This is a genomic window from Microbacterium sp. NPDC057741 (genome assembly GCF_042798735.1).
Lineage (GTDB): Bacteria > Actinomycetota > Actinomycetes > Actinomycetales > Microbacteriaceae > Microbacterium.
The window spans coordinates 113,370-168,165 of record NZ_JBHVJW010000002.1; the positions used below are offsets into that span (position 1 = coordinate 113,370).

Here is a 54,796-nt window from a genome sequence, read left to right on the forward strand (position 1 = left end):
GGAGATCGACGCGAACCCCACGTCGAGCACGCCGGACCTGGTGGTCACCCGCAGGATGCACACACTGCGCGTGACTCCGCCCGTGGCACGCGAGCTGCTCACCGTGACCACGATCCAGCCCTTCGACGCCTTCCGCCCGGAGCCGTCGGCCATGCGGATGCTGCCGGTGCGCGCCGGACTGGCGATCGACGTCGGCGCGGATGAGCGGGCCTACTTCGCCGATCGCGACGGCGTCATCGACGCCGACGGAGTGCTCGCCCGAGCTCAGGCGGTGCTGATCTCCGGCGCGGGGGCCGAGCGCCGCGTCGCGATCGTCGCCGGACGGCGGCTGGTGCTCGACGGGCGCACGGTGCTCGACGATGCCGACCGGGACTTCACCGGTGTTCTCGGAGGAGACGAATGACCACCTACCGCGGCACGGCCGATCGCTCCCGGAACCGCTCGCGCAGCTGGTCTCGAGCGCTGCTGGGCTGGCTCGAGTGGCTCGCCTACCCGGTGCTCGCCGGAGCCGCATTCGCCATCCTGTGCCTCGGGGTGGTCACCTGGCTCCCTGCGCTCGCCGCGACAGGCCACGCGCTGCGCGCGTGGCGTACCGACGGCGATACCCGATGCTTCACCGGAGTCTTCCGTGCCTTCCCCCGCTACCTGCGGCCGCTGCTGCCGCACGCGTTGATCTCGACCGCGGGTCTCGCGCTCCTGGTCGTCGACGCCGCGTTCCTGGTCGGTCGCACCGGGCCCGTCGCCGTCGTGCTCGTGATGCTGGTGCTCGGACTGCTGGCCGCGGCCGTGCCGTACCACCTCGCGCTCGCGGTCGTCGCGGCGGTGCAGCCGGACGACACGGCACGGCAGTGGGCGCGCTCGGCGCTGTGGTTCGCGTTCGGCTCGGCCCGGCGCGGCACGGCCTTGCTGGGTGCTGCCGTCGCGACGCCGGTGCTGTCGCTCGTCGTGCCGGCCGGTCCGCTGCTGCTGTCGGCGAGCGTGCCCGTGCTCGTGGGTCTGATGCTCGTGGACCAGATGGAGGAAGCATGACCGCATTCGCACCTCTCGCCCGTCGCACCCTGCTGACGGGAGCCCTGGCATCGGCGGGTGCACTGCTCGCCGTCGCGGGATCGGACGTCCGGCCGCTGTCGCGATCGCCTCGCAGCGGGTGGGTGACGTCGTGGGCCTGCGCGCACACTCGCCCGACCGCGAATGACCCGCTCGTCGTGAACGGGATGACAGATCGCACCGTGCGTCACGTGCTGCGCCTCGGCGTCGGAACCGTTCACGGGCGCGGTGAGGGCAGGGGGCGCCTGCGGGTGCGACTCGCCGGGACGTTCTGCAGCGCTCCGGTGCTGGTCGGCGCCGTGACGGTCGCGCTCCGTGCGCCGGGACTCGCCGGCCCGGGGGCCGGCATCGCTCCCGGGCCTCCGAAAGCGGTGACGTTCGGCGGCTCGAGGCGGGGCCTGCTCGCCGCGGGTGCTTCGCTCGTCAGCGACCCGGTCGACATCGCCGTCCCGGACGGCGGCGAGATCGTCGTCAGCATCCACCTGCCGGGGCCCACCGGGCCCCTGAGCTTCCACCGCAACACCCACGCCACCGGATACGTCGGGAACGGCGACCTGACGACGGACTCGGGTGGCGGTTTCGCAGCAGCCTCCGGGGGAGAGATGACCCGGTCTGCCGTGCTACTGAGCGGGATCGACGTCGAGCGCCAGGGTGTCTTCGGCGTCGCCGTGCTCGGCGACTCGATCACCGAAGGGGTCGGCACCCCGGATGACGCGAACGAGCGCCTCACCGACCATCTCGACCGGCACCTCGCCGCGACGGGCGGCGCGGTCGCGGTGGCCAACCTCGGCATCAGCGGCAATCGCATCCTGCTCGACGATGAGCGCTTCGGGCCGAGCGGTCAGGCACGTCTCGACCGGGACGCCCTTGCGCTCCCCGGCACGAACAGCCTGCTCGTGATCCTCGGCATCAACGATCTTCAGCAGCCGCCGAGCCAGACCGATCCCGACGTGATCCTCGCCGGCTACCGGCAGCTCGTGCTGCGTGCGCACGACCAGGGGCTGCGCGTCGTCGGAACGACGATCACGCCGTTCGGCGGATGGACGCGCTGGACGCCCGCCCTCGAAGCGGAGCGACTGCACCTCAACAAGGCGCTCCTGGGCGCGGCCCGAAAGGGTGGCCCGGCCGCATTCGACGAGGTCGTCGATGTCGCCGCCGTGCTCGCGGACCCCGCCGATCGCGCGCGGCTGCGGGCGGACTACGACAGCGGCGACGGCCTGCACCCCAGCGCCGCCGGCGCGAAGGCCATGGCCACCACGATCAGCCGACGCAGCCTTCTCGGCTGACGGCGGACGACACCAGCTCGATGAGGAGAGGGAACACGATGAATGACGACATGACAGCCCGTCCCGCCGGTCCGACCAGGCGCACCGTGCTGCAGGGCATGGCCGCCCTCGCCGGGATCGCCGCACTCGGCCAGTTCGGAACCACGAGAGCATGGGCGGCGCCCGCTTCCACGACGGCCGAGCTCGTCGAGCGCTGGGCCGTCCTGCAGACCGGCGGCGGCTCGCTCGACCTGAGCGACACCCACGTCGCGGCCGCCGTCCGACGGGTCGACCGCACGGCCACGGGCGTGCTGGCCACGCTCGACCGATCCGCGGGGCGCACCGCGCTCTGGCCCGACCTCGCCGACTGGACCAGGTCGAACACCGTCACCACCACGTTCAAGCGACTGCGCTCGATCGCCGTGGCCTGGGCGACCCCCGGCACCTCGGTCGCCGGCGATGCTGCCGTGGGCGACCTCGTGGCCGACGGCATCACCTGGATGCACGATCACTTCTACGGCCCCGGCCTGCCCCGATTCGACAACGACTGGGACTGGGAGATCGGGTCGGCATCGGCGCTGGCCGACACCCTCGTGGTGATGCGGGAGCCCCTCGGCGCCGCACTCGCGCGGTCGACCGCGGCGATCGACTCCTACACTCCGGACCCCAACCTTTGGCGGGCCGATCGGCAGATCGCCACGGGCGCGAACCGGGTCTGGATCGCCACCGTGGTCGCGGTCCGCGCCGCGCTCGACGGCGACGGCGACGCCCTGCTCCGCGTCCGCGACGCTCTGAGCGACGTCGCGGGAGGCGGCGCGAACAGCGTGCTCGCCTTCGCCGGCGACCTGTCGAACGAGGGCACCGGCGAGGGCTTCTTCCCCGACGGCTCGTTCCTCCAGCACTGGAAGCATCCGTACAACGGCGGGTACGGGAAGGAGCTGCTGGGCACACTGTCCTCGCTGCTGCACCTCATCGGCGACTCACCCTGGCAGGTCACCGATCCGAACCTGTCCCACGTCTACTCCTGGGTCGTGGACGCCTTCGACCCGCTCATGGTGCGGGGCGACATGGTCGCCTCGGTCTGCGGGCGCGAGATCGCCCGCCCCAGCAAGCAGGGGCATGCGGCCACCACGACCGTCATCGAGGGCACGCTGCGACTGATCCCGTCGGCACCCGCCGCGGAGGCCGCCACGATGACCGGCCTGGTGGCGCAGTGGATCGCGGAGGACACCTACCGCTCCTTCCTGGCGGCCGCGACGCCGGCGTCGGTCGTCGCCGCGAAGGCGCTCCTCGCGGCCGGTCCCACGGCCCGCGGACCGCTCATCGCGCACCGGCAGTATCCGGCGATGGACAAGGTCGTGCACCACCGTCCCGGCTTCGCGGTCAGCGTGAGCGCCTACTCCAGCCGCATCTACAACTACGAGTCGATCCAGAACGAGAACCTGCACGGCTGGCACCTGTCGGACGGCATGGTGCTGCTCTACACCGACGACCTCGGCCACTACAGCGAGGACTACTGGCCCACAGTGGACCCCTACCGCCTGCCCGGGACGACGGTCGACACCGCCCGCCTCGCCGACGGTGCCGGTCAACGGTCCACGAACGACGCCACCTGGGTAGGCGGTGCCGCACTCCCCGGAACGACCGTCGGAGCATATGGTCAAGACCTGCGTGCGCAGGGGTCCTCCCTGCGCGCGCTGAAGAGCTGGTTCCTGATCGACGACGTGGTCGCCTGCCTGGGGTCGGGCATCACCGCACCGGACGCCGCCGGGGTGGAGACCGTCGTCGAGAACCGCAAGCTCCGAGGGGAGCCGGCATTCGTCGTGGACGGTGCCGCCCAGTCGATCACAGCAGGTTGGAGCAAGACGTTCGAAGCAGCCCGCTGGTGTCACCTGGAGGGCACAGCGGGGTACGTGTTCCCGGACGGTGTACGACTCAACGCCCTGCGCCAGGACCGCACGCACACCTGGCGCGAGATCAACATCAAGTACGGCACCGACACGGCGATCACCCGCCCTTACCTGACCACCTGGATCGAACACGGCGCCGCGCCCGGCGACGGAGGCTACGCCTACGTCATGCTCCCGGCAGCCGATGTCGAGCAGACCCGGCGGTTCGCCGAGTCATGCGGGAGAGGGAAAGGACTGCGGGTGATGGCTCGGAGTCGGACGGTGCACGCCGTCTCCGTCGGACGCACGGCCGCGGCGAACTTCTGGGCGGCTGGACGGGTCGATCTCGGCGGCTCGCCCGCCGACGGCGCCGTCTCGACGGACGGTCCCGCCTCGGTGATCGTGAACGCCGAGCAGGACGGCCGGCTGCGGGTGGCGCTGAGCGATCCGACGCAGACGAGGGAGCAGGTCGTCGTCGACATCGAGATCCCCGGGATGCTGCTCGTCGATGCCGATCCGTCCATCACCGCCACCCGGCGTGGACGAGGCTGGAGGCTCACCCTCCGCGCGGCGGCACTCCGCGGTGGCACCGTGGTCGCCACCTTCTCCAGCAGTTCGAAGCGCTGAACTCGGTCTTCCTGGCCGACGGCTCGACCCCACCATCCACCCCTTCAGAAGGAGAATCCATGGCCCTGTTCGACAAGCCCCTCGACGAACTGCGAGAGTATCGCCCGCAGTCGGAGGAACCGGCGGACTTCGACGAGTTCTGGCGGCAGACGCTCGCGGAGGCTGCGGACTCGGCGAGCGAACCGACCGCAGTGCCTTTCGACGCCGGCCTCGCGACGGTGGAGGTCTTCGACGTGACGTTCTCCGGATGGGGCGGGCAGCCAGTCAAAGCCTGGCTGCTGCTGCCTCGCGATCGCAGCGAGCCTCTGCCCGCCGTCGTGCAGTACATCGGGTACAACGGCGGCCGCGGAGTGCCCTGGGAATGGCTGACCTGGAGCGCCGCCGGATACGCGCACCTGATCATGGACAACCGCGGGCAGGGCGGTGGAGGCAAGACGATCGCCGACACGCCGGATGTTGCGCCGGAGGGGCACGGCTCGTCGTCACCCGGCTTCCTCACGCGAGGCATCGAGGACCCCGCCAAGCACTACTACCGACGGCTGATCACCGATGCTGTCCGGGCCGTGGACGCTGTCAAGGCCCTGCCCGCTGTCGACCCGTCCCGGGTTGCGGTGCTGGGCGGGAGCCAGGGCGGGGGTCTCGCCCTGGCCGTGGCCGGACTGCGCGACGACCTCTCCGGGATGATCGCGGACGTCCCGTTCCTCAGCCACTACCGGCGCGCATCCCAGATCACCGATGCCGGACCGTACTCCGAGATCGCACGGTGGCTGAAGGGCCATCGCTTCGAGGTCGAGTCGGCGATGAGCACGCTCTCCTACTTCGACGCCGTGAACTTCGCCGCCCGGGCGCGCTGCCCTGGATGGTTCTCGGTGGGCCTGATGGACCGGATCTGCCCGCCGTCCACGGTCTTCGCCGCGTTCAACAACTACGGCGGCCAGGCGAACATCGAGGTGTTCCCCTACAACGAGCACGAGGGCGGCGGGGCGTATGACACCCCTCGCAAACTCGCCGCGCTCGCCGGGGCGTTCGATCGCAGCGGCATCCGACAGGAGGTGTGACCGAGCACGAGCACCACGGCGGCGGCCTCTCGGAGATCCCGAAGCGACCCCGAACCGTTCCACCCTCGAAACGCCCGCGCAACAATCTGCGGCTTCACTGGGGCGTGAGGAGGCCGGGATGACGATATGGCAGGTGGCCGAGGAACCGGATCGGGACATCCCCGCCGTGGTCGGGGGCGTCCTCCTCCGCAGCGCCGCAGCGGAGGACTCCCGCGGTCTGGCCCGGGTGCTCGCCGACAGCGATACCACGGGCATGCAGACCGCCCGCCGGGTGCTGCCCGCAGGCGGGGCCGGGCTGTCTCGCTATCTGGTCGGCTGGAAACGCACCGGGGACTACGGCGTCATGGCCGTGGACCCCTCAGGCGCAGTGGCCGGAGCCGCCTGGGCGCGAGTGTTCACGCCCTACGAGCCGGGCGACGCCTTCATCGCGGCCGGGGTGCCCGAGATGAAGCTCGGCACGAGAACGGCGTGGCGGGGCCGGGGAATCGGCCGCGCCCTCACTCGCATGATGGTGGACAGGACTCGGGCGGCCGGACACACGCGGCTCAGTCTCGCCGTGGACAGTCAGAGCACCGCGCACGTCCTGCTGCTGAGCGAGGGATTCCGGGTCGTCAGGGAACAGGAGGGGCGATCCATCCTGCTCCGGGTGATCGAAGCACACGGGAGTGGCGGATGATCGAGCCGCTCGCTGTCGTCGTGATCGTGGGGGCTCTCCTCGTGACCGCGTCCTGGCTGGCGCCGAAGCTGCGGATCCCGCCACCGCTGATGCAGCTCCTGTTCGGTCTGCTCGCAGGCTTCCTCCCGGCGGTGAGAGAGATCCATCTCCCGCCGGAGGTCGTCTTGGTGCTCTTCCTGCCCGCGCTCCTGTTCTGGGAAGCCCTCACGACCTCCCTCCGTGAGGTGCGCCGGGACATGCGGGTGATCCTCCTGCTCAGCATCCCCCTCGTCATCGTCACGGCTGCCGGCGTCGCGGCGACGAGCATGCTGCTCGGCTGGGGAATCCTGGCTGCGGTGATTCTCGGTGCGGCGCTCGCACCGACGGATGCCACCGCTGTCGGTGCCCTCGCGCGTTCTCTTCCGCACCGGAACATGACCGTGCTGCGGGCCGAGAGCCTGGTCAATGACGGAACAGCGCTCGTGCTGTTCAGCCTGGCCACGGCAGTCGCCGTCGAGACCTCCGCCGTCTCCGGGTGGAAGGTCGCGGAGATGTTCGTGGTCGCGTACCTCGGCGGTGTCGCGATCGGACTTGCGTGCGGCTACGTCGCGTCCCGTGCCGTGCGCCACATCCAGGATGCGACCCACCACACCATCGCCCTCTTCCTCGTTCCGTTCATCGCCTTCCTCATCGCCGAGCAGGTGCATTCCTCCGGGGTGATCGCGGTCGTCGTCGCCGGGCTCCTGCTCAGCCGGAGCGGCCCGCGCACCGGCAGCCCGTTGTCGCGCAGACAGCTGCACCTGGTCGGTGCTCTGGTCACGAGCGTGCTGAACGGGGCGCTGTTCGTGCTCATCGGCATCGAGGCGCAATCCGCCATGCGCAGCGTCTCAGCGGACTCGATCCCCGTTCTGCTGCTGCTCTGCGTGCTCGTGTGGCTGGCGATCCTCGCCATCCGGTTCGTCTTCCAGGTGCTGATGGCCTGGTGTCTGCGTCTTCTCGATCGGCGACCGTCGCAGCGTGAGCGACGCATGACTCACCGTGCACGCGCTGTGTCGACGATCGCGGGGTTCCGCGGTGCGGTCTCCCTCGCGGTCGCCCTCGCCGTCCCGGTGGGCGTGGGGCCGCGCGACGAGATCATCTTCGTCGCGACCGGCGTCGTCATCCTCACCCTCGTGGTGCAGGGCGCGCTGCTTCCAGCAGTGATCCGCTGGGCCGGATTCGGGCATGACACGTCCGTGGCCGACGAGATCACCGCAGCACAGCGGGAGACCACCGTCGGCGCGCTGGAGGTCCTGCCCAGGCTCGCCGAGCAGGTCGGAGCACCGGTGAGCGTTCGAGACAGGATCGTGCGGGAGTATCAGGAGCGACTGGCGCGGTTGGGCGCGGCGACCGACCTCGACGGACCGGATCTCTGGGCGGCGGACCAGGACTACGCAACGCTCGAACTGGCGGTGCTGGAGCACAAGCGCGGCATTCTCGTCCGGCTGCGCGACGAGCGCAGGATCAGCGACACCGCGCTGCGGATCGTGCAGGCACGGCTCGATCGGGATGCCCTTCGGCTTGCGCCGCCGCATGTGACCGAGTGAGCGATCCGGGCGGGCGCCCCAGTGCTGGCGGATCGCGTGCCGCTCAGAGCACGATGTCGCCGGCGTCGGTCAGCTCCGGCCATGCTTCGCCGCGCACCGCTCTGCCGCGGAGCACGTCGGCGTCCACGAGCACGCCGAGGTCGAGGCCCGTCATGTCGGCAATGGCCAAGACCGGCACCTGGAAGGTGTGGAACGCGCCGAGCGGCGGCGCGGCGAGCCGGCCGTCCGACACGTCGATGAGAGCGGACTGGTCGAGCACGAACCCGGCGCACGCGAGCCCGGCATCTCCGCCCCAGGCGGCGATCTTCCAGAACCGCAGCGGGATGCGGGTGCCGCGGTACACCGGATCGTCGTCGGAGAGGACGGGCCCGGTGAAGACGGTCAGCCGCTGATCCGTCGACTCGGCATAGGCCAGCACGTGGTCCTCGAGCCCGAGCCAGAGCTCCTTCGACTGGTTGAAGCCCGCGGCCTGCGGCGCCGCGTTCGGATAGACGAAGGTCGCGGCCATGGCCGCTCGCGCGGCATCCGCCTCGCCCCATCCGGGGTCGCGCCGACGCACGAGGTGCCCGCGGTCGAGGTCGTTTCGGGCGTAGACATCAGGGCCGGTCTGCTCGCCCTCGGGAACGCGGGGGTCGAAGTGCCAGTCGCCCGCGCGGGGCAGATCACGCAGTGTCTGCCCGTCGATGTTGACCGCGGTGGCGGCGGCGAGACGCCGCGCGGGGTCGAGCAGCACGGTGAACCGCGGATACGTCAGCGTGCGGACGGTCTGCTGCGGTGCAGGCAGCGGCAGTGTCGTCGTGAGGAATCCCGGGTCGTATCCGTCGGCCATAGCCCCATCGTGCCCCATCCCGCCGACAACCGGGCATGCTCTAGATTCCTGCCATGCGGATCGTCGTCTCAGGAACCCACGCGAGCGGGAAGAGCACATTGATCGAGGCCTTCGCCGCCCGGCATCCGGAGTACCGCGTCCTGCCCGACCCGTTCGAGGAAGTGCTGGACGACGGGTTCGGCGAGCTCGACGCGGGGCTCTTCGAACGGCAGCTCGAGATCGCCGCGCGGCGGCTCATCGCGCTGCCGCCGGACTCGGATGTCATCGCAGAGCGTGGCCCGATCGACTTTCTCGCCTACCTTCTCGCGCTCGATCGCCTCGGACGACCTGGCCGACCGCATGGATCCCTCGACGAGGGGGTGCAGTGGGCGCAGGCCGCCGCCGCGCACATCGATCTCCTGCTCGTACTCCCGATCGACGCGGATGCCGAGATCCGCGTCGCCGACGACGAGGACGCCGCGCTGCGGGACGAGACGGATCAGGTGCTCCTCGAGCTCATCGAGCAACCCGACCTGACCGGCCCTCGCGTCGTCGAGATCGCCGGCTCGCCCGCGACTCGGCTCTCCCTGATGGAACGCGTGATCCTCGACGCACCGACAGGCGACGCGCGCTGAACGACAGACGTCGTCAGCGCGCCGCCGGGTCGAGCGCGTCGGTGATCCGCTTGACGACGATCCAGGCGAACGCGGCCGTCACGATCAGCAGCGCGTCGCCCAGGATCGAGAACGACAGCGCTGCCGAGAAGGACTGCGGCGTCTCGGCCGCCATGAGCTGCCGATTGGCGAACACAGACACCAGGTTCGCGACGAGCCACAGCGTCCACCACCCGCCCAGCACCGCGGGTTTCACGGCTGCGCGCGATCCCCAGACCAGGTCCTTCACGTTCTGGAAAGGCCACCACCAGTTCGCGAAGGGGATGAACCAGTACCCGACATGCGCACCCGGGGTGCGACGGAGGTAGATCGGGTCGACTGCCTTCGCTGCGCGGTACTGCCAGACGAGCCAGCAGACCGCGGCCGCGATGTACACGGCGCTCCAGGCGAGCGCCGCAGGCTGGGATGCCCGATCGTAGGCGTCCAGTGCTTCGACGCCGGCCGTCCCCGCGACGAAGGCGTCGATCGCCGCCAGGCCGGAGGCGTCCACCGCGATCGTCACCACAGACATGAGTGCGGTCGCCGCGACCAGCCAGCGGGTGGCCGCGCCGATGCTGCGCAGCGGACGCAGGATGGCCGCCTCGGGTGTTGCCGGCGGCCCGCCGTATGCCGGAGGGGCGAAGGCCGGCGAGAGGTAGGCAGGACCCGCTGTCGGGGAAGGAGGAACAGGGGCCGGAGCCGGAGCAGGCGGCACCGGGGGCAGCCCGGAGGACGGCTGTCCGGGCGGCGGAGGAGGCGGGGGAACGGCGTCGCTCATGGTGATCCTCTGCGATCGGTCAGGCGAGTGAAGGAACGGAACTGGAGGAACATTAGCAGGCCGGAATCACGCGTCGAGCAGCCCCCTGCGGAACCCCTCCGCCACGGCCGCCGCCCGGTCGCCGACGCCGAGCTTGGCGTAGATGCTCAGCAGGTGCGTCTTCACCGTCGCCTCGCTGAGGTGCAGGCGCTCTCCGGCCGCACGGTTGGTCGCGCCGTCGGCGACGAGCCCGAGGACCTCGAGCTCCCGCGGGGTGAGCAGCGCCGCCTCCGGCGTGCGCACCCGCCCGACCAGCCGCGACGCCACCGCCGAGGCCAGCACGGTCTTCCCCGCGGCCGCGCCGCGGATCGCATCCAGCAGCTCGGCGGGCTGCGCGTCCTTCAGCAGGTACCCGGCGGCGCCGGCGGCGATCGCGGGCAGCACGTCGGCGTCGGCGTCGAAGGTGGTCAGCACGACGACATGGCTGCGGATGCCGAGTCGCGCGAACTCGCGCAGCGCGGCGACGCCGTCCATCCGCGGCATCCGCAGATCCATCAGCACCACGTCAGGGGCGAGCACCTGCGCGAGCGCGACGGCCTCTGCGCCGTCCGATGCCTCACCGACGACCTCGATGTCTTCCGCGGCCGACACCATGCCGACGATCCCGTCACGCACGACGGGGTGGTCGTCGACGACGAGCAGGCTGAGCGCGCTCATGCCGGCACCTCCGCTCGTACGGTCGTGCCGTGCCCGGGTCGCGACTCGACCACCAGGTCGCCGGATGCCGAGACCAGCCGCTCGCGCATGGCGATGAGACCGTAACCGCCGGAGTCGGAGGTCCTGCCGACCCTCTCGGCCGGGTCGAACCCGCGGCCGTCGTCACGCACCTCGAGGCGCACGGCCGCGGCATCCATCCGCAGTTCGATCGCCACCCGCTTCGCGGCGGCGTGCCTTTCGACGTTCGCGAGCGCCTCCTGCGCCGCGCGCAGCAGCGCCACCTCGGTCTCGGTCGGCAGCGGCCTGGCCGTGCCGGTGCATGTCACGGACGCCGGGATGCCGGTGCGCGCCGTCCAGGCATCCGCGACCCCGACCAGAGCATCCGAAAGCGAGGTCTGCTCGAGGGCGGTCGGGCGCAGCGCCTGCACCGAGCGGCGGGCCTCGGCGAGTCCGTCACGGGCCAGCGCGAGCGCGGCATGCGTGTGTCGGCGGCGCACCTCCTCGTCGCCGGCCTGCTCCGCCGCCTGCAGCTGGGTGATGATGCCGGTGAACCCCTGCGCGAGGGTGTCGTGGATCTCGCGGGCCAGGCGGGTGCGCTCGTCCTGCACCGCCGCGTGATGCAGGTTCCGCTCGGCGATGTGCAGTCCGTAAGACACCCCGCACATCACCACGATGTTCAGCAGGATGACGGCGATCGTGCCGACGACGCCGGCCGGGTCACCCCCGAAGCTCGAACTCTGCGCGAGACCCGCCACCACGGCCGTGCCGCCGACAGCGAGCAGTTCCCAGGGCCACTCGGCGATCGAGTAGGCGAACGAGAAGGTCGCGATGGCGAGGAAGCCGAAGGTGCTGTCGCGCAGCACGAGTGCGAGGTTCAGAGCGATCGCCCCGGCCAGGAAGACGGCGATCGCCACCGGCCGGTCGCGCCAGGCGAAGGGCAGCGTGCGCATGATCAGCACCCACAGACCGTACACGCCGCACAGGATCAGCTCGGACACCGACTGCGAGGGATCGTCGCGCTGGGTGAGCAGCACGTAGACGACCAGCATCCCCAGCACGATGTACGGAGCGACCGCGAGCACGGTCCGCCAGCGGGTGTCGATCACGGGCCCGACCCTACGCCCTCGCCGGGTACAGCGCCCGGGTTCGAGGCAGGTTCGCGATGATCGCGACCGGAAGCAGCAGCAGACCGCATGCGGCCTGCTCGAGCCGCACCCAGTCCGGCAGGAAGCCGGGGATCGACACGATCACGATCACCGCGGCGACGATGATCGGGCTGACGATGCGCAGCCGCACCCAGGCGCCGCGCGAACCGCGCGCCGCCGAGACGGCGAACAGGAGCACGACGATCGCGCTGGCCAGCACGAGTGAGCAGCGCACCCAGATGGCCGGTTCGAACCGGATGCCGGTCGCGCTCGCGACCGCGAGGTAGGCGATCATCGCCGCGCTGAGCACGGTGAACGCCGAGGTGAGGATGAGGACGGGGCGGAACGTCGCACGACGCGAGGCCGTGACGCGATCCGCGGTGAGGTCGACTGTGGTTTCCATGTCCTCCAGCGTCGTCACACGCCGGATGCTGCGGATCGACCGATCGGTCACACTCGGTCACCGATCGGTGGAGGGCGGCGGTGAGGCGCAGCCGCCCGAAGCGGATGATGTCGGTGCGCGATCCTGACAGTCCCGTCCGCTGACCGCTAGTGTCGGTCGCAGCGGGCCAGGATCCGCGGACAGTACAACAGAGAGGTTTACGGGCATGGGAGAGGTCATCGGTCAGATCCTGCCGCAGGCGGTGGGAGTCGCGATCAGCCCGATTCCGATCATCGCGGCGATCCTGATGCTGCTCTCGCCGAAAGCCCGGGTCACCAGCGTCGGCTTCCTGCTGGGCTGGGTCCTCGGCATCGTCATCGCGACGACGGTGTTCACTCTCCTGTCCTCGGTGCTCCCTCAGGGTGACGATGGCGGATCCAAGCCGATCCAGGGCATCATCCAGCTCCTCCTCGGCGCCGGACTGCTGCTGCTCGCGATCGGGCAGTGGCGCAAGCGCCCGAAGGACGGCGAAGAGCCGGCGATGCCGAAGTGGATGCAGGCGATCGACAAGATCACCTTCCCCGTGGCGCTCGGGCTGGGTTTCCTGCTCTCCGCGGTCAACCCCAAGAACCTGCTGATGACCGCGGGCGCCGGCGTCACGATCGGATCGGCGTCGCTGAGCGGCGGTGACATCACCCTCGTCATCGCGATCTTCACGATCATCGCCGCCTCGACCGTGCTGATCCCCGTGATCGGCTACCTGTTCGCCGCCGAGAAGCTGCGCGGAACCCTCGACGCGCTGCGTGTCTGGCTGACCAAGGAGAACGCGGTGATCATGGCGGTGCTGCTGCTGGTGATCGGCGTGCAGATGATCGGAAAGGGCATCGGCAGCTTCTGAGGTTCAGGCCTTCGCTGCGGCCGACTCCGGCTGGGCGTGCACGACCAGTTCCGGCGCCTTCGTGACCATCAGCCAGACCGGCAGCACGATGATGCAGAGCATCGGCAGCACCACCGGGTCACCGACCAGCGCGGCCCCGAGGAAGATGGCGATCCAGCCGTCACGGGTGGCGGCGAGCACGATGCCCAGGCAGCCGCACGCGATGGCGAGCGACAGCGGGATGCCGGGGAACAGCACGTGTGCGAGCACGCCGAGCGCCACACCGATGAACACCGCCGGGAAGATCCGGCCGCCGCGGAAGCCCGCGGCCGCCGCAACGAGCAGTGCGAGGACCTTCACCCCGGCGAACAGGGCGAGCTGCCCGGCGCTGTAGTCGCCCGGGTGCCTCAGCAGCTCCGTGGTCTCGTCGAGACCCTTGAACAGCGTCATCGGCCCGCCCCACATGCCGAGCAGACCCAGCACCACACCGCCGGCGAGACTGATCAGCAGCGGGTTGCGCAGCGCGTGGAATCCGCGGTGCACGTACGGCAGAGCCCACGCCAGCAGGATGCCGATCAGCGCGGATGCGGCGGCGACGAGCAGTCCCCACAGCAGCATCCAGCCGTCGGTCTGATCGATCGGCGTCACCTGGAAGGAGAGCGCCTTGCCGCCGAGCAGGTGCATGGTGACGGCGCCCGCGCCGGCGGCGGCGACGGGAAGGAACAGCTTGTCCCAGAGCGCCCCGCCGCCCTTCGCGGCCGCGACGGCGCCGGTGAACAGCAGCGCGGCGGCGATCGGTGTGCCGAACAGTGCGCCGATCGTGGCGGAGGACGCCAGCATCATGGCCAGCGGCAGCGGGATCGCCTTCACGAAGCGGGCGAGCAGCGCCACGGCCAGTGCGGAGTTGACCGCGATGATCGGGTTCTCCGGGCCAAGGCTGACGCCGCCGGCCAGGCCGAGCACCGTAGCCAGGAGCAGGCCGGGCAGCACTCCGGGCCTCAACGGCGCCTCGACCAGTTCGGTGGTCGCCGAGTCGGGGCCGGCATGGCCGGGCACCAACCAGATGACGAGGCCGACCGCGGCACCGGTGGCGGTCAGCACGGTGAAGATCCACCACGGCGTCGCCTCGGTCGCGCCGAAGGACTGCGGCAGGGTCGTCCACAGGATGTGCTGGAGCCCCTCCGACACGAGGTCCAGCAGCCACAGCACGAGCGCCGAACCGACACCGACGAGGATGGCCGGCACTGCCATGATCAGCAGCGATCTCACACTGGGCGAAGGCGCCTCCGCGGCCGCAGCATCCGACATCTCGACTCCCTCCGCCCGACGAGACATCGTCGGCACGCACCCTGCGCGGATGAACCAATAGTGCCCGAGCGGCGCGCCCAGCGACAGCTGCGGCACGGCGCTGGCCGAATGAGGCCCGCGGGGACGCTGCCGACGCGCGGAAATCGCCCGGAACGCGTGACCCCTGCGGCGATAGGGTGAAGCATCCGATCACTGGGAGGTCCCGTGCAACCGCCGCTCGCCGGTCTGACCCGCAAGAACCTCGGTCGCGAACTGCTCGCCGGGGTGACGCTGATCGCCATCGCCATCCCGCTGAACATCGGCTACGCGCAGATCGCGGGTCTGCCGGCCACGGCGGGCCTCTACGCGCTGATCGTGCCGACCCTCATCTGGGCGCTGATGACGTCGTCGCGCCAATTGGTTGCGTCACCGGATGCCGCGGCCGCGGCGCTGGTGGCTTCCTCGCTCGGCGGCCTCGCGACGGCCGGTTCCGCCGGCTACGCGACGATGGCGCTCGCCCAGGCGGTGATCGGCGGTGTGCTGTTCCTCCTGATGGGGGTGTTCAAGCTCGGGTTCCTGGCGAACTTCCTCTCGAAGCCGATCCTCGTCGGCTTCGTCGGCGGTCTTGCGCTCGACATCCTGGTGTCGCAGATCGCGAAGATGCTCGGCGTGCACATCGACTCGGGCGGCGAGTTCGTCGAGAAGCTCACCGGGCTGATCACCGGGCTCGGCACGATCAACCTCTGGTCGGCGATCATCGCCGTCGGCTCGCTCGTCGTGCTGATCTTCGGCCGCAAGCTCGCGCGCGCCGTGCCGTGGGCGCTGATCGTGCTGATCGTCGCGACGGTCATCGTGGTGCTCACGCATGCCGACAAGGTCGGCGTCGACGTGCTCGGCGAGGTCCCGGCCGGCCCGCCCGCGCTGACCTGGCCGATGCTCTCCTGGCAGGAGTGGTTCGCGCTGATCCCGTCGGCGATCGCCCTGACGATGGTCACCACGGCCGAGGGCCTGCTGGTCAGCCGGTCGTACGGCGAGAAGCGGCACTACCCGACCAACGCCAACCGCGACCTGTTCGCCTTCGGATTCGCGAACCTCGCTGCCGGCGCGAGCGGCACCTTCACCGTCGGCTCGTCCACCTCCCGCACGGCGGCGATGGATGCGGCGGGTTCGCGCACGCAGCTGCCGTCGGTCGTGCTGGCGGTCGGCACGTTCCTGCTGCTCATGTTCGGCACCGCGCTGCTGACCGACATCCCCTCGCCCGCGATCGGTGCGATCGTCGCCTTCGCGGTTGTGCCGCTGCTGGGCATCGCCGACTTCCGCAGCATGTGGAAGCTGGACCGGTTCGAATTCGTCATCGGCATCGCGTGCTTCGCGGTGACGCTGTTCGTCGGCGCGATCCCCGGCATTCTGGTGGCGTTCGTGCTCGCGCTGATCAACATGGCCAAGCGCGCCGCTGCGCCGGCGATCGACGTGCTCGTCAGCGAGCCCGAGACCGGCGAGCTGGCCGCGGAGACCGAGCCCGGCGGGGTCACCGCGCCCGGCGTCGTCGTGGTGCGGATGGCTGCACCGCTGTTCTTCGCCAACGGTGAGGTCTTCGCGGGGGCGATCCGGTCGGCGGTGGCCGCGGCGGGCGGATCGGACGCCGTGCACGATGTGGTGATCGACATGGAGGCGGTCACCGACGTGGACGTCACCGGCAGCGAGTCGTTCGAGAGCGTGCGCGAGTGGCTGGAGCAGCAGTCGATCGGATTGTCGTTCAGCCGTGTGCGCAGTGGAGCGAAGGCGCGCCTGGCCAGGTTCGGCGTCGTCGAAGACGGCGACACCGTCTACCGGACGAACCGTGAGGCGGTGACGGCGCTCGCGAAGAGCGAGTGACGCGGACCGCCGGGCTCAGGACTCGGACGGACGCAGCGGCAGCTGCGGCCCGTGGTTCCAGGCCAGGATCGCCGGCTGCTCGCGGTAGAACCCGAGCACCGACACCGAGCCGGCATCCAGCGTGATCCGGGCGCCGAACCGGGGCGCCTCGCGCAGGAACACGGCGGTGAGGATGCGCAGGAAGTGGCCGTGCGCGACGAGGGCGACATCGCCCCGGTCCATTGCCGGCAGCACCCGGGTGAGTACGCGTGAAGCGCGGGCGGCGACCTCTTCGACGGTCTCGCCGGGCGTCTTCCCGCGGATGACTCCGTGCGCGAAGGCGGTCCAGTTGTAGCCGAGCTCGGCGCGGATGTCGGCGCTGGTGCGCCCCTCGTAGCCGCCGTAGTCCCACTCGATCAGCAGCGGATCGACCTGGGCGTCGAGTCCGGCGAGCTCGGCGGTGCGCCGAGATCGCTGCAGCGGTGATGTCAGCACGAGGCCGAAGTCGTAGCCGCGCACGAGCTCGCCCGCCTGCCGTGCGAGGTCCTCGCCGTGCGGTGTCAGCGGGATGTCGCTCAGACCGGTGTGCCGGCCCTCCCGCGACCATTCGGTCTCGCCGTGCCGCAGCAGCACGAGCTTGCCCTGCGGATTGTCGGGTGCGGGGCGATCGGGCAGGGGGTCGGAGGCGGCATCCACAGCGCCACAGTAGCGCCCGCCGCCTCTAGAGACGCTCTGCGATGACCCGCGCCGTCGCGACCGGGTCGGGCCGGTGCATGACCGACTCGGGTACGACGACCAGCTCCGCACCGGGAATGTGCGCCCCGGCCCAATCGGACGCCGCGATCAGGAACGGGAACGTCTGCTCGCCGCGCAGCACGGTGACCGGGCGGTCGACGGCGAGCAGGTCGGCGCTCGGCTTCCGCATCCGCCAGACGAGACGCGTGTCGTACACCGTCGACTGCGCGAGCGGTGTGAGTGCGGCGAGCATGCCGTTCGTGCGCCCCGCCTCGACCATCTCGCGCGGCAGGCCCACCGCCTCGATCTGGAACGTCTCGACGGCCTCGCCCGGCTGCCCGGCGTCGACGAGTGCCTGCAACCGGTCCGTGAGGTCGGCCGACTGCACACCCGATCCGTCGAAGTCGAGCGGCGGCTCGGAGAGGAACAGTGCCCCGGTGGGTACGCCCTGGGATGCCGCGAAGAGTGCGAGCACGGCGCCGGAGGAGTGCCCGAGGGTCGCAGCCGCCCCGCCGGCATCCGCGATGACCGCGGCGAGGTCGGCGGCCTCGTCTTCGGGCTTCGATCCGCGGCGATCGCCGCTGCCCGCGCGGGCGCGACGATCCCAGGTGACCGCGCGGTACCCGGCATCCACCAGAGCCTGCGCCAGCGGCGCAGCACCCGCTGCCGTCGAGAGCGCGCCGCTCACGATCACGACGGTGCGGCCGTCACCGGTCGCCGTGTACTCGATGGGGGTGCCGTCAGCCGACGTCGCGATGCTCATTCCGTCATACAACCACCGAGGTCCGACATCCGGAAGACGATGTCGAGAAGCCCGCGTCAGGGCTGGCGCCGGCGGGCCTGCTGCCGGAGTTCGTTGGCGCGCTCGCGCAACTCGGGGTCGTCCATCACCAGCTGCACCAGCGAGCAGTCCTGGGGGCCGTTCGCCCCGGGCACGCACAGGGTGCAGGGGTCGCCGGCACGTACGGGGCACATGGGCTGGGGGAACCGCCGCGGTTTCACATCGGCGCTCATGACACCCAGTATCGTCCGCCGGCCTGCGCAGCTCTTCTGCCATGGCCAGGGAAAACCTGTGCCGGTCGGTGTCGTGCGTCGCCTGGCCGGCGTAGGGTTCCGCACATGGCCGCAGAGACCGATCACGCCGTCCTCGCCGAGCAGCTGCGCCGACGCGTCATGGAAGCGGGCGCAGTCGCCGAGCCCGTGCGACGGGCCGCGCTGCGCGCCGGTGCGGGGGAGGAGATCGCCGGTGACGAGCCACAGGTCGTGCTCGCGCGGACGATCGGCGCGGCCTCCTACCGGGTGACGGATGAGATGGTCGCCGAAGTGCGAGCCGAGACCGGGTCGGACAGAGCCGCGTTCGAAGTGGTCATGTCGGCGAGCATCGGGGCGGGCCTGCGACGCTGGGATGCCGCGCTCGCTGCGATCGAGGAGGCGTCGGATGCGGCTCGCTGAGGTCGAACGCGGTGACACCCTCGCGCATCGCCTGCTGATCCGGATGATCTCGCGGATGGCCGGGTACCGGCTGCCGGATGCCGCTCGGGTCGCGTTCTACGACAAGGCCTTCGCCGGTCCCGCCCTCGGCCGCTGGACGCAGCGTGCCATGCGCGGGCCGAGCCCGTGGTCGGTGTCGGAGCGCGAGCTGATGGCGGCGATGGTCGCGTCGTGGAACACCTGCCCGTTCTGCGTCGGTGCGCACCGCGCGATCGCGGTCCGGGGAATGGATCCCGCGGTGGCGGATGCCGCACTCGCCGACTTCCGCACCGCGCCGATCGGCGATCGGCTGCGCGCGGCCCTGGTGTTCCTCGAGCGGATGACCGCCGATCCGGACGGGCTCAGCGCCGCCGACGCCCGCGTTGCGCTCGACGCCGGACTCACAGCCGTGGAGCTCGAGGATGCCGCCGCCGTCGGTGCGGTGTTCGCGGTCATCACCCGCAACGCGAACGCCCTCGACTTCGAGATCCCGTCCGCCGTCGACTTCGACAGCGCGGCGGTGATGCTGCTGCGCCGCGGCTACGCCTGAGTCGCGGCATCCGGATCGGGGTACCGCCGCGTCCGCTGTGCGCCTACGCTCGGGCACGACGACAAGGAGACTCCCATGCAGAGACTCACGATCGACTTCATCATCTCGCTGGACGGCTACGGCTCCGCGCGAGGCTGGCCGGGATGGTGGGGCCTGGAGGGACCCGAGTACCTCGGCTGGCTCGAAGAGCTGCCCGAGCAGGACCACCCGGTGCTCATGGGCGCGAACACCTACCGCGTGATGTCGTCGCTCACTGCGGGCGGCGAACCGGGCACCGACGTTCTCAACGACGTGCAGAAGTACGTGTTCTCGTCGACGCTCGAAGACCCGCTCGGCTGGCAGAACTCCACCCTGGTGCGCACGGATGCCGTGGAGTACGTGCGCCGGCTCAAGGAGGAGTCCGACCGTCCGCTGCGCACCCTCGGCAGCGTCTCGCTGTGCCGGTCGCTGCTGAAGGCCGGACTCGCCGATCGCTTCCGCGTCGTCGTCTTCCCGGTGATCACCGGTGCCACCGGGAGCGAGCGCATCTTCGACGGCTACCCCGACGTGCGCCTCGAGCTGGTCGAGGCGCGCACCTTCGACAACCGCAGTCAGCTGCTGGAGTACGTGCCGACCGTGATCGACACGCCGCCGCTGGGCTGAGACCTGAGGCGACGCCGAACAGTCAATCGAGTTTGAGCAGCTGCTCCAGTTTCTCCTCGGGCGAGATGTCATTGATTCGCCCGGCGAAGCGGAGTGTCACGTGATCGAGCGTCCCGGTGAAGGCGAACTTCCCGCTGTCCGCCGGGTAGCGGTCGCTGACCGGCGACAGCGTGAAGCGTCCGACGTCCATGCATCCCCCGCCGAATCTGGCGCGGTTCTGGTGGGCGATCTCGCTCTCGGCGACCAGGCTGTCGTCGACGTACAGCCGGATCTTCGCTCCGCCTCCCGGAACCGTGCTCGTGTTCTCGAAAGCGAGCTGAAGCACGTGCTCCCCGCTCGGCACTGCTCCCGCGGAGATGATCTCGGTGCGTTCGATGTCGAACCAGTTGTAGTGGTAGACCAGATGACCGTCCTGCAGATGGAATGACCATCCTCCGGCATCGCCGCCCACGCAGATGAGCACGCCCTCAGCTCCGCCCTCGGGGATCTCGACCTTCGCGGAGATCGTATGGTCCACATTCGTCGTCTTGGGCGCGCTGCCCTCCGGCAGGCGCACCATTCCCGGCCGGAACGTGACGGTGTCCCGCCCGAAGAAGTAGCTGGGACGCAGGCGCGGATCCCCTCGCTCGATGAACCGGTCGTCCAGTGGGAAGACGTTGTGCTTCGCGGCCTCCTGCATGAAGATGTCCTGCAGCTCCCGGAGCTTGGCAGGTTGCTGGCCGGCGAGATCGACGCCCTGACTGAAGTCGTTGCGCAGGTCGTACAGCTCCCAGGAGTCGTCGTCGAACGACGCCGAGCCGATGTTCACCCAGGGCAGGCGTCCGTGGCGGCAGGAGGCGATCCAGCCGTCGTGATACAGCGCGCGATGCCCGAACATCTCGAAGTACTGGGTGATGCGCGTCGTCGGAGCACTCGCGGCATCGGCGGCGAAGGTGTACGCCATGCTTGTGCCCTCGACCGGCTTCTGGGCGACTCCGTCGATGGAGGACGGCTGCGCTATGCCGGCGACCTCGAGGATGGTCGGCATGACGTCGATCACGTGGTGGAACTGCGCGCGAAGAGCGCCGGGGTCCTTGATGCGATCGGGCCACGAGATCAGCATGCCGTTGCGTGTTCCGCCGAAGTGCGAGGCGATCTGCTTCGTCCACTGGAAGGGAGTGTCCCCCGCCCATGCCCAGCCCACCGCGTAGTGGGGCGCCGTGCCAGGCAGCCCCCACCTGTCGATCTCGGGCAGCAGCTGCGCGAAGTCACCAGCGTTCCCGTCGAGGCCGACCATCTCATTCAGGAGACCGGTGAGAGTGCCTTCCGCACTCGATCCGTTGTCACCGATGATGTAGATGATCAGAGTGTTCTCGAGCAGATCGAGGGCCTCGAACGCATCCACGACGCGGCCCACCTCGTGGTCGGCGTGCTCGAGGAAGTCGGCGTAGTTCTCGGCCTGACGCGCGAGAAGGGCCTTCTGGTCGTCGGTGTGATCGTCCCAAGCGGGGATCTCGTCGGGCCGCGGCGTGAGCTTGGTCCCCTCAGGAAGGATGCCGTCGGCGAGCTGCTGGCGCCAGACCTGCTCGCGGTAGGCGTCCCAGCCCATGTCGAACCGTCCGGAGTTGCGTCCACGCCAGTCCAGCGGAGGCTGGTGGGGTGCATGTGCGGCACCGGGGGCGAAGTACGCGAACACCGGTCGGTCGGGCGCGATCGACTTCTGTCGGTTGACCCACGAGATGCAGTCGTCGGCAAGGTCTCGGGTGAGCTGATACCCGTCCTCCGCGGTGCCGGGGATGTCCACCGGTGTGGTCCCGCGATAGAGCGAAGGGAAGAACTGATTGGTCTCGCCCGCGATGAAACCGTAGAAGTAGTCGAAGCCCATCTGCGTGGGCCAGTTCGTGAAAGGTCCCGCGTCGCTGGTCATGTTGTCCGGCACGTTGTGGTTCTTGCCGAACCACGCGGTGGCGTAGCCGTTGTCGCTCAGGGTCTTCGCGACGGTGCCGCAGCTCTTCGGGATGATCCCGTCGTAACCGGGGAAGCCCGTGGCCAGCTCGCCGATGTTGCCCGTGTGGGCGGTGTGATGGTTGCGCCCGGTGAGGAGGGCGGCACGGGTGGGCGAGCACAGTGCGGTGGTGTGGAACTGGTTGTACTTCAGTCCCTGCGACGCGACGCGCTCCGCCGTCGGCATCCGCACCATTCCGCCGAAGGCACTGGACCAGCCGAAACCGACGTCGTCCAGCAGCACGAGGAGCACGTTCGGCGCGCCGTCCGGAGCGGCGTCCGGCGGTGGGAAATCGGCAATCGAGTCCGCATACGTCGTCGAGGTCCGTCCGTGGGGATAGGTCCATGCCGGCCGGGGGTAGGTGTCCCTATCGACGACCTCGGGGAACACCCTCTCCGCGTTCTGCTCTGACATGCCTGCTCCCATCATCGGGTGCCGGCGCCGACGCGCCCGCCTGCGGTCAGCGTAGTCCCAGGGGGGGGGGGGGGCGCGCCGGTATCAGGCCAGTCGCACCGCTTGCTGCAGTCGGGTGCGCACGTCGAACAGCTCGTTGCCGCCGATCACGCGCGTGCCGGCGATGCCCGTGCGCAGCACCGTGCGCAGCACGCTGCGCCGCACGACGACGATCGGCAGACCGCGCACCGTGCCCAGCGGCACGGCGGCCTCGGCCAGGTCCTCGTCGGGGAACACGAAGATCGCCGCGCTGAACCGCACGTGCGCGGCGCGGGACACCAGACCGATGCGGGTGACCAGATCGGCCACCGGAGCGTCGGGCCCTGCGATCTCGCCACTCCGGAACCTCACGTCGGTGCCGAGGTCGGCCGACATCACGCCGTACAGGCCCGACGGGCCGAGAACGATGTGGTCGATCTTCTCCCCGGCATCCGGCGCCGTGACGTCGTGCCACACGGCGAAGCCCATGCCGAGATCGGCGAGGATGCGCGACGTCTCCTCCTCGGCGAGGGCATTGGCCAGCAGCATCCGCAGCTCGACCGGCACGGTGCGCACGAACGCGGGGTCGTAGGGGTCGGCGGCATCCGGCGCGAGGTCGTGCACCCGCGCGACGTACTCCCGGCGCAGCCAGCCGCCGGCCGTGCCGTGGAAGCGGGCGCGAGGGCGGGTGTCGGTACGCGCCGGTGCGCGCCATCCGCTCCAGTCCGACTCGCCGGCGAAGCCGTGCCCGCGGTCGTAGGCAGCGCGGTCCTCGGGTGTCCCGACCAGCTCCCAGGCGCGCTGCACCCGGATGAACACGGCGGCGTCGCCGCCGGTGTCGGGATGCGTGCGACGCAGCTGCAGCCGGAACGCGCGGCGCAGGTCGTCGTCGGAGGCGTCGGGAGCGACGCCGAGCACTTCGTACGCTGACGCCGAGAGCGGGCTGTCGAACATGCGGCTCCTCGGATCAGCGGACATATCAGGCTAACCGGGAGCGCCGTCTAGATTGGAACGGTGAACAAGACCAGCATCTGGACCGTCCTCGGCGTGATCGCCGCCGTCGTGATCGCCTGGTGGATCGTGAGCGCCCTGTTCTCGGTCGTCTGGTTCATCGTCAAGCTGGCGATGGTCGCGGTCGTCGCGGTGCTCGTCTACGCCGTCATCCGCATGCTCACGCGGTCGCGCGAGGACTGATCAGCCCAGGCCGCCGGTCAGCAGCACGACGAACAGCACCAGCCCGAAGGCGACGATCGACCAGCGCAGCGGAGTGGGCGGGATCCTTCGTCCGACCCGCGCGCCGATCCAGCCGCCGACCAGGCCGCTGATCGCCATGATGATCGCGGCCGGCCAGGCCACCGTCGCGAACGCGACGAAGAAGACCAGTGACACGACGCTGGCCACCGCGGACATCACGCTCTTCAGGGCGTTCAGTCGCTGGATGCCGTCGTTCAGCGTCATCCCCATCACGCCGAGCATCATGATGCCGAGCCCGGCGTTGAAGTAGCCCCCGTAGACGCCGACGCCGAGCTGCCCGATGCTCGCCCAGGTCAGCCGCTCCGGCCCGTCCGACCTCGCGGTCAGCCGCGCGATCGCGGGCTGCACGGCCAGCAGCAGGGTGGATGCCAGGATCAGCCACGGCACCACGGCGGTGAAGGTGCCCTCCGAGCCGAGCAGCAGGAGCGCCGAGCCGGCCACTGCACCGACGGCGGTGACGATGGCCAGCGGCAGGATGCGGTGGCGCTGTCCGCGCAGCTCGGCCCGGTATCCCCACGCGCCGCCGACGTAGCCGGGGAAGGCCGCGACCGTGTTGGTGACGTTCGCGAGCACCGGCGGGTAGCCCAGGGCGAGCAGGGTGGGGAAGGTCACGAGGGAGCCGCCGCCGGCGAGGGCGTTGATCGCGCCGGCCGCGGTTCCGGCTCCCGCGATCAGCACGCCTTCGAACAGCTCCATGACCTCCCCAGTGTTTCATGGGGCCTGCGGCTCAGAGGACGACGAGGAACCCGAGCACGGCGCTGGCGATCGCGATGACGCCCTGCACCAGCGCGGGCATGAAGCCCTCCTCGCGGCGCACGTGCACGACGATCGCGCCGACCATGATGATCGCGATGCCGACGGCGGCGATCGGGGTGAGGATCGGCAGGATGCCGGTGGCGAGCGGCAGGATCAGTCCGAGGCCGCCGATGAACTCGGTGATGCCGATGGCTTTGACCTGGCCGGCGGAGAAGTCCTCGGCCCACGCCATCTTCTGCTCGATCTTCGCCTTGGGTGTGAGGGTCTTCATCGTTCCGGCCATGAGCATCATGAGGGCCAGGACGATGTTGACGATCCAGAGGGCGATGAGCATGCGGGTTCTCCTTGAGAAGTCGGTTACCGATGGTGCGGGTGGTTACCATCGGTAATCAAGAATGCGGCATACGTGAAGTGCGTGCAAAAGGCACATGGATGTGCCTGGGTGACAGCCATGTCACCGCCGGGCGCCCTCCAGGGATGCGGTACACCTGAGTACATGCACACCACGTTCCGCGACAGAGTGCGGATGGAGTCGGTCGCCACGCGCTGGGCGATCGCATCGTTCGTGATCGGGGCACTGCTGACGATCATCGTCATGTGGGGCGATCGCTGGCCGCTCGCCATCGAGACGCGCTCGGTCGGCAACCTCGCCGCGTGGACGGCCGCAGCCTTCGCCGGAGCAGCCTTCGCGACATCCTTCATCATCGAGTCCCGGCGCGGCTACGACTCGTGGCGACGGGGGATGCCGCTGATCAAGCGCATCATCGATGTCGGGGCCATGACCACCGCGATGGCGATGCTGTCGTACTTGGGCGTGCTGGCGGTGGCCAACCTCTTCCAGCAGGGCTTCCGCGGCATGACCATCGATCCGCTCGGCGGCGGGGCCCTCGTCGGCGCAGCCACCGCGGCCTTCACCTATGCCGCCTATCTCTCCGCGGCGCGAGTCACCGCGGACGGCCTCGCCATGCTCGCGACCCTGGTGCTGTTCACCGGCACGATGGCCAGCATGCTCAGCACGCCCGACGCCTCGTGGTGGCAGTTGCACTTCTCGCAGCTCGGCAACATCAGCCAGAGCTCCGGCTACAAGTTCAATCTCGCCCTCATCTTCACCGGGCTCGTGGTCACCGTGCTCGCCAACTACGTCGGCCGCGACGTCGAGCTCGGGCTGATCGCCCGCGGGGCCGACCCGAAGACGCTGACAAGGCAGCTGTCCTGGCTGTTCGCCGGCATCGGAATCTGCCTGATGATCGCCGGCCTGGTGCCCGACGCGGTGAGCTTCCCGATCCATGTCGGCGCAGCATCCGGCATGGTCGTGCTGTTCGGCGTCTTCGTGTTCTGCGCTCTGCGCTTCCTGCCCGGGCTGCCCAAAGAGGTCTCCGGGTTCTCGTTGCTGGTGATCATCGGGATCGTGGTGGCCATCGCACTGTGGATCCCGATCGGCTACTACAACCTCACCGGCATGGAGTTCATCGCGGCGGGGCTGCTGTTCGCCTGGCTGCTCTACTTCGTGCGGGCGATCGGCGTGTACGCGAAGTCGGATGCTCCGGTGTCAGCTTCCGTCTAGCAATCGGCCGAATCGATTCGATACACTTGAACCACCGGCGCCGTGACCGTTCACGGTGCCGGTGTCGTCTTCCGGCATCCGCCCCTCTGTCGCCCTCCTCCTTTCCCTGGATCCCGCATGTCCACCACCCTCACCACGGGACGCCCCTGGCGCGTCATCCTGGCCTTCTCCGTGCCCCTGCTCATCGGTAACATCGTGCAGCAGCTGTACCAGTTCACCGACGCCGTCGTCGTCGGGCGCCACCTCGGCGTGAACTCGCTCGCGGCGGTGGGCGCGACCGGCAGCCTGATCTTCCTGCTCATGGGCTTCGCCTGGGGCATGTCGAGCGGATTCGCGATCCCGACCGCGCAGGCGTTCGGTGCCAAGGACGCCGGCGGCGTGCGCCGATCCGTGGCGACGGGCACCCTGCTCACGGGGGCGGCGAGCATCCTGCTGACGATCGCGGGCCCGCTGGTCGCCGAGCCGCTGCTCGTGGTGATGCAGACTCCGCCCGAGCTGCTCGCCGAGGCGACCGTGTTCACGCAGGTCACGCTGCTGACCGGCAGCGCGGTGATGTTCTTCAACTACCTCGCGGCCATCATCCGCGCCATCGGCGACTCCCGGACGCCGCTCATCTTCCTCATCGTCTCGTGCGCGCTGAACGTGGGGCTGGTCATCCTCTTGGTCGGCACGCTCGACTGGGGTGTCGCCGGCGCAGCCTGGGCGACCGCGATCGCGCAGGCGATCTCGGTGCTGGCCTGCCTCGAGTTCGCGCGGCGCCGGCTCCCGGCGCTGCACGTCCACCGGTCGGACTGGCGGATCAGCCGGGCCGACGCGAAGGAGCACCTGCGCCTCGGACTGCCGATGGGATTCCAGGCATCGATCATCGCGATCGGACTGCTCATCGTGCAGGTCGCGCTGAACACCATCGGCCCCGACGCCGTCGCCGCGTACACCGTGTTCGCCCGTATCGGCAGCCTGGCCAGCGCCCTGCTCGCCTCGCTGGGCCTTGCGACGTCGATGTACGTCGCGCAGAACCTCGGCGCGCGCCGGCCTGACCGCATCCGTCGTGGTGTCACCCAGGCGATCTGGATGTCCATCGGAGCGTCGGTGCTGCTGGGCGCGCTCATGATCGCGCTCGGCGAGCCCGTGGTGCGCATGTTCGTCGGCGACGCGTCCGAGAAGGTCGTCGAGATGGCGCACCTCATGCTGATCGTCAACGGCCTCACCTACGCGCTGCTCGGCGTGCTGTTCGTGCTGCGCGGCGCGCTGCAGGGGCTCGGGCAGGCCCTCATCCCCACCGTCACCGGGGTGATCGAGCTGGTCATGCGCGTGGCCGCGGCGATCGTGCTCGGCCAGCTGTGGGGCTTCATCGGTGTCGCGCTCAGCGATCCGTTGGCATGGCTCGGGGCCGTCGTGATCCTGGTGCCGGCGTACATCAGCGCGCACCGCCGCCTGAAGGCGCTGCCGGTCAACCCCGAGTTCGCCACCGAGACCTCGGCGATGGCGGTCGTCGGCCCGCACGAGGCGGCGAACGCGGTCGACCTGGTGGTCACCGGATCCATCCCCGTGGTCGTGTCGAAGCAGAAGCGACGGAAGGCGCGCACCGGCAACTGAGCCGTCACGCATCGTTCTCCGGACTGATATCGAATCGTTCTGAAGGAGGATGCCGGATGCGAGGCGAAGTGCGTACGCTTGCATCAGAGGCGCACGGGGGTGCGTCCGAAGACACGGGGGGTCGTGTTATGTCGTCGTTGGCCGTTTCCAACACTCTGGCATCGTTCTTCATGCCGATCGGAATCATCGGAGCCGTTCTGGCCGTGATCTGCGCAGTGGTCGCAGGTATCGCGCTCGCCGCAGGTGCGGCGGGATTCTTCGGTGGCGCCGTCGGCGTCTGGATGGTCGGGGCGCTGCTCAGCACAGCGGCATCCTTCAGCAGCGCGTGGACGCCGTTGATCGTGTCGCTCGTCGCCCTGGCGGTCGCGCTGGTGCTCGGCGGGATCATCCACGCCGTGATGCTCGCCACCCCGACGCGGATGCCGGTCGCCGAGACGGTCGAGGCCGAGGCGGGGACGTCGGCCGCGAAGGCCCGCCCCGTCGGCGTGCAGACGGCGACGGTTCCCGCCGTCGCGTCCTGAGTCCGGTCAGGAACGGGCTCGTCGCCGGACGATCCTGATCTCGCTGGCGAGCGTGCCCAGCACGACCAGTGCGCCGCCGATCAGCGCGGTCACGGGCAGTCGTTCGCCGGCGATCCGCCCGATCACGGCCGCCCACACCGGCTCGCCGGCGTAGATGATCGTGGCCCGGGTGGGGGAGACCTTCTTCTGCGCCCAGTTCATCGTCAGCTGGATGATGCAGCTCGCCGCGCCGAGGCCGAGCGCCGCGCCCAGCCAGATCCACGAGAACGAGGGCAGCGCCTCGCCGACGACCGGCATGGTCGCAAGTCCCAGCAGCCCCGCGGTGAGCAGCTGGACCACGGTGATGCGGCCAAGGTCGATGCGGTTCGCGAACAGGCTGATCAGGATGATCTCGCCGGCGATCGGCAGGGTGCTGATCATCGTGGCGATCTCGCCTGCGCCCAGCGTGAGCGCGAACGCGTCGGGTCCGGCGATGAGCAGCAGTCCGACGAAGGCGAGGCCCGCCCCGACGAACGCCATCGCCGGCGGCCTGTTGCGGAAGACTGCCCACTGCAGCAGCGGCACGAGCGGCACGTACAGCGCGGTGATGAACGCGGAGGTGCTCGACTCGATCGTCTGCAGGCCGAAGGTCTGCAGACCGTAGCCGCCGTAGATCATCACCCCGATCGCGACGCCGGCACCGACATCGACCCAGCGGATGCCGCGCAGCGAGCGCCAGAAGATCACGAGGCTGATCGCGCCGGCGACGAGGAAACGGATGCCGACGAAGAACCACGGCCCGGTGTGCTCCACCGCCCAGTGCACGAGCAGGAACGTGCCGCCCCACACCGCCGTGATGGCGAGCAGGGCGATCTCCTGAGGGCGCAGCCGCAGGAAGCGCAGGCGGTTGTTCATCGTGTCCATTCTGACGCCCGGCATCCCCGCGTTCCGGTCGCGATCCGGCACGGTGTTCGCAGTCGGGACTGTGCTCGTTCGCGACGGGAGCGGGGGCCGGTCGTGGTCGTGTGCGCTCCGGTCGTGATTCGGCACGGTGTTCGGGGTGGGGACTGTGCTGGTTTGCGACGGGAGCGCGTGGCCGTGGCTGTGGGCCGGGCCGCTGGGCCCACCCCGGCCCAGCCCGCGCCGCCCCGTCAGCGGTGGTCGCGGTCGTGATGCTGGCCGGCGGGGTCGCCGGCGGCGACCCGCTCCGCCTCGCGGGCGCGCAGCTCGACGCGACGGATCTTGCCCGAGATCGTCTTCGGCAGCTCCGGCACGAACTCGATGATGCGCACCCACAGATGCGACGACAGCCGTTCGCGCGAGTACGCGAAGATCGCGGATGCCGCGGCCGTCTCGTCCTGGGCCGCAGCGGTGGTCAGGCAGACGTAGGCCTTCGGCACCGCAAGGCGGGTCAGATCGGGGCTCGGCACCACGGCCGCCTCGACGACGTCCTCGTGCTCGAGCAGAACCGACTCCAGCTCGAAGGGCGAGACCTTGTAGTCGGACGCCTTGAACACGTCGTCGGCGCGGCCGATGTAGGTGAGGTAGCCGTCGTCGTCGCGCACGGCGATGTCGCCGGTGTGGTGATAGCCGCCCTCTCGCGACTCGGCGGTCTTCTCCGGGTCCTCGTAGTAGCCGGTCATCAGGCCGAGCGGCGCCTGCGACAGGTCGAGGCAGATCTCGCCCTCGCGCTCGGCGAGCTCGCCGGTCGCCGGGTCGACGAGAACCACCGGGTAGCCCGGCGTCGGGCGTCCCATCGAGCCGTCCTTCACGATCTGTCCGGGGGAGTTGCCGACGCAGCAGGTCATCTCGGTCTGGCCGTAACCGTCACGGATCGTGCCGCCCCACGCCTCGCGCACCCGGCTGATCACTTCGGGGTTGAGCGGTTCGCCCGCGCCGACCAGCTCGCGCGGCGGGTGGGTCAGACGCGAGAGGTCGGCCTGAATCAGCATCCGCCACACCGTGGGCGGGGCGCAGAACGAGCTGACCTGGTGCGTGTCCATGACCCGCATGAGGGTGTCCGCGTCGAACCGGTCGTAGTTGAACACGAACACGGTCGCCTCGGCGAGGAAGGGCGAGTAGAAGTTCGACCAGGCGTGCTTCGCCCAGCCGGGGGAGGAGATGTTCAGGTGCACGTCGTCCGGCCGCACGCCCAGCCACCACATCGTCGACAGATGGCCGATCGGGTACGAGGCATGCGTGTGCTGCACGAGCTTCGGGCGGTTCGTGGTCCCCGACGTGAAGTACAGCAGGCAGGTGTCGGATGCCGGTGTCGCGGCATCCGGCTCATAGTCCTGCTGCGCGTCGTGCGAGTCCGAGAATGCGCGCCAGCCAACCGGCACGGCGTCGCCGACGCCGATCCGCAGGATGTCGTCCGGGATGCCGGAGAGACGTGCCTCGAGGTCGCCGGTGGTGACCACGGCGCGGGCGCGGCCGTGGGCGGCCCGGTAGGCGAGATCGTCGGCGCTGAGCAGGGTGGATGTGGGGATGGCGACCGCGCCGACCTTCGTGATGGCGAGCATCGTCTCCCACAGTTCGATCGTGTTGCCCAGCATCACGATGATGTGGTCGCCGCGACGGATGCCGGTGCTGCGCAGCCAGTTGGCGACCTGGTCCGAGCGGCGGGAGAGCTCGCCGTAGGTCCAGCTCGCGCTGCTGAGGTCGGCCGAGACGATCTGCACGGCCGGGCGATCGGGGTTCTCCGCAGCCACCACGTCGAACCACTCCAGAGCGAAGTTGAACTCCGCCGGCTCCGGCCAGCGGAACCCGGCGCGCGCTCCGTCGTAGTCGGTTCCGTGCGCGAACAGGAAGTCGCGCATCTCGCGGACGGCGGCGGTTGCTGAGGTGGCGGGGCGTGTGCTCATTCGGGACTCCTTCGTCGAGTTCCATCTTGCTCCCGAAATCCTTGTTGACTGACGGTCAACAGCAATTGTGGTGTGTCTACAAGGAACTGAAGTTCACATCCTCTGGAACTTGGTTCCGCGCGGCAAAACTCCGGGACAGGTGCGGGAGCCGCCCATACGATCGCCCGAGGCAACGATGCCCCTACCCCTCCAGGAGTTCTCAATGACGAGTGCACAGCCCCATGCCCATGCCCACGGACTGGGCATGCGCATCGCCGTGATCGTGCTCAGCATCCTGCTGGCCGCGATGGTGATCCTGTTCTTCCTCACCACCTCCAAGATCGCGGCCGGCGCCGCCGAGCTCGCCGGTGGCACCACCACCGCCAAGGACGGATCGACGGAGCTCGCCGCCGGAGCGACCACGCTCGCGGGCGGCACCGGTGATCTGGCATCCGGAGCCGGCGACCTCGCGGCAGGCGCCGACTCGGCGGAGGCGGGCGCATCGAAGCTCGCCGCCGGCGCGACGAAGGCCGCGGCGGGTGCGACCACGCTGTCCGAGGGAACCGGCACGCTTGCCGCGGGCACCTCGAGCGCCGTCGCCGGCGCGAGCAAGGTGGACGCCGGTGCGCAGCAGCTCCTCGCCGGCGCGCAGGACTTGAAGTCGGGCACGGAGCGGGCGGATGCCGGTGCAGGAAAGCTCGTGGCCGGATCGTCGGAGTTGTCCGGAGGGGCAGGTCTCACGGCGACCGGTGCGCGTGACCTCTCCGACGGCGCTGCCAAGCTCGCGCTGGGTGCGCAGCAGGTGGACGCTGGCGCGCAGGAGCTCGCAGGAAAGTCGGTGACCCTCGCAGCCGGGGTCGGCGGTGCTCATCAGATCGCCGGACAAGTCAAGGCGGGTGCCGAAGCCCTCAGTTCGCGAATCTCGACTGCGGTCACGCCGCAGCTGAAGGCGCTTGCGGACAACGGCACTGCCATTGGCGGAGCGGCTGCGGGAGCCCCGGTCAACTCGCAGAAGCTCGCCGACGCACTCACGCAGCTCGCTGCGGCTGATCCCACCAACGAGCAGCTGCAGGGGCTCAAGGCGCTCGCGGTCGGTCTCGACCAGCAGGTGGACGGCATTGCAGGTGCGGCGGCGGCGGCACCGAAGCTAGCTCAGGGCACGATCGAAGCGGCTGCGGGGGCACAGTCCGTGGCGGCAGGCGCGGCTGTCCTGGTCAACGGCGACGCGCAGCTCAAATGGCCCGGTACGACCACTCTTGTCAACGTCGAGACCGGTGCGCCGGCCTTCGTCGTCGGCATGCAGAAGTTGGCGGACGGTAGCTCGGAGCTGGCGGCAGGCTCAACCGAGCTCGCTGCCAAGGCGCCGGAACTCGCGGCGGGAACTGCAAAGGTGTCTGCAGGAGCGACAAAGCTCTTCGGAGGGGCCGCCGAGCTCCAGGCCGGCACCGCGAAGCTGAACGCCGGTTCGACGAAGCTCGCCGGTGGTCTGGGAACGCTGTCGGAGGGCGCATCCGATCTGCACGCAGGCACGATCCGTCTCGACAGCGGTGCCGCTGACCTGAACGAGGGCGCGACCGCACTGGCCGAGGGCACCGCGACGCTGCAGTCCGGAGCATCCGATCTGTCGACCGGCCTGGGCACCCTGTCGGACGGCGCCACCGCCCTCTCCGACGGCACCCAGCAGCTCGCCACCGGCGGCGACAAGCTGAAGATCGGCGCCACCGCCCTCGCCGAGGGCAACGGAAAGATCGCCGTCGGCTCCGGCACGCTCGCCTCGGCGACGGCGGGTGCAGCGCCGTCGATGCTGCCCTGGATGCTGGTGATCGCCCTGCTCGGGCTCATCGCGATCGGATTCTGGATCGGCCATCGCGTCAGCCACAGGCGGGCCCTCGCCGCGGCCTAACCGCACGCCGAGGGGATCCGCTGTGGGCAGAGCCGCCCACAGCGGATCTCCGTGCGTGCGGGGTCGGCGGCGACGCATCCTGAACGCATGACCGATGAGAAAGCAGTACCGCAGTTCGGGCCGGATGCCCGTCGCGCGCTGTACCACGAGCGCGTCCTGGTGCTCGACGGCGTGCTCGACGACGACAACGGCGCGCTGATGATGACCCAGCTCCTCGCGCTCGCCGCGGAGGATCCTGTGACAGACATCGCCCTGTGGATCCACTCGCCGGGCGGCTCGGTGCCGTCGATGCTCGCGATCCGCGACATCATGCGCACCATCCCCAACGACGTCTCGACCGTCGCCCTCGGGCTGGCCTGCAGCGCCGGGCAGTTCCTGCTGTCGGCGGGCACGAAGGGCAAGCGCAGGGCGCTGCCGCACGCCCGCATCCTGCTGCACCAGGGCTCGGCAGGCATCGGCGGATCGGCGGTCGAGATCGAGGTGCAGGCCGGCGATCTGCGGCACATGCGCGACACCGTGCTGGGCATCATCGCAGGCGACACAGGTCAGCCGGTGGAGAAGGTGTTCGAGGACTCGCTGCACGACCACTGGTACACCGTCGACGAGGCGCTCGACTACGGGTTCATCGACAGCGTCGTGGCATCCCTCGGCGACGTGTATCCGCGCAAGCGATCGCGGATCGGACTCGGAGCGGAGGTGGCGGCATGAGCGGCTACACGATCCCCAACGTGATCTCGCAGAACCCGCGCGGCGACCGGATCATGGACGTCTACTCGAACCTGCTCGCGGAGCGGATCGTCTACCTCGGCACCGAGATCGACGCGGGCGTCGCGAACACGATCATCGCGCAGCTGCTGCACCTGGACTCGGCCTCACCCGACACGGACGTGCAGTTCACGATCAACTGCGCAGGCGGCGACCCCAGTGCGGCACTGGCCATCTACGACACCATGCAGCACATCCGACCGCGGGTCTCGACGACCTGCGTCGGGCAGGCGATCGGCCCCGGCGCGATCCTGCTCGCCGCCGGAGCTCCCGGCATGCGGTCGGCGCTGCCGCACGCGCGGATGGTGCTGCACCAGCCCGCCGGGCAGAGCCGCGGCGCGGTGCCCGACCTGATCCTCGCCGCCGACGAGGTGGTGCGGGTGCGCAGCGAGATGGAGAACGTGCTCGCCCAGCACACCGGCCGCACGGTTGTGGAGTTGCGGGCAGACACGGACCGCGACCGCGTGCTCACCGCGGATGCCGCCGTCGAGTACGGCCTGATCGATCAGGTGCTCGGCCCGCGATAACGTCTGGCTGCCCGTTCCACCTGCAGGCAGGGATTCACGGATGTCGGCGCATCCGCGGCATCCGTGCCTGCAGGCGTTCTTCGTGCCTGCAGATGTGCCGGGCGTCAGGCCGCGAGGGCGTAGGCGCTCGGGGCCTGACGGGCCGGCGCTGCAGCCGGGGCGAGCCCCTCGGCCACGGCGCTCGTCAGGTCGAGCAGGCTGAGGTCGAGTGCGCCGGCCACGGCGGCCATCATCTCGCTGGACGGGTCTTTCATGCCGCGCTCGATCTCGGAGAGGTACTGCGGTGAGATGCCCGCGGCATCCGCCGTCTCGGTGAGAGTGTCGCCGCGCTCGTGCCGTCGTCGGCGCAGCTCCGCGCCTACGAGCTGCCGCCAGAGCGGCTCCGGTTCGCGCGGGGCGCGGGGCTGGGGGAACGGGACGATCTCGGCCATGCCTCACGGTACGACGAGGGTCGTCGCCTGCTCCAGACTTTCCGCTCTGAGCAGAAGCCCGCAACCCGGTTCCGGTCGCGATCCGGCACAGTGTTCGGGCCTGGGACTGTGCTCGATTGCGACGGGACGTGCCCACCGCGAGAGCGCCCGTATGCCCGGGCAACCCCATAGGGTCCGCGGCGTAGACTGATACGGATTCTCGGAGGACTGTCATGCCTGCCCCTACGCGCACGTTCGGAGTGCGTCACCTGCAGCTGTTCCGTGCCGCGCTCGCGGCCATCGCTGCGCTCATGGTGACCTTCTCCAACGACCACTCCGCACAGGTCGGGCTCTCGATCTTCTCGGGCTTCGCGATCGCCTCCGCGCTGGTGCTGGCATTGTCCGCCTGGCTGGTCTACCCCGAGGGCAGGCGCTGGTGGGTCCTCACCGTCGGCGCCTTCGACTTCATCGCCGGCATGGTCGCCGGCATCCCGTCGATCCGCACCGACGACACCTTCTTCGCCCTCGTCATCTCCTGGGCGCTGATCACCGGTGCCTTCGAGCTCGGAGCCGGTTTCCGGCTCAAGGGATATGACGGCGCCCGCGACCAGATCATCACCGGCGGACTGGGCATCCTGCTCGGCATCCTGCTGCTGATCATCCCCGCCGGGTTCCTGCAGAGCTACACCATCGCCGAAGCCGGAACGTTCCAGCTCACCGGCATCATCATCGGCGTCGGACTGTTCGGCGGCTACGCCGCCATCGTCGCGGTGCTGCTCGGCATCGCCGGGCTGACCCCGCGCCCCGCCGACGCCGAGACCCCGGCCTCCGTCACCGAGGCCGATCGTGGAGGAGTGTCATGACCGACCCCAAGCCGACCCGTCGCGAGATCCTGAAGCCGATGCAGCTGGTGGGTATCGCGCTCACCGCCGGCATCTTCGCCGGGATCGTCACGATGGTCTCCACCGGCGCGTTCACCGATCGCGTGAACCGCGCGATCGCGAAGGGCACCTACCAGGGGATGCCGCCGGTCGAGCTGGGCCTGGTCGTCGCCGGAGGCGCGTTCATCGTGACGCTGCTCGGCATCGCGCTTCTCATGCTCGCGGTCGACCCGGCCGATGTCGTCAAGCGCCACGACACCCCTGTGCTGTACGACCCCGAGACGCCGGACCAGCCGGCATCCGGTCCTCTCCTGAACGCCGACGGCACCGAGGCGGATCCCTCGAAGCCGGAAGCAGCGAAGCCGGACGCCCCTACGGCCTGACGCTTCTTGTGCTCCGGTCGCAACGGATGCGGGTGCTGCGGGGGAACACCCGCAGCGAGTGAGACCTGAGCAGGTGGGCGTCAGCCCTCCGGGAACCCCAGCTGCAACAGCCTGTCGTCACCGTCGCGAGGAGAGCCTCTTCCGTCGGTGTTGTTCGTCAGCACCCAGAAGGTGCCATCAGGGCCGGGGATGACGTCTCGTAGGCGTCCGAAGCTGCCGGTGTACATCGGCCAGCTGCCATCGGGCGAGGACGTCTGCACCACCCAGAGCCGTTCGCCACGCAGCCCTGCGATCAGCACCACGTCGCCTACCACGGCGATCCCGCTGGGGCTCGCCTCCTCGGGCTTCCACTGCACGACCGGGTCGACGAACCCTTTCGCACGCGCAATGCCCTCGTGCAGCGGCCAGCCGTAGTTGCCGCCCGCCTCGATGCGGTTCAGCTCGTCCCAGGTGTCCTGGCCGAACTCGCTCGCCCACATCGTGCCGTCGGAGTCCCAGGCGAGTCCCTGCACGTTGCGATGACCGAGGGAGTAGACGGCTGTGCCGAAGGGGTTGCCCGGCGCGGGATCGCCGTCGGGCGTGACCCGCAGGATCTTGCCGCCGAGGTAGTCCTGGTTCTGCGCCCGTTCGCGCTGCCCGGCGTCTCCTGTGCCGATGTACAGCATGCCGTCCGGGCCGAACGCGATGCGCCCGCCGTCATGGTTCCCCGCTTTCGGGATGCCGTCGATCACGGTCTCGGGTTCGCCGAGGGCCCGTGAACCGGGGTCACCGATGAGCGGCATCCGCACTACGCGGTTGTCGTCGGCGGTGGCGTGATAGGCGTACAGCATCCCGTCGTGCACGGCCAGCCCGTTCAGCCCGGCCTCCCCGCCGGAGACGACGTCGGGCACCGTGCCGACGACGCGCGTCGACCCCGACGGCGTCAGCTCAATGATCCTCCCGTCGTCGCGCTGCGAGATCAGTGCCCCGCCGTCGTCGAGGCGCACCACTGACCAGGGTGCCTCCAGGTCGGTGGCGAGTGTCTTCGTCGGGGTGGTCTCCGACGTCCCGGTGTCCGGCGGCCCGCTGATGGCCACGCACCCCGTGAGCACGAGCGTGCCGAGCACCAGCCCTGTGGCTGCGCAGCGGATGCCCCTCATGGCCGACCTCCCGGCATCCAGCATCTCGCATCCGTCGAGCCGGACGATGAAGAGGTATCCAGTCGTGACCTGGACAGGTGCGGGAATAGCCGCACCTGTCCAGGACTTGTCACCATGGTGACAGTCTCTTCGGACCGCGCCGCGGTCGGCCTCCGTTCCGAGCGAGGGCCAGTCCTCGGTGCCCTGATGCTGTCCACCGGACTCATCGCGATCGACGCGACGATCCTCGCCACCGCGGTGCCCAGCATCGTGCGCGATCTCGGCAGCTACCAGCAGTTCCCGTGGCTGTTCTCGGTCTATCTGCTCGCCCAGGCGGTGAGCGTGCCGATCTACTCGAGGTTCGCCGACACGATAGGCCGCAAGCCGATCATCATGATCGGCATCGGGTTGTTCCTGCTCGGTTCGGTGCTCTGCGGGTTCGCGTGGAGCATGACCGCGCTGATCGTGTTCCGCGTCGTGCAGGGCCTCGGCGCCGGAGCGGTCGCCCCGATGTCGATGACGATCGTCGGCGACATCTACACGGTGGCCGAGCGCGCGAAGGTGCAGGGCTACATCGCCAGCGTGTGGGCGGTGTCATCCGTGGTCGGCCCGGCGCTGGGTGGCCTGTTCGCCCAGCTGGATGCCTGGCGGTGGATCTTCTTCGTGAACATCCCGCTGTGCGCCTTCGCCGGATGGATGCTGCTGCGCCGCTACCACGAGCAGACCGAGAAGCGCCGGCACCGCATCGACTTCGCAGGGGCGATACTGCTGACGGTCGGCCTGACCGGCATCATCCTCGGGCTGCTCGAGGGCGGGAACGCGTGGGCGTGGTTCTCCGCCCCGAGCCTGCTGTGCTTCGGTCTCGGTGCCATCGCCTTGATCGCCTTCGCTCTCGTCGAGCGCCGCGCCGCCGAGCCGATCATCGACTTCGCACTGTTCTCGCGGCGGCTGATCCTCACGACCACCTTGGTCTCGCTCGGCATCGGCGCGCTGATGATCGGCGTGACGAGTTTCGCCCCGGCGTACCTGGAGGGGGCGATCGGCATCGCGCCGCTGCTGTCGGGACTGGCGGTCGCCGCCCTCACCCTCGGCTGGCCGATCGCCGCCGCGAACGTGGGGCGACTGTACCTGCGGATCGGATTCCGCCGAACGGCGGTGATCGGGCTGTCGATCGCCTCGGTCGCCGCGATCGCGCTCGCCTTCGTGGCGCGCTGGCCGAACCCGTTCTCGGTGGCCGCCATCGCATTCGTGCTCGGCTTCGGCCTCGGCTGGAGCGCGGCGCCCACGCTGATCGCCGCGCAGGCGTCGGTGGGCTGGGGAGAGCGCGGCGCCGTCACCGGCATGAACGCCTTCGCCCGCTCAGCGGGCAGCGCCGTCGGCGTCGCGGTCTTCGGCGCGATCTCGAACGCGGTCATCTCGCAGGGCGCGGGTCCCCAGGATCCCGCCACGATCGTCTCCGCGTCGACCGGTGTCTTCATCGCCGCGGCAGCCGTCGCAGTGCTGACCTTGATCGTGGCGGTGTTCATGCCGCGCGACGGAGCGATGACCGCCGACGGGGAGCCTGTCGCGGCCGATGCCGACGGGCCGCTGAGCTGACAGAGATCCTCGGCCCGCGCTGCCCTTCTCTGCCCGCTCGGCGGTTCGGTGCACCCCGAGCGCCCGGCGCTGCTGTCCCTTGCCCGCGTTGTGCAGATCTCAGTAGCGCACACCGGGAGGTGCAGCGTGAGCGGGATCATGCCGACATGCGCTGCAGTCCGTGGCGGATGCTGCCGATCGTGTCTCGCGCCGCGGCTCGCTGCGCGGCGCCACGCGATCCCGGCGCGGCGACGAGTCCGCGCTCTCAGACTCGCGAACTCGTCGCCGGACGCCGCCCCCCGCGGCATCCGGCGACGCCGATCAGGCGAGCCAGCCGAAGCGCTTCACCAACGCGGTGGAGCGCCACAGGCGGCCGAGGCCCAGGTGATCGCCGGACGGCGAGAACGCGAGCAGCAGTGCGGCCGCGACGGCGAAGAGGTGCTCGTCCAGGAACGGGTTGTTGGCCAGTGGGAACGCCGAGACCCACAGCAGAAGCATGAACGCCGCGGCACCGAGGCCCGCGATGCGCACGCCGACGCCGAGAAGAAGGGCGAGGCCGGCACCGACGGTTCCGAGCAGGAAGAGCGCGTCGACGATCGGATGGCCGGCGATCGGGTGCAGCGCGCTGAACGCGAAACCGGCGGGATCGAGGCCGAATTCCAGATATCCGCGGGTCGGTGAGAATCCGTTGATCACGGCCTTGCCCGGTTCGGTGCCGAGGCCGAGGCCGAAGACCTTGTCCAGCCCCGACCAGAGAAGCTGCCAGCCGAGTGCGATGCGGAGCGCGCCCAGCAGGATGCCAGGCACCTGGGCGCTGGAGCCTTCTGTGCGTGGCGATGCAAGCACCGCATCCGTGGGGGTGATGGTCACGTCCGTCATGTGTTCCTCCGGTTGGTTAGGGTTACCTAACCAACGTAGAGGCCGAGGTGGGCCTCCCCGGAATGTGACGAAAAGCGACGACGGTGGTCGTCAGAAGTGGCGCTCGTACTCCGCCAACTGCGCTGCGACACCGTCGAAGAAGTCGTCCACGGTCTTCGCGTCGTAGCCCGGGAGGAACGTGCGCGTGCGCGGGATCTCGCGGACGACGACGTCCTTCGCCCGCAACGATGCCTCCTCACCGCGCTCCCACGACTCCAGAGCCGCCTGGCACTCCTCGAGCAGCTCGTCGACCCCCTCGACCGCGTAGACCGGGGCGTTCGCTGTGGCGAACAGAGTGTGCGGCAGCTGCACCGCGGCGACATCCGAACTGCGCACGGCCTTCATCGGTTACCGTTCTTGCCGTACCTGCGCTGGATGTCATCGAGCATTCCGCGCAGTTGTGCCTCTTCGCGCTGCTCCTGCTCCACCTGCAGTTGGTTCTTCGGCTCGGAGACCCGCAACTGCACGACCGCGCGATCGAGCATGTCGTCGACGGCATCCGCGTCGTAGCCGAGGCCGAGCAGGGGGACGCGCGTGAACTCCTTGTGCACGATGTCGTCCGAGTGCAGGCCGGCCGGCCTGCGGCGCTCCACGTTCGACAGCGCAGCGGACACCTCCTCGATGAAGGCGTTCACCTCGTCGATGGCGTATCGGGCGCCCACCCGCCGCTGCGGCAGCTGTGCCCCCGCCACGTCGGCGGCGGTCAGGGCGTTCACTTCGCGAGCTGCTCGGCGAGCCCCGTGTAGGTCGCCGGGGTCAGCGCCAGCAGGCGCTGCTTGGCAGCATCCCCGATCTCGAGTGCCTCGACGAACGCCGCCAGATCGGATGCCCCGACGCGGTGCCCGCGGGTGAGCTCCTTGAGCAGCGCGTACGGGTCGGCGATGGTGGAGCGTCCTGCGACGACCTCGGCGCGGATCACGGTCTGGATCGCCTCGGCCAGCACCTCCCAGTTGCCGTCGAGGTCGGCCAGCAGCACGTCGCGCGAGAGCGAGACCTCGTTCAGGCCGCGGCGCAGGTTGTCCAGCGCGAGCAGCGAGTGCCCGAGCGCGACGCCGATGTTGCGCTGCGTGGTCGAGTCGGTCAGGTCGCGCTGCATCCGGCTGGTGACGAGCGTCTGCGAGAGCGAGCCGAGCAGCGCGGCAGAGAGCTCGAGGTTCGCTTCGGCGTTCTCGAACCGGATCGGGTTGATCTTGTGCGGCATGGTCGACGAGCCGGTCGCGCCCGCGACCGGGATCTGCGCGAAGTAGCCCATCGAGATGTAGGTCCACATGTCGGTGGCGAGGTTGTGCAGGATGCCGCCGGCGTGACGGATGCGGTCGTACAGCTCGACCTGCCAGTCGTGCGACTCGATCTGGGTGGTCAGCACGTTGAAGCCGATGCCCATGCCCTCGATGTACTCGCGGGCGACGGTCGGCCAGTCGACGTCCGGCTCGGCCGAGAGGTGCGCCGACCAGGTGCCGGTCGCGCCGGAGAACTTCGCCAGGTAGTCGGATGCCGCGATCTGGGCGCGCACGCGCTCCAGGCGCCACGCGAAGACGGCGAGCTCCTTGCCCATGGTCGACGGCGTGGCCGGCTGACCGTGGGTGTGCGACAGCATCGGAGCATCCGCGTGCTCGACGGCCAGCCCGCGCAACTTGGCGATCACGGAGTCGAGGGCCGGCAGCCAGACCTCTTCGACCGCGCGCTTGACGGTGAGCGCGTACGAGGCGGAGTTGACGTCCTCGCTGGTGCACGCGAAGTGCGTGAGCTCGGCGATCGTGTCCAGGCCCAGCGTCGACAGACGGTCGCGCACGAGGTACTCGACCGCCTTGACGTCGTGGCGGGTGACGGCCTCCTTGGCGGCGAGCCAGTCGATCTCCTCCTGGCCGAAGTCCAGGTAGAGCGCGCGCAGCTGCTCCTTCTGCGCATCGGCCAGCGGCGAGGTGCCGAAGATCGAGCGATCGGTGAGGGCGATGATCCACTCCACCTCGACCTCGACGCGGGCGCGGTTCAGGCCCGCCTCGGACAGGTAGTCGGCGAGGCCGGTCGTGGCGGCGCGGTACCGTCCGTCGAGCGGGCTGAGCGGCTGGGCGGGAAGCTGCGTGGACAGGGGAGTACCTCCGGTTTTCAGGCCCGCGCGCGCGGAAGTCGCAGCGCCGGTTCGAGCTGTCGGAACAGGCCGCGGGTCGCGATCTCAATCATATCCAGCACTGAATCGAACATCTCGGGTCCGGCGTAGTACGGATCGGGCACGTCCATGCTGGACGCGTGCGGGTCGAAGGAGCGCAGCAGCGTGACCTTGCCCTCGTCGTCATCGGTGCTCGCCCACTCGCGCAGGATGCGCTCGTGCGTGCGGTCGAGCGCGATCACGAGGTCGTTCTCGCGCCAGGATGCCGCGGAGAACTGCTTCGCGCGGTGCAGCGACCCGTCGTAGCCGTAGCGCCCCAGCGCGTCCAGGGTGCGCGCGTCGGCGCGCTCACCGAGGTGCCAGTCGCCGGTGCCCGCGCTGCGGGACACCAGGCGGGAGCTCAGACCGTGCTCCTCGGCGAGGGCGCGCAGGACGACCTCGGCCATCGGCGAGCGGCAGATGTTGCCCGTGCACACGAAGATGACGCGGAAGGGCTCCGGGTCGGTCATCGTCCCATTCTGCTCTCCGCACGCGTCGACCCGCATCCCACAGGCACAGTTCATCCCCAGTTCTGCACAGGTTCGCGCGGATCACGGATCCCGCGAAGGAGCGGATGCCGGGACCCGAGCATCCTGGTGCGCATGATCACCTTCGCCGCACTGGACGCACCTTACGCAAGAGACCTCTGGGCCCGCGCGGTGGCCTCGACTGCGCTCGACGAGGCATCCGACGCACTCTCCGACGCCGGCATCGCCCTTGACGCGCTCATCGACGCCACGCACTGGCAGGTCAAGGCGGGAGAGCAGCTCAACGGCAGGCTCGTCGCGCTGCTCTCCCGTGTGCGCAGCGCGGGCCGAGTCGTCGTCCAGCAGCGACAGATGCTCGACCGGGTGCAGCCGTGGTGAGCGCGGCGAAGGGGGATCCACCCGGTGATGACACCGTCGAGATCCGTTCGGGTGGAGCCATCGAGGTGGACTCCGACGCGATGCGCGACGCGGCACGGCAGATGCGCGTGGTGGTGGCGATGGTCGAGCGGGCATCCGACGGTGTGGGGCGCGCCAGGCACGCGATCGGCGGCTCGACCCTGCCCGCACGGGCCGACTTCGGCGGACTGGATGCCGTCGGCGGGGAGCTCGACGATGCCTCCGAACTGCTGCGCCGCAGCGCGGAGGGCACCGGGTTGATGGCCGACGCATTCGAATACGCCGATCTGCAGGCGCGACAGCGGGCGCTGCAGATCAATTTCCCCGATCGCGCCGATGCACTGCAGGAGCGGATCGACGCGCTCGCCGCATCCGATCCACGGGTGGCGACGATGGCCGCCTATCTGCTGGCACAGTGGCAGGACGATCGCTACGACGGCACCGCAATGCCGTTGGAGGTGGCACTGCTCGGCGATCACGCGCCACTGGGGCTCCTGGCGGAGTCGCTCCTCATGCCTCTCGGGACGATCGCCGGCGGGTTGCGGCTGGCCTTCCCCTTCCTGCAGCGCAAGCTCATCGGCACAGCGAACGACCTCGGCCGCGGAGTCATGGTGCCGGGTGAGCGATTGCTGCCGAAGGCCGACCCGCCGAACGTGACCGTCAAGCAGGTTCCTGTCACCGCGGCGACGGCGGCGCCCACCACGGTGCAAGCCGCACTCCAACGCGTGCCGGCGGATTCCAAGGCGCAGGTGCGCATCGAGAGGTACGCGTTGCGCGACGGGTCGCGCCGGTTCCGGCTGTACGTCGACGGCACTCAGGCCGCCCTCGGCGACGACCCGTGGAACATGCAGTCCAACCTCGACATGTACCTGACGCGCACGCAGGGGGCGTCCGATGTCGCCGTGCACGAGGCGATGCGGCAGGCCGGCGTGCAACCGGGCGACACCCTCGATCTCGTGACCTACTCGCAGGGCGGATTCACGGGGGCGGACATCGCGATGAGCGGCGAGTACGACGTGCGCACCTTCGTGTCGGCAGGCGGTCCGGTCGAACCGACACTCGACGACAGCACCCAGATCGTGCAGCTGCGGCACGGCGACGACCCCGTCGGCAACGGGCTGAGCGGCAACGGCTCGGCGGGGACCACGGGTTCTGACGACAGCTTCATCGCCCGCCGGGATGCCGGGGGGAGGGATGCCTCGGCCCCGAGCCTCGATGACTTGCGCATCATCGAACCGCACCTGTTCGAGCGGTACCTCGACACCGCGGGCATGGTCGACGATTCCCGTGACCCGAAGGTGGCCGCGCTCTACGAGAACTGGCGCGCGTACGAGGATGCGACCGATGTGGAGACGTTCCTGTTCCGCGCCGAGATCGTCGACGAGGAATGACTCAGCGGTGTGCGGAGTCCTTGTGCTGCGGGCGGAGGATGATCGAGAAGATCCAGTTGATCAGCGAGATCACGATCGCCGCGACGATGCCCCACCAGAACGAGTTCACCTCGAGGCCCCAGCCGAAGAAATGCGTGATCCAGGCGGTCAGCCACAGCAGGAAGCCGTTGATGACCAGGCCGATCAGGCCGAGCGTGAGGATGTAGAGCGGGAACGCGATGATCTTGATCACCGTGCCGATGATCGTGTTCACAAGTGCGAAGATCAGCGCGATGCCGAGCAGGGTGATGATCATCTGCAGGTCGCGGCCCGGCGGGAATGGCCGCACGCTGACCTCGAGCACCGGCATGAGGGTGACGACCCAGATGGCGAAGGCGTTGACGACGACGCGGACGAGGAATCGCATGCACCGAGTCTGACACTCGAACCGTCGCAGCGCATCAGCGACGCGTGTTGCTCCAAGAGTCGGCGGCGCCGGGCACCTCTGGCGGACGTGGAAGACTCGATCCATGGCCTACGACTTCGAGACGGTTATCGACCGCACCGGCACCGGTGCCGCCAAGTGGGAGGAGATGCGCGAGGCGAACCCCGACATCCCGGCGGGCATCTCGCCGTTCTCGGTCGCCGACCTCGATCTGCCGATGGCCCCCGAGATCACCGAGGGCCTGCTCGAGCACCTGCGCACCGCCGTGCTCGGTTACACGATCGCCACCGACGACTACTGGGATGCGGTCACCGGCTGGTTCCAGCGCCGTCACGGATGGACCGTCGACCGTGAGCACATCTCGCTCGCGCCGGGCATCGTGCCCGCGTTCTTCACTGCCATCCGCGCGTTCACCGAACAGGGCGACGGCGTGATCGTGCAGACCCCGGCGTACTACCCCTTCTACCGCGGCATCCGCTCCAACGGACGCGAGGTGACCGGCAACCCGCTGGTGCTGCGCGACGGACGCTGGCGCCTCGACCTCGAAGACCTCGAGGCGAAGGCGAAGGACCCGCGCAACAAGGTGCTGCTGTTCTGCAGCCCGCACAACCCCACCGGCCGGGTCTGGGAGCGCGACGAGCTCGAGGCCGTCGCCCGCATCGCACTAGAGAACGACCTCATCGTGATCAGCGACGAGATCCACTTCGACCTCGTGCTGCCCGGCAGCACGCACACCGTGTTCTCCGAGCTCAGCCCCGAGATCGCCGCCCGCACGGTCGTGTGCACCGCGCCGAGCAAGACCTTCAACCTGGCCGGCATGCAGACCAGCAACATCGTCATCAGCGACCCTGCGCTGCGCGAGGCGTACAACGACGAGCGCACCCGCACCGGCTTCTTCACGCTGAACGCACTCGGCTTCGAGGCCTGCCGCCTCGCCTACACCGAGGCCGAGGCGTGGCTGGAGCAGCTCATCGAGCTGGTGGCCTCGAACCATGCGCTGGTGCGCACGTTCCTCGCCGAGCGGATGCCGGAGGTCGTGGTGTTCGACCTCGAAGGCACATACCTGCAGTGGATGGACTTCCGCGCCTACGGGCACGACGCCGACGAGCTCAAGCGCATCAATGAGCAGGAGGCGCTGGTGTTCTTCGACGAGGGCGCCGTGTTCGGTCCCGAGGGCGAGGGCTTCGAGCGGATGAACCTCGCCGCCCCGTCACACGCGATCACCGCAGCCCTGGAGCGCCTCGCGACGGCCTACGGCCGCTGACGGCAACTGTCCCAGAGACTGCGACGGTTGCCCGAGAGGGTCGAGCGCGCCCCGTGCCCGACTTCGGACCGGCCCGGCGACTCGCCGGCATCCGCGCGCATGCTGCGGCGAGTCGTACATGGCATCCGAAGTCGGGTACGACGAGTTGTCGCAATAAGTGCGACAACTGTCCGACCGGCATCAGCGCCGCACGCGCGCGGCGAAACGCGCCGCGATCTCGGGGAGCTCCAGCCTGCTCTGCGCGACATCCAGTACGAGGTCGAAAGCCTCGTCGGTCTGCATGTCGATGACGATCCCGTTGAGCTCGAAGAAGGTGAGCGTCAGGATCCATGAGAACCGTTTGTTGCCGTCGAACAGCGGATGGTTCTGCGCCAGCGATGACATCAGCGCCGCGGCCTTGACCTCGATCTCGGGGTAGGCCTCGACACCGAACATCGAGCTCGAGGGGCGCGCGAGAGCCGAAGCGAGCAACCCGATGTCGCGCACGTGCAGGCCGAGAGCGTCGAGGATGCCCATCGCCTGGGGAAGCTCGACGTACCGGATCATGCGTCTTCGAGCTTCGTCATCAGCTCCGAGTAGCGATCCGCGACGCCGAGCGCGATGCTCACGGCCTCCTCGGTCGTGACCTCCTCGCGGACGAATCGGTCGGCGGCTTCGATCAGCAGCGCGTGCTTGGACGTGTGGCGTCGCTCGGCGAGCTCGCTCAGTTGCGCGTCAAGCTCCGGAGGGATCCGCACCGTCATGGCCATACCAAAATGGTATCACTCGAGCATCCGCCCGGCCTCTTAGACTCGTACCGTGACTGAGCCGATCCTGCCCCGCATCCGTCCCGAGATCGCGGCGCTGCCGCCGTATCGCCAGGGCAAGCAGGCGGGCGCCGATGCGTTCAAGCTGTCCAGCAACGAGAACCCGTTCGAGCCGCTGCCGTCGGTCGTCGAGGCGCTGCAGCACACGACACCGATCAACCGCTATCCGGACGCCACGGCCGGTGCGCTGCGCGCCCGACTGGGGGAGAAGTGGGGCGTCGAGCCCGACGCGGTGCACGTCGCCGCCGGCTCGGTGTCGATCCTGCACCAACTCGTGCTCGGCACCTCGAGCGTGGGCGACGAGGTCGTCTACGCCTGGCGCTCCTTCGAGGCCTATCCGAGCCTGCCCCTGGTCGCGGGCGCCACCGGCGTGCAGGTCCCGCTCGCGCCCGGTGCGCGGCACGACCTCGACGCGATGGCCGACGCGATCACCGATCGCACGCGTGTCGTGATCGTGTGCACCCCGAACAACCCGACCGGCCCGATCGTCACCGGCGCCGAGTTCGCCGCCTTCCTCGAGCGGGTCCCGCAGGACGTGCTGGTGATCCTCGACGAGGCCTACGCCGAGTTCGTCACCGACCCCGAGGCCGTCGACGGCCTGAAGGAGCGTGTCTTCGAGACGCATCCGAACGTCGTCGTGCTGCGCACCTTCTCCAAGGCCTACGGGCTGGCAGGGCTCCGCGTGGGCTATGCCATCGGGCATCCGCGGGTGCTCGATGCCGCTCGCACCACCGGCATCCCGCTGTCGGTGACCAGCGCCGCGGAGAACGCGGCGATCGCCAGCCTGGATGCCGAGGACGAGCTGATGGCGCGTGTCGCCGTGATCGTCGAGCGGCGCGAGCGCCTGGTCGAAGGTCTCCGCGAACTGGGCTGGAAGGTTCCCGACTCGCAGTCGAACTTCGTGTGGCTGCGCACCAAGGAGCGCACCGACGAGATCGCGGCGGCCTTCGTCGAGGCCGGTCTGATCGTGCGCCCGTTCTCGGGCGACGGCATCCGCATCTCGGTCGGCGAGGAGCAGTCGCTCCCGCGCGTGCTCGAGGTCGCCGCCGCCGTCCGCGCCTGAACCGTGCTCACTCCCGGGTCCTGAGCGCCCTTCGTCTCGTCGCTGCGCTCCTCGCTCAGGATCCGCGAAGCGAGACGAAGGGCGTCAACGCCCGGATTCTTCGGATTCCGAGCAAGTACTAGGGCCCCCGAACTATGCGTGACCGGGCATGCGGGCGCGGGTACCGTGGAGCGGGTGACCTCTTCTGAGACCCCCCTCGTCCGCGTCCTCGACGCCGACGGACGGTTCGCTCCGACGGATGCCGCGCAGCAGTATCTGCCCCTGATCGAGGCGCTGTCCGACGCCGAGCTCGAGCAGTTCTACCGCGACATGGTCGTCATCCGTGCGATCGACACCCAGGCCACCAACCTGCAGCGTCAGGGCCAGCTGGCCCTGTGGCCGCCGAGCCGCGGGCAGGAGGCCGCGCAGGTGGGCTCGGCCTACGCTGCCCGCGCGCAGGACACGATCTTCCCCTCATACCGCGAGCACGTCGTCGCCCGCATCCGCGGCGTCGACCCGGTCGACATCATCAAGCTCATGCGCGGCGTCTCGCACGGCGGCTGGGACCCGACCGATCCGAAGAACGGCAACACCCGGCTGTACACCCTGGTGCTCGGCTCGCAGACCCTGCACGCCGCGGGCTTCGGCATGGGCCTCGCCTTCGACGGCAGGTGCGGCACCGGCGATCCGGAACACGACGAGGCCGTCGTCGTCTACTACGGCGACGGAGCATCCAGCCAGGGCGACGTGCACGAGGCGATGGTCTTCGCGGCCAGCTACGACGCGCCCGTCCTGTTCTTCCTGCAGAACAACCACTGGGCCATCTCGGTGCCGGTCGCCACGCAGTCGAAGGTGCCGCTGGTCGGCCGCAGCGCCGGCTACGGCATCCCCTCGGTGCGCGTGGACGGCAACGACGTGCTCGCCAGCTACGCCGCCTCGCGGATGCAGCTCGACGAGGCGCGTGCCGGTGGCGGCCCCCGCGCGATCGAGGCGGTCACTTACCGGATGGGCGCGCACACCACGAGCGACGACCCCACGAAGTATCGCGGTTCCGACGAAGAGCAGCAGTGGGCGCTGCGTGACCCGATCGCGCGCATGCGGAACTACCTTCTCGGAAGGGGTGCATCGGAGGCTCTGTTCGCCGACGTCGACGCCGAGGCCGCGGATGCTGCGGAGGACCTGCGCTCGCGCAGCGTGACCCTGCCCGAGCCCGGACCCGACGCCATCTTCCGGCACGTGTACAGCGAGCCGCATCCGCTCATGGCGGAGCAGGAGAAGTGGCTCGCCGACTACGAGGCATCCTTCGAGGGAGACGCACAGTGACCATCGAGACCATGCCCCTCGCGAAGGCGCTCAACGCCGGGCTGCGCAAGGCCATGCAGGACGACCCGCGCGTGCTGCTGATGGGTGAGGACATCGGCCCGCTCGGCGGCGTGTTCCGAGTCACGGAGCATCTGCAGGCCGAGTTCGGGGACCGCCGTGTGCTGGACACCCCGCTCGCCGAGTCCGGCATCGTCGGCTCGGCGATCGGTCTGGCCATGGCCGGGTTCCGCCCGGTCTGCGAGATCCAGTTCGACGGCTTCGTGTTCCCCGCGTTCGACCAGATCACCACGCAGCTGGCGAAGCTGACCAACCGGCACGAGGGCGCGCTGTCGCTGCCGGTCGTCATCCGCATCCCCTACGGCGGGCACATTGGTGCGATCGAGCACCACCAGGAGAGCCCGGAGGCGTACTTCGCGCACACCCCCGGCCTGCGCGTGGTCAGCCCGTCGACGCCGAACGACGCGTACTGGATGATCCAGGAGGCGATCGCCTCGAACGACCCGGTGATCTTCTTCGAGCCGAAGAGCAAGTACTGGCAGAAGGGCGAGGTCGAGCTGGATGCCTCGGCCGCACCTCTGCACGCGACCCGCGTCGTGCGGCGCGGCACCGATGTCACCCTCGTCGGCCACGGCGCGATGGTCACCACCCTGCTGCAGGCCGCGGCGCTCGCCGAGGCCGAGGGCACCAGCTGCGAGGTCATCGACGTGCGCTCCCTGTCGCCGGTGGACTACGGTCCCATCCTCGACTCGGTGCGCTCCACCGGGCGGATGGTCTACGCGCAGGAGGCTCCGCAGCACACCAGCCTGGGCAGCGAGATCGCCGCGACCGTGATGGAGCGCGCGTTCTACGCCCTCGAGGCGCCGGTGCTGCGCGTCTCGGGCTTCGACACCCCGTTCCCGCCCGCCAAGCTCGAGGGCGCCTACCTGCCCGACGCCGACCGCGTCCTCGAAGCCGTCGACCGCTCCCTCGCCTACTGATTTCCCTGTCCGGTTCCTGAGCGAACGAAGCGAGACGAAGGACGCTCGCTCAACGACCGCGAACGAGTAAGGATCAACACATGAGCACTCAGACCTTCACCCTCCCCGACGTCGGCGAAGGCCTCACCGAGGCCGAGATCGTCAGTTGGAAGGTCGCCCCCGGAGACACCGTCGCGGTCAACGACGTCATCTGCGAGATCGAGACGGCGAAGTCGCTCGTCGAACTGCCCTCGCCGCACGCCGGCGTGGTCGGCGAGGTTCTCGTCGAGGAGGGGAAGACGATCGACGTCGGCACCCCGATCATCACCTTCGTCACCGAGTCCGCTTCATCGGATGCTGCGCCTGCGAGTTCCTCGGATCCTGAGCGAGCGAAGCGAGACGAAGGGCCGGCCGCCGAGGGCGGCGGCGCAGTGCTGGTCGGCTACGGCACCGGTGGCGGGGCGACTTCGCGGCGCCGCAAGCCGGCCGAGCGCCCGGTGCGCTCCTCGGTCGGCGTGATCGCGAAGCCTCCGATCCGCAAGCTCGCCCGTGATCTCGGTGTGGAGCTGACATCCGTGACGCCGACCGGCGCCGACGGTGAGGTGACCCGCGACGACGTCATGAAGCACGCCTCGCAGGCCAGCGTCTTCCGCAACATCGAGACGCCGGAGTGGGGCGACGTGCGCGAGGAGGTGCTTCCGGTTCCTGAGCGAGCGCAGCGAGACGAAGGACGTGTGGGCCTGGCCCGTGGGCTGAATCCGGTGCCTGAGCGAGCGCAGCGAGACGAAGGACGCACCGAGGCCATCCCGGTGAAGGGCGTGCGCAAGGCGAGCGCCAACGCCATGGTGCAGAGCGCGTACTCGGCCCCGCACGTCACCGTGTGGAAGGAGATCGATGCCACCCGCACGATGGATCTCGTCAAGCGGCTGAAGGCGTCGCCCGACTTCGCCGACATCAAGGTGTCGCCGCTGCTGATCATGGCGCGCGCCGTGATCTGGGCGCTGCGCCGCACTCCGATGGTCAACGCCGCCTGGGTCGACACGGCCGATGGCGCCGAGATCGCGGTGCGGCACTACGTGAACCTCGGCATCGCGGCCGCGACGCCGCGCGGCCTGATCGTGCCGAACATCAAGGACGCCCAGACGCTCGGCATGAAGGATCTCGCCCGTGCGCTGAACCGCCTCACGCTCACTGCACGAGAGGGCAAGACCGCTCCGGCCGACCAGCAGGGCGGCACGTTCACGATCACGAACATCGGCGTGTTCGGGATGGATGCCGGCACCCCGATCATCAACCCGGGTGAGGCCGGCATCGTCGCCATGGGCACGATCGCGCAGAAGCCCTGGGTGGTCGACGGCGAGGTGAGACCGCGCTGGGTCACCACGGTCGCCGGCTCGTTCGATCACCGCGTGATCGACGGCGACGGCATGAGCCGCTTCATCGCCGACGTCGCCGCGATCCTCGAGGAGCCCGCGCTGCTCGTCGACTGACGTGAGACTTCGCGGAAGGTCATCTTCGTGCAATCGAGTTGGAACACTTTGACGAATTCGATCCGATTCGGCGTAGTTGATCCCCTGCTGACAGCGAACTTCGGTTCGGACGGGGTGAGATGGATCGTATGCAACGTAAAGCGGGTCGAGCCATGCTTTTCGTCGACGTCGCTGGATGGACCTTCTGCCGACCCCGCTGGTGAAGCCGCTCGCCACTCGGCTATGAATCTGAAGGCGTCCACGGGGATCGTTCCGTCCAGTCAGCCGCGCGATGCCGGGATAGCTCTGGGCGGGTAGCCCATCTGCACATCACTGACGAAAGTGATGTTCATGCTGCCGTCGATTGCGCTGGAATGGCTCGCCCCGTTGGCGATTCCGATTCCCTGTTCTCGTAAGATCGCTGTGCGCGACGTTGCGGTCGCTCGAACTTGGGGAGGGACAGCTGATGGCGACGAAGGCACGCATCGGGGCGGGGTTCACACTCGGCGGGGAACAGGCGGAAGCTGACCCGCTATCTGAGGGAGCGTTTGTCGAATCCGGCCTTTACAGCGTGATCGCGAATCGTCGCGATCCGCGATGCTTCCTGATTGGAAGGACAGGATCGGGGAAGTCAGCAGCGCTGCAGCATCTCGAGGAGGTCGAAGCGGACCGCGTTATTCGGATCTCGCCTGAGGACCTGTCTCTGCCATACATTACGGACCTTCAAGTGATTCGGTTCATGGACTCACTGAACGTTAAGCTCGACCTCTTCTGGATAGCTCTGTGGAAGCACGTACTCCTTGTCGAGATCATCCGGCATCGCTACGGTGTCAACTCGCCTGAGACTAAGCAGCGCTTCATGGCAACTCTCCGTGACCGCCTCATTCGTCAACCAGGTAAGCAGGCCGCACTTGACTACCTCGAAGAGTTCGAAGGCAAATTTTGGTGTGACACGGATGAGCGAGTTCGCGAGATCACCGACCGCTTCACAGAGCGTCTCGGCGTCGAGGGCGGCCTGAGTGCGGCGGCTGCCGGTTTCGGAGGGAAGTTCGTGGCTTCTGATACCACCGAGCAGATGACTGAGTCTCGCGCTGAGATGGCGGACCGCTACCAGCGCATCGTGAACGAGACGCAGCTCGCGAAACTCAATCAGATGCTAGCCGTGCTGAACGATGAGATTCTGGATGAGGCAAACTTCACGTACATCGTTGTTGATGATCTTGACCGTGATTGGGTTGACGAACGTCTCTCTAACGATCTGATTCGGTGTCTGTTCAGAACCGTTCTCGACATGCAGCGCGTGAGCAACCTCAAGATAGTAGTGGCGCTGCGATCTAACATTTTCCAGGAGTTGGACTTCGGGGCGAGCGGCGGTCAAGAGGAAAAGTTTCGAGCTCTGATCCTGGAGATGCGATGGACGGAGCCCCTCCTCGAAGACATACTCAACGAGCGCGTGCGAGTTGCTTCCGCCGGTTCATCCCTCGATGCCAAGGCGTTCCGGGATCTGACGCCCCAACCAAACAACACTCGAGGGAACCCGATCCGATACATACTTCAGCGGACCCTGTTGCGCCCTCGGGATGCAATCGCATATGCGAATCAGTGTTTCGCGACCGCCGCAGGGAAACACCGGATCGCCTGGGACGATATCCACGCCGCGGAACGGCAGTACTCAGCGAATCGTCTTCTCGCGCTGCGGGATGAGTGGAAGCCGACATACCCGGGCATCGATGAAGTCGTAATGAAGTTCAAGGGTGCGCCGGCACGCATGAGCAAGATGGAGTTCCAGACACGTCTCGACGACTGCATGCTCTTGATGACCTCTCCGGAATTCTCTGGCGTGAGGTGGATGACCGAGCTCTCCAGGGCGATGTGGGACTCGAGCGCGGAGCACAGTTGGTTCGATTTGTACCAGCCGCTGCTCGCGCTCTTGTATCGCATTGGGCTGGTCGGATGTGCAGTGGGGACTAGCGCAGCGCCGCTGTTTGTCGGCGACGATCCCCTACTCGTCGACGCACAGTCAACCGTTGACCGATGTGAGAGTTTCCATGTGCACAGGATGTTCCACAAGGCACTCGATGTGACGCGAGCAGGAGACCGACCGACCACGTAAGCGGCGTACGCGTCCGGCCGCGGGGCAACGGTAGCCCCCTACAGCGTGCATGTCGGCGTGCCGTGCGCGATCTTTTCATCAGAAGCCCTTCTCGTACTCGTGGAGGGGGGCGACGCTCGCTGAAGAACGCAGGGGTAATCGGTGGCGGCGCAGCGCCCGGGGCATCTGTGCTCTCGTATTGGGTCGCCTGGGTGCCGAAGTCGGGGACAAGCGGCGTCATCGCGGAGCTCGATGGTGGGTTGCACCTCGATGGCGAATCGGCAGCGGAAGCGATAGGTATGCCGACGCTCCCGGCCTCGGGCAGAGTCCGCATCTTCACTGGCGTCAACGTTCCAACTTCGAAGTAGAGAAGCTCGCCGACTGATGAAGTCCCAGTGCGTCGGCTTGGCGACAGCGCCCGCGCCGGACGTCCCGCATGCGGGCTCGCAGACTCGCAGACTGCGCATCCGAGCGACGAGAGCATGCGTGGTCCGCGTCGCCATCTGCAGACGGAGACCTTGTGGGCGTGTCAGCCCTGCAACCGCGCCTGCGCGAGCGCCGGCACCGCGCGGGTGCGCGCGGCATCCCGGGCCGTGGCGACCGCGCCGAGTGAGACCACATCCGCGCCGAGCGTCGAGGCGATCAGCTCGGGCGCGGGCAGGTGCAGCTGTGACGGCAGTGTGCGCCGAGCGGCCGCCAGAACTGGCTCGATGCTGTCGGCGATCGCGCCGCACACGATGACCCGCGACGGGTCGAAGGTGCTGCCGAGCACGCCGATGATGATGGCGACGGTCTCGCCGACCCGATCGGCGATCAGCACGGCATCCGCATCTCCGGATGCCGCGAGTTCGAGCACCGTACGCGGATCGATGTCCTTGCCATCGGCGAGCACTCCGACGGCGCCGGACCGATCGAGGTCACCGGCGGCGACCGCGCCGCGCACCTCCCGCTCGATCGCATAACGGAGCCCGTAAGCCGTTCCGACGCCGACGACGTGGTCGAACACGACGCCCTCGCCCACGCCGCCGTGCGCTCCGTGCAGCAGATGACCGTCGACGACCACGCCGGCCCCGAAGCGCTCGCCGGCGAGCAGGGCGACGTAGTCCTGGCATCCGGCCGCGGCGCCGCCCGCTCCTTCGGCAGCGGCGGCGAGCGAGGCGTCGTTCTTGACGTCCACGATCGGTGCCCAGTCGGCGAGCAGGTCGGCGAGTTCGGGGTTGGTGCGCGCCCAGAAGCCCTCCGGGTGGGGCGGCGACATGCCGTTGCGGTCAACGGGCGCCGCGACCCCTGCGCACACGGCCAGCACTGCGGAGCGATCGGCTCCGGCATCCTGCAGCGCGTCATCGAGCAGCCCGGTCAGCGTGCGGCGTCGTGCGCCCGCCGATGCGGTGCGGGGCACCTCGATGCGCCGATGCGCGAGCACAGCGTCGAAGGGGTCGGCAACCGTGACCGCCAGATGCGAGAGCCCAGAATCGATGCCGATCACGACGCCGAGGTCGTCGGCGATCTCGAATCGTCGCGCCGGACGTCCGCCACGGTACTCGCCGGCGGTGCGCGCATTCGGGAGCTCGCGGAGGATGCCGATC

General features: G+C 69.2%; 57 protein-coding genes (2 of these 57 only partly in view). 31 read left to right on the plus strand and 26 right to left on the minus strand.

What is annotated here, in order from left to right; genetic code table 11:
• The 7 genes from ACFVDO_RS07525 to ACFVDO_RS07555 all read left to right on the plus strand — a co-directional run.
• A protein-coding gene (locus ACFVDO_RS07525; protein WP_378855265.1) for a hypothetical protein crosses the window boundary here: on the plus strand, positions 1-403 show its end. Its footprint begins 1,727 nt before the window's first position; only the last 403 of its 2,130 coding nucleotides appear in the window; the start codon falls outside the window, past its left edge; it ends in the stop codon at positions 401-403.
• A complete protein-coding gene (locus ACFVDO_RS07530; protein WP_378855263.1) occupies positions 400-1,029 on the plus strand; it encodes a hypothetical protein in 630 nt (209 codons plus the stop codon). The genes ACFVDO_RS07525 and ACFVDO_RS07530 overlap by 4 nt, the downstream gene beginning before the upstream one ends.
• The gene (locus ACFVDO_RS07535) at positions 1,026-2,333 is read left to right on the plus strand and encodes a GDSL-type esterase/lipase family protein (RefSeq protein ID WP_378855261.1); all 1,308 of its coding nucleotides are present in this window, start codon (positions 1,026-1,028) and stop codon (positions 2,331-2,333) included. The genes ACFVDO_RS07530 and ACFVDO_RS07535 overlap by 4 nt, the downstream gene beginning before the upstream one ends.
• A 50-nt stretch (positions 2,334-2,383) precedes the next feature.
• Positions 2,384-4,828 carry a polysaccharide lyase 8 family protein gene (locus tag ACFVDO_RS07540; protein WP_378855259.1) on the plus strand — a complete coding sequence of 815 codons (2,445 nt, stop codon included), beginning with the start codon at positions 2,384-2,386 and terminating at the stop codon, positions 4,826-4,828.
• 59 nt (positions 4,829-4,887) lie between these two features.
• A complete protein-coding gene (locus tag ACFVDO_RS07545; protein WP_378855257.1) occupies positions 4,888-5,886 on the plus strand; it encodes an acetylxylan esterase in 999 nt (332 codons plus the stop codon).
• Between the two features lie 118 nt (positions 5,887-6,004).
• Positions 6,005-6,562, plus strand: coding sequence for a GNAT family N-acetyltransferase (locus tag ACFVDO_RS07550; RefSeq protein WP_378855255.1), 558 nt, complete (start codon positions 6,005-6,007; stop codon positions 6,560-6,562).
• A complete protein-coding gene (locus ACFVDO_RS07555; protein ID WP_378855253.1) occupies positions 6,559-8,127 on the plus strand; it encodes a Na+/H+ antiporter in 1,569 nt (522 codons plus the stop codon). The genes ACFVDO_RS07550 and ACFVDO_RS07555 overlap by 4 nt, the downstream gene beginning before the upstream one ends.
• Before the next feature lie 43 nt (positions 8,128-8,170).
• Here ACFVDO_RS07555 and ACFVDO_RS07560 read toward each other — a convergent pair whose 3' ends face one another.
• Positions 8,171-8,956 (minus strand): DNA/RNA non-specific endonuclease, encoded by a 786-nt coding sequence (locus tag ACFVDO_RS07560; RefSeq protein ID WP_378855251.1) that lies wholly within the window; start codon positions 8,954-8,956, stop codon positions 8,171-8,173.
• A gap of 53 nt (positions 8,957-9,009) precedes the next feature.
• Here ACFVDO_RS07560 and ACFVDO_RS07565 point away from each other — a divergent pair, with 53 nt between their 5' ends.
• A complete protein-coding gene (locus ACFVDO_RS07565) occupies positions 9,010-9,570 on the plus strand; it encodes an AAA family ATPase (protein ID WP_378855249.1) in 561 nt (186 codons plus the stop codon).
• 13 nt (positions 9,571-9,583) lie between these two features.
• Here the strand turns inward: ACFVDO_RS07565 and ACFVDO_RS07570 are convergent, their stop codons facing one another.
• The 4 genes from ACFVDO_RS07570 to ACFVDO_RS07585 all read right to left on the minus strand — a co-directional run bounded on the left by ACFVDO_RS07570 (position 9,584) and on the right by ACFVDO_RS07585 (position 12,610).
• Positions 9,584-10,366: a DUF4328 domain-containing protein gene (locus ACFVDO_RS07570; RefSeq protein ID WP_378855247.1), complete on the minus strand. Its 783-nt coding sequence runs from the start codon at positions 10,364-10,366 to the stop codon at positions 9,584-9,586.
• A 66-nt stretch (positions 10,367-10,432) separates the two neighbouring features.
• Positions 10,433-11,062, minus strand: a complete 630-nt coding sequence (locus ACFVDO_RS07575; RefSeq protein WP_378855245.1) for a response regulator — start codon at positions 11,060-11,062, stop codon at positions 10,433-10,435.
• Positions 11,059-12,168, minus strand: a complete 1,110-nt coding sequence (locus ACFVDO_RS07580; RefSeq protein WP_378855243.1) for a sensor histidine kinase — start codon at positions 12,166-12,168, stop codon at positions 11,059-11,061. The genes ACFVDO_RS07575 and ACFVDO_RS07580 overlap by 4 nt, the downstream gene beginning before the upstream one ends.
• A gap of 10 nt (positions 12,169-12,178) precedes the next feature.
• Positions 12,179-12,610 (minus strand): hypothetical protein, encoded by a 432-nt coding sequence (locus ACFVDO_RS07585; RefSeq protein WP_378855241.1) that lies wholly within the window; start codon positions 12,608-12,610, stop codon positions 12,179-12,181.
• 205 nt (positions 12,611-12,815) lie between these two features.
• On the opposite strand from ACFVDO_RS07585, the gene ACFVDO_RS07590 reads away from it, so the two are divergent.
• Positions 12,816-13,487: a GAP family protein gene (locus ACFVDO_RS07590; RefSeq protein WP_378855239.1), complete on the plus strand. Its 672-nt coding sequence runs from the start codon at positions 12,816-12,818 to the stop codon at positions 13,485-13,487.
• A gap of 3 nt (positions 13,488-13,490) precedes the next feature.
• On the opposite strand, the gene ACFVDO_RS07595 is transcribed toward ACFVDO_RS07590, so the two are convergent.
• Positions 13,491-14,774: an ion channel protein gene (locus tag ACFVDO_RS07595; protein WP_378855237.1), complete on the minus strand. Its 1,284-nt coding sequence runs from the start codon at positions 14,772-14,774 to the stop codon at positions 13,491-13,493.
• Positions 14,775-14,978: 204 nt separating this feature from the next.
• Here ACFVDO_RS07595 and ACFVDO_RS07600 point away from each other — a divergent pair, with 204 nt between their 5' ends.
• Entirely contained in the window at positions 14,979-16,628 is a 1,650-nt protein-coding gene (locus tag ACFVDO_RS07600; RefSeq protein ID WP_378855235.1) for a SulP family inorganic anion transporter, read from the plus strand.
• Positions 16,629-16,643: 15 nt separating this feature from the next.
• Here the strand turns inward: ACFVDO_RS07600 and ACFVDO_RS07605 are convergent, their stop codons facing one another.
• From ACFVDO_RS07605 to ACFVDO_RS07615, 3 genes are read right to left on the minus strand one after another with little or no spacing between them, the layout of a single operon-like run.
• A complete protein-coding gene (locus tag ACFVDO_RS07605) occupies positions 16,644-17,303 on the minus strand; it encodes a histidine phosphatase family protein (protein ID WP_378855233.1) in 660 nt (219 codons plus the stop codon).
• 25 nt (positions 17,304-17,328) lie between these two features.
• On the minus strand, positions 17,329-18,105 hold the full coding sequence (locus ACFVDO_RS07610; protein ID WP_378855231.1) for an alpha/beta fold hydrolase: 777 nt from the start codon (positions 18,103-18,105) through the stop codon (positions 17,329-17,331).
• 56 nt (positions 18,106-18,161) lie between these two features.
• Positions 18,162-18,356, minus strand: coding sequence for a DUF6767 domain-containing protein (locus ACFVDO_RS07615; RefSeq protein ID WP_378855229.1), 195 nt, complete (start codon positions 18,354-18,356; stop codon positions 18,162-18,164).
• A gap of 105 nt (positions 18,357-18,461) precedes the next feature.
• On the opposite strand from ACFVDO_RS07615, the gene ACFVDO_RS07620 reads away from it, so the two are divergent.
• From ACFVDO_RS07620 to ACFVDO_RS07630, 3 genes are all read left to right on the plus strand, one after another.
• A complete protein-coding gene (locus ACFVDO_RS07620) occupies positions 18,462-18,794 on the plus strand; it encodes a hypothetical protein (RefSeq protein WP_378855227.1) in 333 nt (110 codons plus the stop codon).
• The gene (locus ACFVDO_RS07625; RefSeq protein ID WP_378855225.1) at positions 18,781-19,362 is read left to right on the plus strand and encodes a carboxymuconolactone decarboxylase family protein; all 582 of its coding nucleotides are present in this window, start codon (positions 18,781-18,783) and stop codon (positions 19,360-19,362) included. The genes ACFVDO_RS07620 and ACFVDO_RS07625 overlap by 14 nt, the downstream gene beginning before the upstream one ends.
• Positions 19,363-19,437: 75 nt before the next feature.
• Positions 19,438-20,004, plus strand: coding sequence for a dihydrofolate reductase family protein (locus tag ACFVDO_RS07630; protein ID WP_378855223.1), 567 nt, complete (start codon positions 19,438-19,440; stop codon positions 20,002-20,004).
• A gap of 22 nt (positions 20,005-20,026) precedes the next feature.
• Here the strand turns inward: ACFVDO_RS07630 and ACFVDO_RS07635 are convergent, their stop codons facing one another.
• Both ACFVDO_RS07635 and ACFVDO_RS07640 read right to left on the minus strand, forming a co-directional pair.
• Complete coding sequence (locus ACFVDO_RS07635) at positions 20,027-22,402, minus strand: sulfatase-like hydrolase/transferase (protein WP_378855221.1); 2,376 nt, start codon at positions 22,400-22,402, stop codon at positions 20,027-20,029.
• 84 nt (positions 22,403-22,486) lie between these two features.
• Positions 22,487-23,374: a DnaJ domain-containing protein gene (locus ACFVDO_RS07640; RefSeq protein WP_378855219.1), complete on the minus strand. Its 888-nt coding sequence runs from the start codon at positions 23,372-23,374 to the stop codon at positions 22,487-22,489.
• 60 nt (positions 23,375-23,434) lie between these two features.
• On the opposite strand from ACFVDO_RS07640, the gene ACFVDO_RS07645 reads away from it, so the two are divergent.
• Positions 23,435-23,614, plus strand: a complete 180-nt coding sequence (locus ACFVDO_RS07645; RefSeq protein WP_378855217.1) for a hypothetical protein — start codon at positions 23,435-23,437, stop codon at positions 23,612-23,614.
• Here ACFVDO_RS07645 and ACFVDO_RS07650 read toward each other — a convergent pair whose 3' ends face one another.
• Positions 23,615-24,370 carry a sulfite exporter TauE/SafE family protein gene (locus ACFVDO_RS07650; RefSeq protein ID WP_378855215.1) on the minus strand — a complete coding sequence of 252 codons (756 nt, stop codon included), beginning with the start codon at positions 24,368-24,370 and terminating at the stop codon, positions 23,615-23,617.
• 31 nt (positions 24,371-24,401) lie between these two features.
• Positions 24,402-24,764, minus strand: coding sequence for a DoxX family protein (locus ACFVDO_RS07655; RefSeq protein ID WP_378855213.1), 363 nt, complete (start codon positions 24,762-24,764; stop codon positions 24,402-24,404).
• Positions 24,765-24,926: 162 nt separating this feature from the next.
• Between ACFVDO_RS07655 and ACFVDO_RS07660 the strand changes: the two genes are divergently transcribed.
• The 3 genes from ACFVDO_RS07660 to ACFVDO_RS07670 all read left to right on the plus strand — a co-directional run bounded on the left by ACFVDO_RS07660 (position 24,927) and on the right by ACFVDO_RS07670 (position 28,111).
• On the plus strand, positions 24,927-25,994 hold the full coding sequence (locus tag ACFVDO_RS07660) for a DUF998 domain-containing protein (RefSeq protein ID WP_378855211.1): 1,068 nt from the start codon (positions 24,927-24,929) through the stop codon (positions 25,992-25,994).
• 117 nt (positions 25,995-26,111) lie between these two features.
• A complete protein-coding gene (locus ACFVDO_RS07665) occupies positions 26,112-27,590 on the plus strand; it encodes an MATE family efflux transporter (RefSeq protein ID WP_378855209.1) in 1,479 nt (492 codons plus the stop codon).
• A gap of 137 nt (positions 27,591-27,727) precedes the next feature.
• A complete protein-coding gene (locus tag ACFVDO_RS07670; RefSeq protein WP_378855207.1) occupies positions 27,728-28,111 on the plus strand; it encodes a hypothetical protein in 384 nt (127 codons plus the stop codon).
• 6 nt (positions 28,112-28,117) lie between these two features.
• On the opposite strand, the gene ACFVDO_RS07675 is transcribed toward ACFVDO_RS07670, so the two are convergent.
• Positions 28,118-29,005 (minus strand): DMT family transporter, encoded by an 888-nt coding sequence (locus ACFVDO_RS07675; protein ID WP_378855205.1) that lies wholly within the window; start codon positions 29,003-29,005, stop codon positions 28,118-28,120.
• Between the two features lie 236 nt (positions 29,006-29,241).
• A complete protein-coding gene (locus ACFVDO_RS07680) occupies positions 29,242-30,954 on the minus strand; it encodes an AMP-binding protein (protein WP_378855203.1) in 1,713 nt (570 codons plus the stop codon).
• 202 nt (positions 30,955-31,156) lie between these two features.
• On the opposite strand from ACFVDO_RS07680, the gene ACFVDO_RS07685 reads away from it, so the two are divergent.
• From ACFVDO_RS07685 to ACFVDO_RS07695, 3 genes are all read left to right on the plus strand, one after another.
• Positions 31,157-32,836 (plus strand): hypothetical protein, encoded by a 1,680-nt coding sequence (locus tag ACFVDO_RS07685; protein WP_378855201.1) that lies wholly within the window; start codon positions 31,157-31,159, stop codon positions 32,834-32,836.
• Positions 32,837-32,923: 87 nt separating this feature from the next.
• Positions 32,924-33,544: a ClpP family protease gene (locus ACFVDO_RS07690; RefSeq protein ID WP_378855199.1), complete on the plus strand. Its 621-nt coding sequence runs from the start codon at positions 32,924-32,926 to the stop codon at positions 33,542-33,544.
• On the plus strand, positions 33,541-34,128 hold the full coding sequence (locus tag ACFVDO_RS07695; RefSeq protein WP_378855197.1) for a ClpP family protease: 588 nt from the start codon (positions 33,541-33,543) through the stop codon (positions 34,126-34,128). Before ACFVDO_RS07690 ends, ACFVDO_RS07695 begins: the two co-directional genes overlap by 4 nt.
• Positions 34,129-34,232: 104 nt before the next feature.
• Here ACFVDO_RS07695 and ACFVDO_RS07700 read toward each other — a convergent pair whose 3' ends face one another.
• Positions 34,233-34,559, minus strand: coding sequence for a helix-turn-helix domain-containing protein (locus ACFVDO_RS07700; protein WP_378855195.1), 327 nt, complete (start codon positions 34,557-34,559; stop codon positions 34,233-34,235).
• Between the two features lie 212 nt (positions 34,560-34,771).
• Here ACFVDO_RS07700 and ACFVDO_RS07705 point away from each other — a divergent pair, with 212 nt between their 5' ends.
• Together ACFVDO_RS07705 and ACFVDO_RS07710 are read left to right on the plus strand one after the other, a co-directional pair.
• Complete coding sequence (locus ACFVDO_RS07705) at positions 34,772-35,401, plus strand: acyl-CoA synthetase (protein WP_378855193.1); 630 nt, start codon at positions 34,772-34,774, stop codon at positions 35,399-35,401.
• A complete protein-coding gene (locus ACFVDO_RS07710) occupies positions 35,398-35,802 on the plus strand; it encodes a hypothetical protein (RefSeq protein ID WP_378855191.1) in 405 nt (134 codons plus the stop codon). The genes ACFVDO_RS07705 and ACFVDO_RS07710 overlap by 4 nt, the downstream gene beginning before the upstream one ends.
• An 80-nt stretch (positions 35,803-35,882) precedes the next feature.
• On the opposite strand, the gene ACFVDO_RS07715 is transcribed toward ACFVDO_RS07710, so the two are convergent.
• On the minus strand, positions 35,883-36,941 hold the full coding sequence (locus ACFVDO_RS07715) for a PQQ-dependent sugar dehydrogenase (protein ID WP_378855189.1): 1,059 nt from the start codon (positions 36,939-36,941) through the stop codon (positions 35,883-35,885).
• A 114-nt stretch (positions 36,942-37,055) separates the two neighbouring features.
• Here ACFVDO_RS07715 and ACFVDO_RS07720 point away from each other — a divergent pair, with 114 nt between their 5' ends.
• Entirely contained in the window at positions 37,056-38,516 is a 1,461-nt protein-coding gene (locus ACFVDO_RS07720; protein WP_378855187.1) for an MFS transporter, read from the plus strand.
• Positions 38,517-38,816: 300 nt separating this feature from the next.
• On the opposite strand, the gene ACFVDO_RS07725 is transcribed toward ACFVDO_RS07720, so the two are convergent.
• The 5 genes from ACFVDO_RS07725 to ACFVDO_RS07745 form a co-directional block, all read right to left on the minus strand.
• A complete protein-coding gene (locus tag ACFVDO_RS07725) occupies positions 38,817-39,374 on the minus strand; it encodes a DoxX family membrane protein (protein ID WP_378855185.1) in 558 nt (185 codons plus the stop codon).
• 90 nt (positions 39,375-39,464) lie between these two features.
• Positions 39,465-39,758 carry a hypothetical protein gene (locus tag ACFVDO_RS07730; RefSeq protein ID WP_378855183.1) on the minus strand — a complete coding sequence of 98 codons (294 nt, stop codon included), beginning with the start codon at positions 39,756-39,758 and terminating at the stop codon, positions 39,465-39,467.
• Positions 39,755-40,129, minus strand: coding sequence for a DivIVA domain-containing protein (locus tag ACFVDO_RS07735; RefSeq protein ID WP_378855181.1), 375 nt, complete (start codon positions 40,127-40,129; stop codon positions 39,755-39,757). The genes ACFVDO_RS07730 and ACFVDO_RS07735 overlap by 4 nt, the downstream gene beginning before the upstream one ends.
• Positions 40,126-41,502 (minus strand): adenylosuccinate lyase, encoded by a 1,377-nt coding sequence (gene purB / locus ACFVDO_RS07740; protein ID WP_378855410.1) that lies wholly within the window; start codon positions 41,500-41,502, stop codon positions 40,126-40,128. The genes ACFVDO_RS07735 and purB overlap by 4 nt, the downstream gene beginning before the upstream one ends.
• A 17-nt stretch (positions 41,503-41,519) precedes the next feature.
• Positions 41,520-42,029: a low molecular weight protein-tyrosine-phosphatase gene (locus tag ACFVDO_RS07745; protein ID WP_378855179.1), complete on the minus strand. Its 510-nt coding sequence runs from the start codon at positions 42,027-42,029 to the stop codon at positions 41,520-41,522.
• A gap of 132 nt (positions 42,030-42,161) precedes the next feature.
• Here ACFVDO_RS07745 and ACFVDO_RS07750 point away from each other — a divergent pair, with 132 nt between their 5' ends.
• Positions 42,162-42,425, plus strand: a complete 264-nt coding sequence (locus tag ACFVDO_RS07750) for a hypothetical protein (protein WP_378855177.1) — start codon at positions 42,162-42,164, stop codon at positions 42,423-42,425.
• Positions 42,422-43,834 carry a hypothetical protein gene (locus ACFVDO_RS07755; RefSeq protein ID WP_378855175.1) on the plus strand — a complete coding sequence of 471 codons (1,413 nt, stop codon included), beginning with the start codon at positions 42,422-42,424 and terminating at the stop codon, positions 43,832-43,834. The genes ACFVDO_RS07750 and ACFVDO_RS07755 overlap by 4 nt, the downstream gene beginning before the upstream one ends.
• A 1-nt stretch (position 43,835) precedes the next feature.
• Here the strand turns inward: ACFVDO_RS07755 and ACFVDO_RS07760 are convergent, their stop codons facing one another.
• Positions 43,836-44,240, minus strand: a complete 405-nt coding sequence (locus ACFVDO_RS07760; RefSeq protein ID WP_378855173.1) for a phage holin family protein — start codon at positions 44,238-44,240, stop codon at positions 43,836-43,838.
• Between the two features lie 103 nt (positions 44,241-44,343).
• On the opposite strand from ACFVDO_RS07760, the gene ACFVDO_RS07765 reads away from it, so the two are divergent.
• Positions 44,344-45,522: a MalY/PatB family protein gene (locus tag ACFVDO_RS07765; RefSeq protein ID WP_378855171.1), complete on the plus strand. Its 1,179-nt coding sequence runs from the start codon at positions 44,344-44,346 to the stop codon at positions 45,520-45,522.
• Positions 45,523-45,702: 180 nt separating this feature from the next.
• Here ACFVDO_RS07765 and ACFVDO_RS07770 read toward each other — a convergent pair whose 3' ends face one another.
• Entirely contained in the window at positions 45,703-46,068 is a 366-nt protein-coding gene (locus ACFVDO_RS07770) for a type II toxin-antitoxin system death-on-curing family toxin (protein ID WP_378855169.1), read from the minus strand.
• Entirely contained in the window at positions 46,065-46,271 is a 207-nt protein-coding gene (locus ACFVDO_RS07775; RefSeq protein ID WP_378855167.1) for a CopG family ribbon-helix-helix protein, read from the minus strand. Before ACFVDO_RS07775 ends, ACFVDO_RS07770 begins: the two co-directional genes overlap by 4 nt.
• Positions 46,272-46,320: 49 nt before the next feature.
• Between ACFVDO_RS07775 and ACFVDO_RS07780 the strand changes: the two genes are divergently transcribed.
• The 5 genes from ACFVDO_RS07780 (at position 46,321) to ACFVDO_RS07800 (ending at position 53,231) form a co-directional block, all read left to right on the plus strand.
• On the plus strand, positions 46,321-47,391 hold the full coding sequence (locus ACFVDO_RS07780) for a histidinol-phosphate transaminase (RefSeq protein ID WP_378855165.1): 1,071 nt from the start codon (positions 46,321-46,323) through the stop codon (positions 47,389-47,391).
• A gap of 174 nt (positions 47,392-47,565) precedes the next feature.
• The gene (locus tag ACFVDO_RS07785; RefSeq protein ID WP_378855163.1) at positions 47,566-48,693 is read left to right on the plus strand and encodes a thiamine pyrophosphate-dependent dehydrogenase E1 component subunit alpha; all 1,128 of its coding nucleotides are present in this window, start codon (positions 47,566-47,568) and stop codon (positions 48,691-48,693) included.
• Between the two features lie 11 nt (positions 48,694-48,704).
• Entirely contained in the window at positions 48,705-49,670 is a 966-nt protein-coding gene (locus ACFVDO_RS07790) for an alpha-ketoacid dehydrogenase subunit beta (RefSeq protein WP_378855408.1), read from the plus strand.
• 80 nt (positions 49,671-49,750) lie between these two features.
• Positions 49,751-51,139, plus strand: a complete 1,389-nt coding sequence (locus ACFVDO_RS07795) for a dihydrolipoamide acetyltransferase family protein (RefSeq protein WP_378855161.1) — start codon at positions 49,751-49,753, stop codon at positions 51,137-51,139.
• Positions 51,140-51,584: 445 nt separating this feature from the next.
• The gene (locus ACFVDO_RS07800; protein WP_378855159.1) at positions 51,585-53,231 is read left to right on the plus strand and encodes a P-loop ATPase, Sll1717 family; all 1,647 of its coding nucleotides are present in this window, start codon (positions 51,585-51,587) and stop codon (positions 53,229-53,231) included.
• A gap of 508 nt (positions 53,232-53,739) precedes the next feature.
• Here ACFVDO_RS07800 and ACFVDO_RS07805 read toward each other — a convergent pair.
• Positions 53,740-54,796, minus strand: the 3' portion of a protein-coding gene (locus ACFVDO_RS07805; protein WP_378855157.1) for an ROK family protein. The gene runs 146 nt beyond the window's last position; the window shows 1,057 of its 1,203 coding nt (coding positions 147-1,203); its start codon lies off the right edge, out of view; it ends in the stop codon at positions 53,740-53,742.

Bases quoted from the DNA above. Each gene is read 5' to 3' on its own strand.
- ACFVDO_RS07710 (WP_378855191.1), top strand. From the start codon at position 35,398: ATGACCGACCCCAAGCCGACCCGTCGCGAGATCCTGAAGCCGATGCAG.
- ACFVDO_RS07695 (WP_378855197.1), top strand. From the start codon at position 33,541: ATGAGCGGCTACACGATCCCCAACGTGATCTCGCAGAACCCGCGCGGC.
- ACFVDO_RS07590 (WP_378855239.1), top strand. From the start codon at position 12,816: ATGGGAGAGGTCATCGGTCAGATCCTGCCGCAGGCGGTGGGAGTCGCG.
- ACFVDO_RS07750 (WP_378855177.1), top strand. From the start codon at position 42,162: ATGATCACCTTCGCCGCACTGGACGCACCTTACGCAAGAGACCTCTGG.
- ACFVDO_RS07545 (WP_378855257.1), top strand. From the start codon at position 4,888: ATGGCCCTGTTCGACAAGCCCCTCGACGAACTGCGAGAGTATCGCCCG.
- ACFVDO_RS07660 (WP_378855211.1), top strand. From the start codon at position 24,927: ATGCACACCACGTTCCGCGACAGAGTGCGGATGGAGTCGGTCGCCACG.
- ACFVDO_RS07675 (WP_378855205.1), bottom strand. From the start codon at position 29,005: ATGAACAACCGCCTGCGCTTCCTGCGGCTGCGCCCTCAGGAGATCGCC.
- ACFVDO_RS07745 (WP_378855179.1), bottom strand. From the start codon at position 42,029: ATGACCGACCCGGAGCCCTTCCGCGTCATCTTCGTGTGCACGGGCAAC.
- ACFVDO_RS07575 (WP_378855245.1), bottom strand. From the start codon at position 11,062: ATGAGCGCGCTCAGCCTGCTCGTCGTCGACGACCACCCCGTCGTGCGT.
- ACFVDO_RS07595 (WP_378855237.1), bottom strand. From the start codon at position 14,774: ATGTCGGATGCTGCGGCCGCGGAGGCGCCTTCGCCCAGTGTGAGATCG.
- ACFVDO_RS07770 (WP_378855169.1), bottom strand. From the start codon at position 46,068: ATGATCCGGTACGTCGAGCTTCCCCAGGCGATGGGCATCCTCGACGCT.
- ACFVDO_RS07685 (WP_378855201.1), top strand. From the start codon at position 31,157: ATGACGAGTGCACAGCCCCATGCCCATGCCCACGGACTGGGCATGCGC.
- ACFVDO_RS07655 (WP_378855213.1), bottom strand. From the start codon at position 24,764: ATGCTCATCGCCCTCTGGATCGTCAACATCGTCCTGGCCCTCATGATG.
- ACFVDO_RS07630 (WP_378855223.1), top strand. From the start codon at position 19,438: ATGCAGAGACTCACGATCGACTTCATCATCTCGCTGGACGGCTACGGC.
- ACFVDO_RS07715 (WP_378855189.1), bottom strand. From the start codon at position 36,941: ATGAGGGGCATCCGCTGCGCAGCCACAGGGCTGGTGCTCGGCACGCTC.
- ACFVDO_RS07720 (WP_378855187.1), top strand. From the start codon at position 37,056: ATGGTGACAGTCTCTTCGGACCGCGCCGCGGTCGGCCTCCGTTCCGAG.
- ACFVDO_RS07705 (WP_378855193.1), top strand. From the start codon at position 34,772: ATGCCTGCCCCTACGCGCACGTTCGGAGTGCGTCACCTGCAGCTGTTC.
- ACFVDO_RS07540 (WP_378855259.1), top strand. From the start codon at position 2,384: ATGACAGCCCGTCCCGCCGGTCCGACCAGGCGCACCGTGCTGCAGGGC.
- ACFVDO_RS07555 (WP_378855253.1), top strand. From the start codon at position 6,559: ATGATCGAGCCGCTCGCTGTCGTCGTGATCGTGGGGGCTCTCCTCGTG.
- ACFVDO_RS07560 (WP_378855251.1), bottom strand. From the start codon at position 8,956: ATGGCCGACGGATACGACCCGGGATTCCTCACGACGACACTGCCGCTG.
- ACFVDO_RS07565 (WP_378855249.1), top strand. From the start codon at position 9,010: ATGCGGATCGTCGTCTCAGGAACCCACGCGAGCGGGAAGAGCACATTG.
- ACFVDO_RS07760 (WP_378855173.1), bottom strand. From the start codon at position 44,240: ATGCGATTCCTCGTCCGCGTCGTCGTCAACGCCTTCGCCATCTGGGTC.
- ACFVDO_RS07775 (WP_378855167.1), bottom strand. From the start codon at position 46,271: ATGGCCATGACGGTGCGGATCCCTCCGGAGCTTGACGCGCAACTGAGC.
- ACFVDO_RS07730 (WP_378855183.1), bottom strand. From the start codon at position 39,758: ATGAAGGCCGTGCGCAGTTCGGATGTCGCCGCGGTGCAGCTGCCGCAC.
- ACFVDO_RS07615 (WP_378855229.1), bottom strand. From the start codon at position 18,356: ATGAGCGCCGATGTGAAACCGCGGCGGTTCCCCCAGCCCATGTGCCCC.
- ACFVDO_RS07530 (WP_378855263.1), top strand. From the start codon at position 400: ATGACCACCTACCGCGGCACGGCCGATCGCTCCCGGAACCGCTCGCGC.
- ACFVDO_RS07625 (WP_378855225.1), top strand. From the start codon at position 18,781: ATGCGGCTCGCTGAGGTCGAACGCGGTGACACCCTCGCGCATCGCCTG.
- ACFVDO_RS07610 (WP_378855231.1), bottom strand. From the start codon at position 18,105: ATGAGCATCGCGACGTCGGCTGACGGCACCCCCATCGAGTACACGGCG.
- ACFVDO_RS07650 (WP_378855215.1), bottom strand. From the start codon at position 24,370: ATGGAGCTGTTCGAAGGCGTGCTGATCGCGGGAGCCGGAACCGCGGCC.
- ACFVDO_RS07535 (WP_378855261.1), top strand. From the start codon at position 1,026: ATGACCGCATTCGCACCTCTCGCCCGTCGCACCCTGCTGACGGGAGCC.
- ACFVDO_RS07550 (WP_378855255.1), top strand. From the start codon at position 6,005: ATGACGATATGGCAGGTGGCCGAGGAACCGGATCGGGACATCCCCGCC.
- ACFVDO_RS07690 (WP_378855199.1), top strand. From the start codon at position 32,924: ATGACCGATGAGAAAGCAGTACCGCAGTTCGGGCCGGATGCCCGTCGC.
- ACFVDO_RS07640 (WP_378855219.1), bottom strand. From the start codon at position 23,374: ATGTTCGACAGCCCGCTCTCGGCGTCAGCGTACGAAGTGCTCGGCGTC.
- ACFVDO_RS07795 (WP_378855161.1), top strand. From the start codon at position 49,751: ATGAGCACTCAGACCTTCACCCTCCCCGACGTCGGCGAAGGCCTCACC.
- ACFVDO_RS07725 (WP_378855185.1), bottom strand. From the start codon at position 39,374: ATGACGGACGTGACCATCACCCCCACGGATGCGGTGCTTGCATCGCCA.
- ACFVDO_RS07665 (WP_378855209.1), top strand. From the start codon at position 26,112: ATGTCCACCACCCTCACCACGGGACGCCCCTGGCGCGTCATCCTGGCC.
- ACFVDO_RS07570 (WP_378855247.1), bottom strand. From the start codon at position 10,366: ATGAGCGACGCCGTTCCCCCGCCTCCTCCGCCGCCCGGACAGCCGTCC.
- ACFVDO_RS07800 (WP_378855159.1), top strand. From the start codon at position 51,585: ATGGCGACGAAGGCACGCATCGGGGCGGGGTTCACACTCGGCGGGGAA.
- ACFVDO_RS07790 (WP_378855408.1), top strand. From the start codon at position 48,705: ATGCCCCTCGCGAAGGCGCTCAACGCCGGGCTGCGCAAGGCCATGCAG.
- ACFVDO_RS07585 (WP_378855241.1), bottom strand. From the start codon at position 12,610: ATGGAAACCACAGTCGACCTCACCGCGGATCGCGTCACGGCCTCGCGT.
- ACFVDO_RS07635 (WP_378855221.1), bottom strand. From the start codon at position 22,402: ATGTCAGAGCAGAACGCGGAGAGGGTGTTCCCCGAGGTCGTCGATAGG.
- ACFVDO_RS07700 (WP_378855195.1), bottom strand. From the start codon at position 34,559: ATGGCCGAGATCGTCCCGTTCCCCCAGCCCCGCGCCCCGCGCGAACCG.
- ACFVDO_RS07765 (WP_378855171.1), top strand. From the start codon at position 44,344: ATGGCCTACGACTTCGAGACGGTTATCGACCGCACCGGCACCGGTGCC.
- ACFVDO_RS07620 (WP_378855227.1), top strand. From the start codon at position 18,462: ATGGCCGCAGAGACCGATCACGCCGTCCTCGCCGAGCAGCTGCGCCGA.
- ACFVDO_RS07680 (WP_378855203.1), bottom strand. From the start codon at position 30,954: ATGAGCACACGCCCCGCCACCTCAGCAACCGCCGCCGTCCGCGAGATG.